The 43,723-nt window shown below is 55.8% G+C and carries 56 protein-coding genes, 1 tRNA gene and 1 pseudogene (1 of these 58 only partly in view); 49 read left to right on the top strand and 9 right to left on the bottom strand.

All coding sequences use genetic code 11. The annotated features are described in order from the left end of the window. The 7 genes and pseudogenes from EII30_RS02770 to der all read left to right on the top strand — a co-directional run. Nucleotides 1–272, top strand: the 3' portion of a protein-coding gene (locus EII30_RS02770) for a ParA family protein (protein WP_124885803.1). The gene continues 580 nt to the left of window position 1, outside the view; only the last 272 of its 852 coding nucleotides appear in the window; its start codon lies beyond the left edge, outside the window; it ends in the stop codon at nt 270–272. Between the two features lie 22 nt (nt 273–294). Continuing rightward, nucleotides 295–1,092: a ScpA family protein gene (locus EII30_RS02775; RefSeq protein WP_124885804.1), complete on the top strand. Its 798-nt coding sequence runs from the start codon at nt 295–297 to the stop codon at nt 1,090–1,092. Further along, nucleotides 1,082–1,690, top strand: a complete 609-nt coding sequence (gene scpB / locus EII30_RS02780; RefSeq protein ID WP_124885805.1) for an SMC-Scp complex subunit ScpB — start codon at nt 1,082–1,084, stop codon at nt 1,688–1,690. Before EII30_RS02775 ends, scpB begins: the two co-directional genes overlap by 11 nt. After that, nucleotides 1,683–2,429, top strand: a pseudogene (locus tag EII30_RS02785) (pseudouridine synthase); the annotation flags it as partial. The gene scpB and the pseudogene EII30_RS02785, both read left to right, overlap by 8 nt. A gap of 290 nt (nt 2,430–2,719) precedes the next feature. Then, nucleotides 2,720–3,835 carry a prephenate dehydrogenase gene (locus EII30_RS02790; protein ID WP_124885807.1) on the top strand — a complete coding sequence of 372 codons (1,116 nt, stop codon included), beginning with the start codon at nt 2,720–2,722 and terminating at the stop codon, nt 3,833–3,835. Further along, nucleotides 3,825–4,580: a (d)CMP kinase gene (gene cmk / locus EII30_RS02795; protein WP_124885808.1), complete on the top strand. Its 756-nt coding sequence runs from the start codon at nt 3,825–3,827 to the stop codon at nt 4,578–4,580. Before EII30_RS02790 ends, cmk begins: the two co-directional genes overlap by 11 nt. A gap of 18 nt (nt 4,581–4,598) precedes the next feature. Next, nucleotides 4,599–6,176 (top strand): ribosome biogenesis GTPase Der, encoded by a 1,578-nt coding sequence (gene der, locus EII30_RS02800; protein WP_124885809.1) that lies wholly within the window; start codon nt 4,599–4,601, stop codon nt 6,174–6,176. A 56-nt stretch (nt 6,177–6,232) separates the two neighbouring features. On the opposite strand, the gene EII30_RS02805 is transcribed toward der, so the two are convergent. Then, the gene (locus EII30_RS02805; RefSeq protein WP_233569253.1) at nt 6,233–6,781 is read right to left on the bottom strand and encodes an NUDIX hydrolase; all 549 of its coding nucleotides are present in this window, start codon (nt 6,779–6,781) and stop codon (nt 6,233–6,235) included. A 152-nt stretch (nt 6,782–6,933) separates the two neighbouring features. Here EII30_RS02805 and EII30_RS02810 point away from each other — a divergent pair. After that, nucleotides 6,934–7,010: transfer RNA gene (locus EII30_RS02810), tRNA-Pro, on the top strand. A gap of 106 nt (nt 7,011–7,116) precedes the next feature. Here the strand turns inward: EII30_RS02810 and EII30_RS02815 are convergent. Continuing rightward, nucleotides 7,117–8,433 (bottom strand): site-specific integrase, encoded by a 1,317-nt coding sequence (locus EII30_RS02815; protein WP_124885810.1) that lies wholly within the window; start codon nt 8,431–8,433, stop codon nt 7,117–7,119. A 563-nt stretch (nt 8,434–8,996) separates the two neighbouring features. Between EII30_RS02815 and EII30_RS02820 the strand changes: the two genes are divergently transcribed. The 3 genes from EII30_RS02820 to EII30_RS02830 all read left to right on the top strand — a co-directional run bounded on the left by EII30_RS02820 (nt 8,997) and on the right by EII30_RS02830 (nt 10,986). Continuing rightward, nucleotides 8,997–9,173 (top strand): AlpA family transcriptional regulator, encoded by a 177-nt coding sequence (locus EII30_RS02820; protein ID WP_124885811.1) that lies wholly within the window; start codon nt 8,997–8,999, stop codon nt 9,171–9,173. Between the two features lie 270 nt (nt 9,174–9,443). Next, a complete protein-coding gene (locus EII30_RS02825) occupies nt 9,444–9,953 on the top strand; it encodes an ImmA/IrrE family metallo-endopeptidase (protein WP_124885812.1) in 510 nt (169 codons plus the stop codon). After that, a complete protein-coding gene (locus tag EII30_RS02830) occupies nt 9,943–10,986 on the top strand; it encodes a hypothetical protein (protein WP_124885813.1) in 1,044 nt (347 codons plus the stop codon). Before EII30_RS02825 ends, EII30_RS02830 begins: the two co-directional genes overlap by 11 nt. Before the next feature lie 407 nt (nt 10,987–11,393). Here the strand turns inward: EII30_RS02830 and EII30_RS02835 are convergent, their stop codons facing one another. Continuing rightward, entirely contained in the window at nt 11,394–11,633 is a 240-nt protein-coding gene (locus tag EII30_RS02835) for a hypothetical protein (RefSeq protein WP_124885814.1), read from the bottom strand. Nucleotides 11,634–11,726: 93 nt separating this feature from the next. Here EII30_RS02835 and EII30_RS09160 point away from each other — a divergent pair, with 93 nt between their 5' ends. Both EII30_RS09160 and EII30_RS08860 read left to right on the top strand, forming a co-directional pair. Continuing rightward, nucleotides 11,727–11,939 (top strand): helix-turn-helix transcriptional regulator, encoded by a 213-nt coding sequence (locus EII30_RS09160; protein WP_124885815.1) that lies wholly within the window; start codon nt 11,727–11,729, stop codon nt 11,937–11,939. A gap of 492 nt (nt 11,940–12,431) precedes the next feature. Beyond that, a complete protein-coding gene (locus EII30_RS08860; RefSeq protein WP_158608639.1) occupies nt 12,432–12,569 on the top strand; it encodes a hypothetical protein in 138 nt (45 codons plus the stop codon). A gap of 158 nt (nt 12,570–12,727) precedes the next feature. Here the strand turns inward: EII30_RS08860 and EII30_RS02845 are convergent, their stop codons facing one another. Further along, a complete protein-coding gene (locus tag EII30_RS02845) occupies nt 12,728–13,429 on the bottom strand; it encodes a hypothetical protein (RefSeq protein WP_124885816.1) in 702 nt (233 codons plus the stop codon). A gap of 81 nt (nt 13,430–13,510) precedes the next feature. Between EII30_RS02845 and EII30_RS02850 the strand changes: the two genes are divergently transcribed. The 31 genes from EII30_RS02850 (at nt 13,511) to EII30_RS02995 (ending at nt 36,887) form a co-directional block, all read left to right on the top strand. Continuing rightward, complete coding sequence (locus EII30_RS02850; RefSeq protein WP_124885817.1) at nt 13,511–13,996, top strand: hypothetical protein; 486 nt, start codon at nt 13,511–13,513, stop codon at nt 13,994–13,996. Continuing rightward, complete coding sequence (locus EII30_RS02855; protein ID WP_124885818.1) at nt 13,996–14,196, top strand: hypothetical protein; 201 nt, start codon at nt 13,996–13,998, stop codon at nt 14,194–14,196. Before EII30_RS02850 ends, EII30_RS02855 begins: the two co-directional genes overlap by 1 nt. A 468-nt stretch (nt 14,197–14,664) precedes the next feature. Next, on the top strand, nt 14,665–14,829 hold the full coding sequence (locus tag EII30_RS08865) for a hypothetical protein (protein WP_158608640.1): 165 nt from the start codon (nt 14,665–14,667) through the stop codon (nt 14,827–14,829). Continuing rightward, on the top strand, nt 14,822–15,124 hold the full coding sequence (locus tag EII30_RS02860) for a hypothetical protein (RefSeq protein WP_124885819.1): 303 nt from the start codon (nt 14,822–14,824) through the stop codon (nt 15,122–15,124). Before EII30_RS08865 ends, EII30_RS02860 begins: the two co-directional genes overlap by 8 nt. A gap of 136 nt (nt 15,125–15,260) precedes the next feature. After that, nucleotides 15,261–15,506, top strand: coding sequence for a hypothetical protein (locus EII30_RS02865; protein WP_124885820.1), 246 nt, complete (start codon nt 15,261–15,263; stop codon nt 15,504–15,506). Then, nucleotides 15,506–15,838, top strand: coding sequence for a hypothetical protein (locus EII30_RS02870; protein ID WP_124885821.1), 333 nt, complete (start codon nt 15,506–15,508; stop codon nt 15,836–15,838). Before EII30_RS02865 ends, EII30_RS02870 begins: the two co-directional genes overlap by 1 nt. Further along, nucleotides 15,835–16,281, top strand: coding sequence for a hypothetical protein (locus EII30_RS02875; RefSeq protein WP_124885822.1), 447 nt, complete (start codon nt 15,835–15,837; stop codon nt 16,279–16,281). The genes EII30_RS02870 and EII30_RS02875 overlap by 4 nt, the downstream gene beginning before the upstream one ends. Before the next feature lie 468 nt (nt 16,282–16,749). After that, on the top strand, nt 16,750–18,159 hold the full coding sequence (locus tag EII30_RS02880) for a hypothetical protein (protein WP_124885823.1): 1,410 nt from the start codon (nt 16,750–16,752) through the stop codon (nt 18,157–18,159). Beyond that, nucleotides 18,159–18,767 carry a hypothetical protein gene (locus EII30_RS02885; protein WP_124885824.1) on the top strand — a complete coding sequence of 203 codons (609 nt, stop codon included), beginning with the start codon at nt 18,159–18,161 and terminating at the stop codon, nt 18,765–18,767. The genes EII30_RS02880 and EII30_RS02885 overlap by 1 nt, the downstream gene beginning before the upstream one ends. Beyond that, entirely contained in the window at nt 18,767–19,054 is a 288-nt protein-coding gene (locus EII30_RS08960) for a hypothetical protein (RefSeq protein WP_199731551.1), read from the top strand. Before EII30_RS02885 ends, EII30_RS08960 begins: the two co-directional genes overlap by 1 nt. Before the next feature lie 27 nt (nt 19,055–19,081). Continuing rightward, the gene (locus tag EII30_RS09165) at nt 19,082–19,387 is read left to right on the top strand and encodes an HNH endonuclease (protein ID WP_124885825.1); all 306 of its coding nucleotides are present in this window, start codon (nt 19,082–19,084) and stop codon (nt 19,385–19,387) included. Nucleotides 19,388–19,613: 226 nt separating this feature from the next. Further along, nucleotides 19,614–20,123 (top strand): hypothetical protein, encoded by a 510-nt coding sequence (locus tag EII30_RS02900; protein ID WP_124885826.1) that lies wholly within the window; start codon nt 19,614–19,616, stop codon nt 20,121–20,123. Between the two features lie 19 nt (nt 20,124–20,142). Beyond that, nucleotides 20,143–20,448, top strand: coding sequence for a hypothetical protein (locus EII30_RS02905; protein WP_124885827.1), 306 nt, complete (start codon nt 20,143–20,145; stop codon nt 20,446–20,448). Then, nucleotides 20,405–21,874, top strand: a complete 1,470-nt coding sequence (locus EII30_RS02910) for a terminase (RefSeq protein ID WP_124885828.1) — start codon at nt 20,405–20,407, stop codon at nt 21,872–21,874. The genes EII30_RS02905 and EII30_RS02910 overlap by 44 nt, the downstream gene beginning before the upstream one ends. After that, the gene (locus EII30_RS02915; protein WP_124885829.1) at nt 21,871–23,274 is read left to right on the top strand and encodes a phage portal protein; all 1,404 of its coding nucleotides are present in this window, start codon (nt 21,871–21,873) and stop codon (nt 23,272–23,274) included. The genes EII30_RS02910 and EII30_RS02915 overlap by 4 nt, the downstream gene beginning before the upstream one ends. A gap of 23 nt (nt 23,275–23,297) precedes the next feature. Next, nucleotides 23,298–24,521, top strand: a complete 1,224-nt coding sequence (locus tag EII30_RS02920) for a hypothetical protein (RefSeq protein WP_124885830.1) — start codon at nt 23,298–23,300, stop codon at nt 24,519–24,521. Between the two features lie 207 nt (nt 24,522–24,728). Next, a complete protein-coding gene (locus EII30_RS02925; RefSeq protein WP_124885831.1) occupies nt 24,729–25,265 on the top strand; it encodes a DUF4355 domain-containing protein in 537 nt (178 codons plus the stop codon). Between the two features lie 20 nt (nt 25,266–25,285). Further along, the gene (locus tag EII30_RS02930; protein ID WP_124885832.1) at nt 25,286–26,191 is read left to right on the top strand and encodes a phage major capsid protein; all 906 of its coding nucleotides are present in this window, start codon (nt 25,286–25,288) and stop codon (nt 26,189–26,191) included. Nucleotides 26,192–26,194: 3 nt separating this feature from the next. Further along, the gene (locus EII30_RS02935) at nt 26,195–26,413 is read left to right on the top strand and encodes a hypothetical protein (protein ID WP_124885833.1); all 219 of its coding nucleotides are present in this window, start codon (nt 26,195–26,197) and stop codon (nt 26,411–26,413) included. Between the two features lie 12 nt (nt 26,414–26,425). Then, complete coding sequence (locus tag EII30_RS02940; RefSeq protein WP_124885834.1) at nt 26,426–26,812, top strand: Gp19/Gp15/Gp42 family protein; 387 nt, start codon at nt 26,426–26,428, stop codon at nt 26,810–26,812. Then, a complete protein-coding gene (locus tag EII30_RS02945; protein WP_124885835.1) occupies nt 26,809–27,156 on the top strand; it encodes a hypothetical protein in 348 nt (115 codons plus the stop codon). Before EII30_RS02940 ends, EII30_RS02945 begins: the two co-directional genes overlap by 4 nt. Before the next feature lie 4 nt (nt 27,157–27,160). Further along, the gene (locus tag EII30_RS02950; RefSeq protein ID WP_124885836.1) at nt 27,161–27,541 is read left to right on the top strand and encodes a hypothetical protein; all 381 of its coding nucleotides are present in this window, start codon (nt 27,161–27,163) and stop codon (nt 27,539–27,541) included. 43 nt (nt 27,542–27,584) lie between these two features. Next, a complete protein-coding gene (locus tag EII30_RS02955) occupies nt 27,585–27,773 on the top strand; it encodes a hypothetical protein (protein ID WP_124885837.1) in 189 nt (62 codons plus the stop codon). Then, nucleotides 27,766–28,311, top strand: coding sequence for a hypothetical protein (locus EII30_RS02960; protein WP_124885838.1), 546 nt, complete (start codon nt 27,766–27,768; stop codon nt 28,309–28,311). The genes EII30_RS02955 and EII30_RS02960 overlap by 8 nt, the downstream gene beginning before the upstream one ends. A 97-nt stretch (nt 28,312–28,408) precedes the next feature. Further along, a complete protein-coding gene (locus EII30_RS02965) occupies nt 28,409–28,774 on the top strand; it encodes a hypothetical protein (protein WP_124885839.1) in 366 nt (121 codons plus the stop codon). 86 nt (nt 28,775–28,860) lie between these two features. Then, complete coding sequence (locus EII30_RS02970; protein WP_124885840.1) at nt 28,861–29,142, top strand: hypothetical protein; 282 nt, start codon at nt 28,861–28,863, stop codon at nt 29,140–29,142. 266 nt (nt 29,143–29,408) lie between these two features. After that, a complete protein-coding gene (locus EII30_RS02975) occupies nt 29,409–32,552 on the top strand; it encodes a peptidoglycan DD-metalloendopeptidase family protein (protein WP_124885841.1) in 3,144 nt (1,047 codons plus the stop codon). Next, nucleotides 32,553–34,652, top strand: a complete 2,100-nt coding sequence (locus tag EII30_RS02980) for a hypothetical protein (RefSeq protein ID WP_124885842.1) — start codon at nt 32,553–32,555, stop codon at nt 34,650–34,652. Between the two features lie 33 nt (nt 34,653–34,685). Then, on the top strand, nt 34,686–35,747 hold the full coding sequence (locus EII30_RS02985) for a hypothetical protein (RefSeq protein WP_124885843.1): 1,062 nt from the start codon (nt 34,686–34,688) through the stop codon (nt 35,745–35,747). Next, nucleotides 35,737–36,348, top strand: coding sequence for a hypothetical protein (locus EII30_RS02990; protein ID WP_124885844.1), 612 nt, complete (start codon nt 35,737–35,739; stop codon nt 36,346–36,348). The genes EII30_RS02985 and EII30_RS02990 overlap by 11 nt, the downstream gene beginning before the upstream one ends. 23 nt (nt 36,349–36,371) lie before the next feature. Beyond that, complete coding sequence (locus tag EII30_RS02995) at nt 36,372–36,887, top strand: hypothetical protein (protein ID WP_124885845.1); 516 nt, start codon at nt 36,372–36,374, stop codon at nt 36,885–36,887. Here the strand turns inward: EII30_RS02995 and EII30_RS03000 are convergent. Further along, nucleotides 36,884–37,522, bottom strand: coding sequence for a hypothetical protein (locus tag EII30_RS03000; RefSeq protein ID WP_124885846.1), 639 nt, complete (start codon nt 37,520–37,522; stop codon nt 36,884–36,886). The genes EII30_RS02995 and EII30_RS03000 overlap by 4 nt on opposite strands. Nucleotides 37,523–37,584: 62 nt before the next feature. Between EII30_RS03000 and EII30_RS03005 the strand changes: the two genes are divergently transcribed. The 4 genes from EII30_RS03005 to EII30_RS03020 all read left to right on the top strand — a co-directional run bounded on the left by EII30_RS03005 (nt 37,585) and on the right by EII30_RS03020 (nt 39,466). Next, nucleotides 37,585–38,349: a hypothetical protein gene (locus EII30_RS03005; protein WP_124885847.1), complete on the top strand. Its 765-nt coding sequence runs from the start codon at nt 37,585–37,587 to the stop codon at nt 38,347–38,349. Between the two features lie 104 nt (nt 38,350–38,453). Beyond that, the gene (locus EII30_RS03010; RefSeq protein ID WP_124885848.1) at nt 38,454–38,927 is read left to right on the top strand and encodes a hypothetical protein; all 474 of its coding nucleotides are present in this window, start codon (nt 38,454–38,456) and stop codon (nt 38,925–38,927) included. Further along, nucleotides 38,887–39,237, top strand: coding sequence for a hypothetical protein (locus EII30_RS03015; protein WP_124885849.1), 351 nt, complete (start codon nt 38,887–38,889; stop codon nt 39,235–39,237). The genes EII30_RS03010 and EII30_RS03015 overlap by 41 nt, the downstream gene beginning before the upstream one ends. After that, the gene (locus EII30_RS03020; protein ID WP_124885850.1) at nt 39,230–39,466 is read left to right on the top strand and encodes a holin; all 237 of its coding nucleotides are present in this window, start codon (nt 39,230–39,232) and stop codon (nt 39,464–39,466) included. Before EII30_RS03015 ends, EII30_RS03020 begins: the two co-directional genes overlap by 8 nt. Nucleotides 39,467–40,059: 593 nt before the next feature. Here the strand turns inward: EII30_RS03020 and EII30_RS03025 are convergent. From EII30_RS03025 to EII30_RS03040, 4 genes are all read right to left on the bottom strand, one after another. Beyond that, a complete protein-coding gene (locus EII30_RS03025; RefSeq protein ID WP_158608641.1) occupies nt 40,060–41,289 on the bottom strand; it encodes a site-specific integrase in 1,230 nt (409 codons plus the stop codon). A 40-nt stretch (nt 41,290–41,329) separates the two neighbouring features. After that, nucleotides 41,330–42,331, bottom strand: a complete 1,002-nt coding sequence (locus tag EII30_RS03030; RefSeq protein WP_124885852.1) for a P63C domain-containing protein — start codon at nt 42,329–42,331, stop codon at nt 41,330–41,332. Between the two features lie 124 nt (nt 42,332–42,455). Next, nucleotides 42,456–42,956, bottom strand: coding sequence for an ImmA/IrrE family metallo-endopeptidase (locus tag EII30_RS09170; RefSeq protein WP_124885853.1), 501 nt, complete (start codon nt 42,954–42,956; stop codon nt 42,456–42,458). Between the two features lie 14 nt (nt 42,957–42,970). Further along, the gene (locus tag EII30_RS03040) at nt 42,971–43,321 is read right to left on the bottom strand and encodes a helix-turn-helix transcriptional regulator (protein ID WP_158608643.1); all 351 of its coding nucleotides are present in this window, start codon (nt 43,319–43,321) and stop codon (nt 42,971–42,973) included. A gap of 135 nt (nt 43,322–43,456) precedes the next feature. Between EII30_RS03040 and EII30_RS03045 the strand changes: the two genes are divergently transcribed. After that, on the top strand, nt 43,457–43,720 hold the full coding sequence (locus EII30_RS03045) for a helix-turn-helix transcriptional regulator (RefSeq protein WP_124885855.1): 264 nt from the start codon (nt 43,457–43,459) through the stop codon (nt 43,718–43,720). The last annotated feature ends 3 nt before the right edge of the window (nt 43,721–43,723 follow it).

Raw genomic sequence — 43,723 nt, forward strand, 5'->3', positions numbered from 1 at the left:
AGGTGAAAGACCGGCTGAACCCCGCGCTCAACCTCGACGGCATTATCGCCACCATGTATGACGCACGCACCCTGCACGCCCGTGAGGTGCTGGAGCGGGTTGTTGAAACGTTCGGCGAGAGTGTTTTCGACACCGTTATCGGTCGCACGGTGCGGATCCCGGATGCCTCCGTCGCGGCAAAACCGATCACCGAGTTCGCCCCCGAGAACCAGGCCGCTGAGGCGTATCTGACTCTCGCCCGCGAGATGATCAACCGCGGCGTGGTCGCATAGTCGCTGGCGTGGTTAAAAACAGATGGCAGAGTCAAGCGATTTTCAGGTATCCCTTGAGGTGTTTGAGGGGCCGTTTGACCTGCTGCTGTCGCTGATCACGAAACACGAACTCGATATCACCGAGGTTGCTTTAAGCGTTGTCACCGACGAGTTTATTAACTATGTAGCGCAGCTGGATGAGCCAGACGCGCGAGGACTCGATAGGGCATCCGAGTTCCTGGTTGTTGCGGCAACACTGCTTGATCTAAAAATTGCGAGCCTGCTGCCGCAGGGTGAGGCCGTTGACGCGGAGGAGATTGCGCTCCTGGAGGCGCGAGACCTGCTGTTTGCGAGACTGCTACAGTATCGGGCGTTTAAGCAGGCAAGCAGCTGGTTCGCTGAGGCGCTTGCGGCGGAACTCAGCCGCAACCCACGGCAGGTGGCGCTTGAACAGAAGTTCCGCGGCGCAGGTCCTGAACTCAAGTGGACGGTTAACACAACCCAGTTTGCCGCACTGGCTGCGGCAGCGCTCGCCCCGAAAACCATGCCAACAATCGGCCTGGATCACCTGCACGCGCCGGTTGTTTCGATCCGCGAACAGGCGGCAACCGTGGTTGCCCTGCTGAAGAGCAGCGGCAATAAAACCTTCCGTGAGTTAATCTACGGGGTTAGTGAAAAAGCGATTATTGTTGCCAGGTTCTTGGCGATCCTGGAGCTCTATCGCCGGGCTGCGATCGCGTTTGAGCAGGAGAGACCGCTCGGGGAATTAAACGTCAGATGGACCGACAACAACTGGGAAGACGCGGAACTTGAAACCCTCGGAGCAGACTATGACAGTTGAGCAGACAGCTGAGACCCAGCAGAGCCTGCTGCCGGCAAACGAGCTGCAGCGGGTGCTTGAATCCACCCCCCTCGCACAGCAGTTGGAGGCGCTTTTAATCATCGCAGACCGGCCGTTTAGTGTTACCGAGTTGGCGACCGCGGTCGCTAAACCCCAGCACGCTGTTGCCGCGAGCCTGCGGGCGCTGCAGGAGGACTACGAAAACACCGGTCGCGGTTTTGAACTGCGGGAGGTTGGAGGCGGCTGGCGCTTCTATGTGCGGGCGGAATTTGATCCGCTGATCGCAGATTTTACACAGAACAGCGGCAGCGCCAGACTGTCGCAGGCGGCGCTGGAGACGCTCGCGGTGATCGCCTACAAACAGCCGATTAGCCGGGGCAGTGTTGCCGCGATCCGCGCCGTAAATGTTGACTCTGTTGTGCGCACACTGGTTGCCAGGGGGTTGATTGAGGAGGTCGGTAACGACTCGGAAACCGGCGCGATTTTATACGGCACAACCGCGGCGCTTTTGGAGCATCTCGGAATTAACGATATTTCTGAGCTGCCCCCGATTGCGCCGCTGCTTGACGACGGCAGTGAGGGGTTTGAGCATGAGTGAGCGGTTAGTGGATCCTGGCGAACAGCGCCTGCAGAAAGCCCTCGCCGCGGCGGGTATCGCCTCCCGGCGTGCCTGTGAAACCCTGATAACCAGGGGGCGGGTGCGGGTTAACGGTAAAACCGTTTACGAACTCGGCACCAAAATCAACACCGAGCGTGACGAGGTGCGCGTTGACGGCGTGATTGTGCAGCTTGATGTTGCGAAACGCTATTTTGTGTTAAACAAACCAACCGGCGTTGTTTCGACGATGCGAGACGAACAGGGCAGACCGGATCTGCGAGAGTTCACCGCCGATTTTGCTGAGCGGCTCTACAACGTGGGCAGGCTCGACACCGACACCTCGGGGCTGCTGATTCTCACCAACGACGGGGAACTCGCGCACAAGCTCGCACACCCGAAGTTTGGGGTGCAAAAAACCTATATTGCAAAGGTTCGCGGACGTGTTAGCGGCGCGGTTGTACAGCGGCTGCGGGACGGGGTTGAGCTAGAGGACGGGCCGATCGCGGCGGACGCGGTCAAGGTGCTTCCGGGGGCAACAAACCGGTCATCGCTGGTTGAGATTACGCTGCACTCGGGACGCAACCGGATTGTGCGGCGAATGCTCGCGAAGGTTGGGCACCCGGTTGAGGAGCTGGTGCGTCGCCAGTTTGGTCCGCTGCACCTGGGAACCCTCGGCAGCGGCCATCTGCGAGAGTTAAGCGCGGCGGAACGGAACGCGCTGCTGACCGCGGCAGCACAGCAAACCCAGGAAGAACGAGGGCAAAAGCGCAGACGGCAGAGCCAGCGGGGCCAGCAGACTCAGCACAGCCAGCGGGCGGGTAGCGGATCCGGCGGGCAGCGTTCCTGGCACGATGCAGGCCGAGACGGGCTGCGGCAGGCGGATCCACGCAAAAACCGCGCACCCAAGCCGCGGCACCGGGATCGCCCCGTGACCGCGGGCAGACCCGGTGACGGTGCGGGCGCTACCGGCTTGCGCGGCATCGCAAAACCCAAACCACAGGCTAAACCCGTAAAGAGGGGACGGAAACGGTGACATCGGACAGCAAACTCGCCAGCCGGGTAAACCACCACGTGCACATTATCGGCACCGGGCTGCTCGGCGCCAGCATCGGGCTGGGGCTGCGTGAACACGGCACAGAGGTGACGCTCGAGGATATTTCACCGGCCGCCCTCGACCTCGCGATCGACTATGGCGCGGGCCGCCGGCTCACACCGGAAGATAAACCCGCGCTGGTGATTATCGCAACGCCGCCGGACGTGGTCGGCGAGGTGATTGCGCAGGCGCTTAAACGGTTCCCGGAAGCGTATGTGACAGACGTAACAAGCGTGAAACTCGCGCCCTACCGGCAGCTGCTCGACCGCGGTATTAACCTTGACCGCTATGTTGGATCACACCCGATGGCAGGCAGGGAACGCGGCAGTGCTGTGATGGCTCGTGCAGACATGTTCGTTGGGCGGCCGTGGGTTATATGCCGTGACGCGAAAACCCCGGCGGCTGCGCTCGCGGCCGTTGAGAGTGTGGCACTGCAGCTTGGCGCAACACCAACCGAGTGGGATCCAGCCCAGCACGATCAAGCGGTGGCGCTCGTGTCGCACGTGCCGCAGCTGACCGCGAGCCTGCTAGCTGCCCAGCTGAACCGCGCGGCAGAGCAGCATATTGCGCTCGCGGGCGGGGGGATCCGCGACACAACCCGTATTGCCGACAGCGACCCGCAGCTGTGGGTGCAGATTCTTGGCGCGAACAGTGAGGCTGTTGCCGCGATTCTGCGGCAGTTGCGCAGTGACCTGGACAACACAATTACCGCTCTCACCGACACCGACGCGCAGGGTGCTAAAAAAACCATCGCCGAACTGCTCACCGCGGGTAACGCGGGTGTGCGCAGACTACCCGGTAAACACGGATCAGCAGCACGGTTCACCAGTTTCACGGTGATCGTCGATGACACCCCGGGGCAGCTCGCGCGCCTGCTAACTGACCTCGGTGAACTGCAGATCAACATGGAGGATCTGCGGCTTGAACACTCACCGGGCGCGCAGATCGGTTTCGCGGAGGTTTCGGTGCTGCCGGAGGTTGCTGCAGCGGCGGTGAACGGGCTGCAAGAGCTTGGCTGGCGGATCCTGGATTGGAGTCGTGATGAGCAATAACAGCGCAAACAACCCCGGTGTCGGCTCGGGTATTGGCTCGGGCGCCGGCCTGGGCGGCGACCCCTCCGGCGACCCAAGCGGTACCCTGCTGGTTGCAATCGACGGGGCGGCCGGATCCGGCAAATCGAGTGTTGCGCGCGAGAGCGCTAAACGGCTCGGTTTCGGCATCCTCGACACCGGCGCAGCCTACCGCGCACTCACCCTCTCACTGCTGCAGGCGGGAGCTGACCTCGACAGCGAAGAAGCGGCGCTGAACGCACTGCAACAGCTGGATTTGCAACTTGGGATGACAGAGGATGATCGCGTGCTTTTGAGCGGGGTCGATGTTTCTGAGCGGATCCGCACAGCCGATATTGCGCAGAATGTTAGCCACGTAGCCAAACACCCGCGGGTGAGAAAACAGCTCAACAGCTGGTTTAAGCAGACGGTTGCCGCGAGCGGGCTGCCGGGCGTTATTATAGAGGGGCGCGATATTACGACGGTTGTTGCGCCGGATGCGCCGGTTAGAATCCTGATGACAGCGCGGGAAGAGGTGCGGATCGCGAGGCGCGCGAAGCAGCTGCCGGAGCTGACATACGCGCAGGTTGCGGCCGATTTGCGGGCGAGAGACGCGAAGGATCTGCGGGTTGTGGACTTTTTGAATCCCGCGCCGGGCGTCACGGTTATTGATACGAGTGAACTAGACTTTGAAGGGTCAGTTGCTGCGGTGATTGCGACAATTACGCAAACCCAGCAAGAGAGGTAAAACAAGAGGTAGAAGCGGATGAGCAGGGAAAACAGCGGCGCCGAGTACGGGGACGGCGCAGAGATTAGCGGCACCGAGATTAGCAGCGCCGAGATTAACGAGGCAGACTTCGACGACAGCGCCGAGTTTGAGAGCACCGTGCACTTTGAGGGTGATATTGACGAGGAGCGCACCCGGGTACTGCGCGCTGGCCTCGATGATTTTGAGCTTGATGACGAGGATTTGGCGCTTATCGCTGCCGGAGACGCAATCGGTGACGACGATTATGTGCCGGTTGAAAACCCGCCGGTTGTTGCGATCGTGGGACGCCCAAACGTCGGCAAGTCGGCGCTGGTTAACCGGATCCTTGGCCGCCGTGAAGCGGTTGTTGAGGACGTTCCCGGGGTTACCCGCGACCGGGTGAGCTACAGCGCCAACTGGATGGAGCGGAAGTTCACAATCGTTGACACCGGCGGCTGGGAGCCTGATGCTCGCGGCATCGACCGCTCTGTTGCTGAGCAGGCTGAGCTCGCTATTGAGATGTGTGACGCGATCCTTTTCGTGGTGGATTCGCGGGTTGGGGCGACAGCAACCGATGAGCGCGTGGTTGAGCTTCTGCGACGCACTAAGAAACCGGTTTTCCTGGTGGCTAACAAGGTTGATGATGTTGTGCAGGAGCCGGAGGCCGCGGTGCTGTGGTCGCTTGGCCTTGGCGAGCCGTACCCGGTTTCTGCCCTGCACGGCAGGGGCGTCGCGGACCTGTTGGATGCGCTCTTAAAGAAACTTCCGAAGGAGTCGGCGGTTGCGCAGCCGCAGCTGCAGGGTCCACGCCGTGTTGCGCTGCTTGGCCGCCCGAACGTTGGCAAATCGAGCCTGCTCAATAAGGCTGCTGGCGCTGAACGGGTGGTTGTTAACGATCTCGCCGGCACAACCCGTGACCCGGTTGATGAGCCGGTTGAGATTGCGGGCAGGGTGTGGACCTTCGTCGACACTGCCGGGATCCGCCGCCGCGTGCATCTGCAGCGGGGAGCCGATTTTTATGCTTCGCTGCGCACGGCAACCGCGCTGGAAAAAGCGGAGGTTGCGGTTGTTTTGATTGATGTCACCCAGCCGATCAGTGACCAGGATTTGCGGATTATCGACCTGGTGCTGGAGTCGGGCAGGGCGTTGGTTTTGGCGTTCAATAAGTGGGATCTGCTCGATGATGAACGCCGCCGCTACCTGGAGCGGGAGATTGAACAGGATCTCTCGCACGTCGACTGGGCGCCGCGGGTTAATATTTCTGCGCGCACCGGCAGGCATCTGGAGAAGCTGGTGCCGGCGCTGGAGACAGCGTTGGAGTCGTGGGACACCCGGATCCCGACCGCGAAGTTTAATGCGTTCCTCGCAGAGCTGGTGCAGGAGCATCCGCACCCGCTGCGCGGTGGGAAACAGCCGCGTGTGTTGTTCGGCACCCAGGTGAGTAACCGGCCGCCAACGTTTTTGCTGTTCACAACCGGCTTCTTAGAGCCGCAGTACCGCCGCTTTATTCAGCGCCGCCTCAGGGAGCGATACAGTTTTGAGGGGTCGCCGATCGTGGTTAATATGCGGATCCGCGAGAAACGCCAGCGCCGCTAGAGCTGCGGTCGCCAGGCTATGCCGCTGGCTGGCGGTGGGTCGGATCGGTTGCGCCGCTAGCGTTGCAGCGACTCGGTTGCGGTAATAATCGTGAGCAGGTCCTCCCAGGACGAGGCCAGGCCGGGATGCAGGTTGTAGCCCGGCACATCGGCCAGCTGCACCCAGCGCATCTCGAGCGTCTCCTCGTTCGGTGTTGGGCAGTCCGCGGCATCACTCGCGAGCGCGATAATCGTTGTGTATGTCCAGCCACCCCGGTCGGAGGTGTATTCGCTAAGCGGTGTCACATCGGCAGCGTTAAGCCCCGTCTCCTCAGCGGTTTCACGCAGCGCCGCCGCCTCAGCGCTCTCGTTACGGTGACGTGCACCACCGGGGAGCCCCCAGGTGCCGCCGTGACTCGTCCACTCAGCCCGATGCTGCAATAAAATACCCCGGTCAGGGTGGTATGCGAGAAGGCCAGCCGCACCAAAAATACCCCAGTAGTCGTTGCCGTCTGCCGCGGTGATCCAGGCATCGCCCGAGTCAGGATCCAGCGGCACGCGCCGTTTCACCGGCTGGCTTGGATCTTTTAACTGCTGAGGGGTTGTCTGGTCTGCTGAATCTGCCACATGTTTAGCATAGCCGGGTTTATTTAAAATTTGGCAAACATCTGCTGCAGGCTGTGAAAGCGGTGACGGATGTGCGACAATAGAATGGTTGTTTTTGCCCGTTACAGCAGGCGCCTCTAGCGCTTTTTGTTTTAGCGGGTGGATCCAGCAATCGGGATGTAGCGCAGCTTGGTAGCGCACCTGTCTGGGGGACAGGGGGTCGTCGGTTCAAATCCGGTCATCCCGACCAAAACAGCCTAAACTTCGTTGATTTTCCGAGGTTTTTCGTTAAAATCCGGAGCCGCTGAAAACTCGCTCGTCCAGGTCTGGGACAACATCGCAAAACAGCCAGGCACTTACCGCGCGCTCGCAGTAGCTCTACCCAAATCCGCTGGTGTGCTGCCACTCCGCCCGGCTTCACGGATCCGCTCAACTTTGGTCATTACCTCGTCGAGCTTGTCCGGGAACATATGTGAATAGGTGTTGAGCGTCTCAGTGGCATCAGCGTGCCCGAGCATACGCTGCACAATCAATACGTCAGCTCCTGCCTTAATCGCGAGCGACGCCGCAGTGTGCCTAAGATCGTGAACAGTAATATGCTCGATTCCGAGCTCCTGACGTACCGGCTTCCAGATCCGGTTGTAGAAGTTCTTGCCACCAACAGCAGCTCCGCAGCGCCCACGGAACACGAACTCGCTCGCAGCTCGCCGGCGACACAGCCCCTCGATGTCGTCCATCAGGAACGGCGGCACCGGCACCAGGCGCGCCGAACCCGTCTTAGGTGTACCAAGCTTTAACCGTCCCTCCTTATCGAGCGTCCACGTCCGCCTAACACTAATCCGCCGCGCGGTCAGATCCACATCACCGACCTGCAACGCAGTCGCTTCACCAATCCGCAACCCCACATACCCCAGCAGCAACAACAAAACCCGAAATTGATCCTGCCTGCCGCGCTCGCCGCAGAGCACCGCCGCTTCTTCGAGCTGTTCAACCGTCAGCACGGGAAGCCCCGCAACTTCGCTAGCTTGCCGCTTCGGTAACCTGACACCAGCCAGGGGACTGGCCGCGATCAGCTTATGCTCCACCGCGTAACCGAGCACAGACCCAAAAGTGAGTTTCACGATATGCCGTACCGTTTTTGCTCCCAATACACCGGCCTCACCTCGGGAGAACTGATGAACTGCTTTCCCGGCAACTAGCTCGCTAATCCAAGTCTCGATATCGCGCCGTTGAATATCCCCTACCGGAGTATCGCCCCACCGCGGCAGCACGTATCGCTGCAAGTCTAGTTTGTAGCGTCTCCACGTTATGTCCTTAACGTCTGTCTTGGTTTGCAGCCACGCCTCCGCAACCTCACGAAACGGCAACCGCTCCAAACTCGGATCCAGGTATTTACCTGACCTGATACTGTCCTCAAGCTCCGCAGCGAACGCCGAAGCCTCGCTTTTCGTATCGAACGAGCGTGCGCGCTGCTTGCGCTCGCCGCCTACCAGCTCATGCCAGCATACCTGCCATCGCTTGCCGCGCCCGAACTTACTGGAGCGAAACATGTCGGGCAGCTTCGCAATGGATCGCAGCTGTGCCGCTGTTGGGGAGAGTCTACTGGTGGATCCGTCGGGCAGCGTCGCTACCGCGTCTTTCACCCAAAGGTCGGTAATCCATGCCTTAGCCATCTCGAAACCTGCCTTTTCGCGACTAAAGAGGTTTATGGATCCTGACTGCCAGAGCTAAGCGGATCCGGGGGCGTGAAGGGGAGTTGTAAATAGTAAGTGTAGCAGCCGCGCTCGCCGCAGTTGTGTCAAATGTTGGTGGTATTAGGCTAGCTGGCATTGCTAATAAATCTTTGCGAAACGCCATTGTTTACATGTTGCTATTACACAGTTAATAGTGTAATATAGTTTATGGAAAGGAGGTGAAGAAATGGCAAGGAAAAACAAAAGCCGCAACCAGGCAGCAAGCGAGCTACTGAACGCATTGGCAAAGCTAGTAGCCGCCGTGGCTGCCCTGGTTGCAGCCATTGGAGCGCTATTTAGATAAATAGCGGCGGGGCGGGGGCGCAAGCCCCCAAACCCCTGTTTCTAATTTTGCCATACCATTATGAAAAATACCCTGTTCATTGCCTTAATGCTGCTAGCGGTAGCGTTGCTAATCTGGCAACCATTCGGCGCCACCGTATCAATCGGTCTAGCTGTTGCCTGCGCTATAGCTGCTGTATGGTTACCAGAAAGGAAAAGCCGTGATTAGATACCTGAGCCGGTCAGAGGTAGCGGCAATATTGGGCGTCAAGCCTGATACGTTAAACCGCTACAATCTACCCGAGCCTGACGCTATGATCGGCCGCGCTCGCGGCTGGCTGCCTGAGACAATCGAAGCTTGGGACGCCAGCCGCCCCGGCCGCGGCAACTGGCGGTAACTGCGCGGTTGCATTACCTTTAAGTTGCCTACTTTCTGGTTAAGTTTTGCACACTATCCGCTGCCAAATGGGGTGCAGGGTCTCTCAGTACTCAAATGAGTGGCTCTGAGAGACCCTGCCCTTTAAAACATTTCGTGACCCAATGCCATGTAATAGCTGGAATTAAAACTAGCGGTTTATTATACGTTAACTGTTCCGCTTTAAGCGCAGTTTGCTGGTAGGTTTTCCTCCCCAAATGAGGTAGGCTGTAGATAGAGGAGGGATAGCGTCGTGGATACCGTACCATCAAAACTGAGTGCTACTGCTATAAGCAGCTATGCTGAGCAGATTGCGGATCATTATCGCATCTTCAGTGAAGGATCCGCAGCTGACCTGGGCAGGCTAGTGCAAGCCTTGGGTGGTGAAGTCGAAGTGTCGAACTCGCCGATCGCGCAAGAATCGCTCACTGTAAATGGTGCACGCAGTTTTACCGTCCATCTCCCCCCGTTTACCGGTAGCCGTCGTGACCGCTTCACCATAGCTCACGAGCTCGGTCACTACTTCCTACATTACCTCTACCCCCAGCATAAAGGCATGCATGTTTTTAGTCGTGGGGGAAGTAACCTGGCAGAGTATGAAGCTAACCATTTTGCCTCCTGCTTGTTGATGCCTGCCGAGATGTATGAAAAAGCATATAGAGAGCTCAAGGGCGATCATTATGCGCTTTCTAAATGGTTTGATGTTTCTCCAGCGGCATCAAGAATTCGGGCTAAAGTGTTAAGGCTTGGGAGTGGTAGCTAGAAGACAACCTGGCCGGTCAGTACTTTTTCTGTCAGCTGACCTGGTAGGGTCAACTGACTATAAGCAAAAGCACACCGGCTGGCAGCGGGTTTTCTTAAGCTTCTATCATGAGTTCCCAGAAAAAATAGAGCAAGCGAAAGAGGAACTGCTTAGCGCGGAGCTGAAAAACGAAGACGAGCGCTACATACCGGAGTTTAAGCTGTGGAAAGCAGTGGGGGACGAGCTTATCTTCGAAGTTCATATCAATCATGAGCGAACAGCCGTTAACGCCGTCAGAATATGGTTGAGTGCGCTGTCTATATATGAGCAAAACGTCCTTAGCGACAATGACACTAAAACACTCGCGCTAAAAGGTTCAGGCTTTATCGCCACATTCCCAGGACCCGATAGTGAATCGACCATTCCCAGAAGAATCGACAAAGAAACAAAAGAGTCTGACGAGGATGTCGTAACGATAAATGACGAGCGTCTGAGGGGTAAGCGTGCCTACACGAAATACCACTACGATTATTTTGGTCCTAGCATCGATACAGGCTTCAGAATCGCGTCAAAAGCATCGCACCGCTACTTCACCATCAGTGTGGAAGTCGCCCTCTGCCTAGCCCTAACCGCATACGATGCCACAGCAAGTCAAAAGCCGATTTGGTTGCATGAGCTGAAAGACCTTGTCTACCACGGAGAAATAGTTTTCAAGGGCGTCTGGAGCGGCAGGCCATACCCACTGTTCGCGATTGACCGACAAGCTAATACCCCCCTGGTGAAAGCATTCCAACCTTTCAACGGCAAAACACTCGACCCCCAAGCAGTGTTCGAAGCCTGCTACGCCTGCCTAGGTGAAAAAGAATGGCCGAGCGGTATATTCCTGCCAGATAGCCAACACGAAAGAGTGAAAGAAAATCCGCCCGACGTGATGGAGTCACTTCGCCAATCTGCGCCGCTTGCAGGGGAGACAGACGAAACAAAACGGCTTTCCACCACTGAAGTACCGCTTAATTTCCCCCTTGGCGACAAAACAAGCACACCGAAAAAATAGGCAGTGAACCGAGCACCAGGCGCTCGCAGCCGGGGAGCAGCTCACGCAATCACCAGGCGCTCGCCGCAGGGGAGCAGGGTTAATCCACGGCGAAGTCGCGCCGCTTCTCCTCATGACGCGCACCCAACCCGTACAGCAGCCCCGCACCGGTCAAGAACACCGCCGTGTATGCAGTGGACCGGCTCACAGCGACGCGGTAGCAGCCCTAAATTAAAACCCGCAATCAGTTGCCTAAACCATAGGAACCATGTAGCATAAAAACAGTAATCGAAAAAAACTTCGATAAGGACAAGGCAGCATGGATCACAAAGAACTCAATGATGAGACACTATTACGCCACCTCTGCGAACAAGCCGCCGAGCAGACCAGTAACCTGTATGAGGCAACGGAAGCGCTCGCCGATGCTATTAGTCGATACGTTCGCGGGCGCGGCGAATCACAATGTCTGGAGAAATCTTAAGTGCATCGCAAATGTCGAGGAACGTCTTTAAATTGATTGCCCGCTCGCGCTTCAGGTAGTTGCGTGTCGAGTCGTAAGGTCGGCCAGTTAGTCTCGCGATATCCATCATTGATAGCCCCGCAGCAGCTATTTCGGCGTTGAGCTGTGCAATGATGGCGGCTTCTAGGATGTCTTCATCTTTGGTCATGGGTCAATTCTATTGCATAAAATGACCAAAAAATAAACGTATTTGACCAGGCGCTAACTTGACTATGGTCGAATGACCATATAAGGTGGTTATATGACCATAAGTAACCGGGTTTCGCGCAACATTAAAACGCGCTGCGAACAAGCGTCAATCCCCATTACAAAACTTTCGCAAGAAACAGGGATACCTGACAAAACGCTTCGCCGTAGACAAGCAGACCCAGACCAATACAGCCTACGAGAGCTCATCAGGATTTCCCGCGTCCTAGACGTCGAAGTCGGTGACCTGATCGTAAAAGACTTGTAACCATCCACAAAAATCGGAGCCGATAATGAAATACGAGAACGGTAGCCCGTTATTCAAACCCGCAAACCCCAGGCATCGCAGCCAAACCCCACAACAGCAGGGGCAGCGACAGTGCCGCGCTCGCGGCAGGGGAGCAACACACATCGAGCACCAAGCGCTCGCCGCAGCCGAACCTGAGAAAAAGCTGAGCGGCGCTCGCGGAGGTTGTGCTACACTGTGGATTGGTGCTGAAACACCATTTATACAGCGGCTTTCCGCTCCCGTCAGGGCGGTTTGTCATTTCTGCCAAAGCGCAGTAAAGATTAACGGCTTTTATGCCGGGAGTACCCTTGGAATACAAGACCCCGTTCGCGGGAAATACGGGGTGGGCCGACTGTATACGGTTTTTTCAGCTCCCGGCGTTTTTACTTTGCGGAAACAGAGGCAAAGACGCTGCCGATTTAAAATTACAGACCCTGAAAAAGTCTTTTATACAGAAGGAGCGTAAAGCTCATGTTTCAGTACCCAAACCCGGTGTACCCAAACAGCCGCAACAGCGGCAAACACCCGTGCAAACCCGCAACACCCCGGCACCGCAGCCAGCAAACAGACGCGGTGAGCGGATCCACCACCCAGAAAGCGGGTGCGTGATGAACGACCGGATAGACACCCTGCGCGGGGTCGAGAACCTCGCCATAAAAAAGTTCAACGAGCTCGCACCACAAGCAACAACCGAGAACGGGCGCCACTTGCTGTGGGAAGCAACAAGCGAGTTCGTCAACGCGGTATTTAAAGCGAAAGCCGCCGAGTCATGGATTAAGGGCGAGCATCTGGCTCACGAAATTAGTGCCGATACCAGCCGCTACACCAGTGGGCACATCCACAAAGACGAGGCGGGCAGTAGCGTTGAAAAAACGCTTGATAACCTTGTCAAATTTCTTACGCTCCTCAGCGTCAGCGACCTCGAGATTGAGCAGAGCGAGGAGCTTATAAACACGGGCGCCAAGCAGATCAGCGTTGTCAACATCCCAGTTAGTAAGCGTCTCCTGGAGCTGCTCACAGAGGCCCAAGAGATAAGCGCGAACCTCATCCTTAAGGGAGCTGATACCCGTGATTAGTTCTACAAGATCGTCAACAGCTTTAAGCGCCTCAGTGATCTGCTCAGTGACAGAAGAATCCCGCACACTGACGGCAGCAGCTAACCCAGCAAAAGCAATGACCGAAGACTCGGGAATAAGCCGGATCTCTCTGCCCCTCTCGTCTATGGGAATGTTAGGGAAGATAAGCGCTTTCACGTCCTCTAAAACTGGCAGCGCATCCTTTAACATCGGCCTTGCCTCTGCCATGCGCAGTGCTTGCGCCTCCACCTTGCAGGTGAGCTCAACAGCTCTAGCGTGCGAAGTCCACCAGTCGCCAGACGCATCAGCACGATGCCCTAGCGTCGAAACTCCATCGGGGACAACAGCCCAGTCTTTGATTATGGTCAGAAGCTCTTCTGCTGCACTCGTCATAGCCCTAATCTTAGCCTGTGGAATAGCGCCCGACAACGGTGCGCACGCAACCCAGCAGTGCAGCAAGAAAGCGGGTGCGTGATGACCAAAGTAACAGGCAGCATTCCCCATGAGGTTGAAGCTTTCGCGAAATTCAAGCCCACACTGAAAACACCATTCAGTGTCAACTTTGAACAGCTCATTCGCCGACACCAAGAAATTCTGACGCTAACCACGGCAGTAGAGAACCTTATGCAGCGAGTAGGACTCGCTAAACGCTGCAAAGAACTCGCGATCCACGACCCATTCCAGCAGGCACTTGCTGATCTGAAACTGGAAACTTTGGAAGTTGAACTCGCAGATATGGAACGGCTGCTCCGATCGCGAATATTCAACCTCGGTCGTGCAATCACTAACTACCACCGCATAGAGCAGAAACCAGCCACGGTGGAAGAAGCAAACCAGCTCGTTCTCGAACACGAAGAATACCTGCTGAGTTCGCGGGCGCTTAAACCGCAGGTCGCGGCAAGCTCACAGCGATCCACCCACCCCGAAATCGTGGCCGCAGGTAAGAAAGAAGGTGCGTGATGTCTCTTCTTCGCTTCTTCAAAGAGCGTAAGCAGCTGCGAGAGCAGACTCTACGTGATCTCGTGGACGCGCACTACTGGCACTGCCTGCGTGCACGTCAGAAAAGGGTTGACCTGCTGAATAAGACAATCCGTGACCGTCGCGCCGCCGTCATCAAAGCTGAGAGAGTGGCGCAGCAAGAGGGAAGGCTTGACCGATGAAACACGGTAACAAAAACGTGGGAGCCAGTGCTCTAACACTGACTCCCACCAGTCACGAATTACTTCTTAGGTTTTCGAGACTGTACGACGGTTGTGTTGGGATGCCGTTTGGCATAATTTGTGGTCACGAACCGTCCGGTGATAGCACTCCGTGCAGTTTTACCGCTGCCGGAGTTGCTACCACCACTTCTTCTAGAGCTGGACTTAGAAGCCATTACAATCACCTCCTTCCTAGCTTTGCCTCCCGCATCGCAGGTAGGCGGGCTAGGGCAAGCCTAAACCGACATGTTCAGGAATTTACCGAGGCAATTCTCAGGCAACGCAAAGCAGCTATCAAAAATGCTATCGATTGCTATCGATTGCTATCTGCTGCTACAAAAAGCACTCTTATAAACAGCGCAAAACTTTTTGGCGACACGCCGCCTTCTGTGCGGTGCTTGGTCAGCCAAGCCTTGAAAGGACAGGGGCATGACTAAAACACAGAGATTCTGGTTCACCCTCGCAATCGGGTTGTATTTCGCGGTTAGTCTGCTGCAGCTGCTGCTCGGCTTCCACGGGTTTAACGGCGCGAACATGCTGGCACTGGTGGTCGCGGTGATCGCTGTCGTCGTATTGGTGGCCGACAATGATTGATCTCACTCAGATTCCGATAAGCGAGCTGAAGATGCTCTCCACCGCCGAGGCTGCCGAAATCTTGGGGCAGCACCGGGTGACCCTCACCCGCTGGCGCACCACCTGGACAGAGGCCGGCGAATGTCTCGGTCCACAATTCATCCTGCACCCGAACGGCCGAGTCAGCTACCCCGAGGCAGCTGTCTTGGAATATCTGCAATCCTGCCTCGTACAGCGGCCAGGCGAACAGCCTCGGCTGGCACCGGTCAGTGATCTGCGCATCGTCGATGTTGCAGCAAAAGCGAGCGGACGTTGAGCCGCCAACAGATTTAGGAAACACCCATGAACTACTACACGCCACGACACGCAGCAGCCACACCTAACACGGTAACCGCGTTCACTCAGCGGCTGCTGCAGAAACTACACCGGTTTATCACCCCGAGGAGCACAAAATGAGCGGCGACACTTTCTACAAGCAGCGGCTTAGCGACCTGCATCTCGCGCTCAGCGATCTCGCGCTGGAGCGTGAACGCCTCAATCTGAAACTGCAAGAGGAGCGCATGCTCGACAGCGCCGATCAGGAGCGGCTGACCAGGCTTGATCGCGAGATCCAGCTGATCTGTATGCGTATCGGCAGGATTCGCCATCTAATGGCCGTCGAAGCTGACCGTGCTACCTCCCGCCGGAGGGCTGCCTGATGGGCGCTCTCGGCAAACCACAGCGCACTTATGTGCCGATGATTGTGGAGTCAGCTGATTGGCACTGCGACCACTGTCGTTTGACCGCAAGGTATCGTTTCGTGTGCCAGACTGACGAGTCGCAGGGGTGGATGATGTGCCGATCTCACGCGAAGCAGGCGGTTAAATCGGCTGAGGCTGTCACCCCGGACGTCACCGGCGATAAGCTCGTATGCGCCTGCGGGGATATCGGTAAAACCATCGACGATATCGCTTATATCACCGACTTGGTGGACGGCAGCCGCAAAACCAGCGACGAGATTGCTGCGCTCAAGTTTGGAGGCCAGTCGTGACCGCGATCGACCTGAACCATGAACGGCAGCTGCGTGCAGCGGCAGCACGACTGCAAGAGAAACAGGCTCGGCAAGCAGAAGCGCAGCGGCTCGCGGAACTATATAACACGGATCCAAAAACCGCCGCTGCGGAAGATCGGCGCCGTAAACGGCAGGAGGCCGCGCGCCGTCGCGCAGAAGAACAGCAGCACATGCTTTATCTGCGGGAACAGCAGCGGCAACGCCGCGCAGCACTGCCAGACAGCTACAAGCACGCGCACGCGAAAGCACGGCAAACCCCGTGCCCGTCAGGGCTCGGAAAAGGCCTGCACTTTTTGCCGAATCTTGACATCGCCGCATGCCTGTTTTGTGGCCTAACCGTAGACCAGATTTCCGACCCGGCGGGCACGCCTGCCGCACCGCCTGCGGGGTCGGAACCAGCCAGCAGCGGGCTATTCCAATGAACACACATATCCACGCTCACACACAGCCCGCTGCTGTATCTCTCGCCCCGGCTGCTTATCAGCTCCAAGCAGTCGGGGCGCAGCCCCATGCCCAGTCGCCCGCGCCGGTGGCGTCGCCTGCGCCGTCGCGCAGTGTGCCTTACAAGCTGCCGCTGCTCGCTATGACCTATGTGGTCTGGTGGCCGCAGTATGGCGTCTTTAAAGTCGGCCGTGCCTTCCGAAACCAGCGGTGGCGGTCACTGATCGCCCGCGGCGCCGAACTGATCCTGCTGCAGTGGGATCAACTAAAGGAGTGTGAGACCGCCGCGCTAGCCGCGCTGCGGCAACACTTCATGCCAGCGTTCAACAACGAGCTCGAAGCGCAGTGGCTGCTACCCGGCGGCCGCGGCTTTAGCGAGTGCTTCAGTGTGGTCGGCGAGGAAGAGCTTAAGCAAGCCATTGATGTTTACTATCGAGGAGTAGCCCCGTATGTCTTTCAATCGCGCGAGGTCGCTGCCGCCCAGCGACTTTACAGATCCGAAGTTCGCAGCGCTCCCGGCGCTGGTGCGTATGACGGCCGCCGGGTTGAGGATGTTTGCCGACGACGAAGGGCGTGGACTGGTGCGTCTGCGCAGCATGATCGCGGAGATATACGAGTACGACCTGAGCGTTACCGAGCATGTGATGGAGGATCATCTGCTGCAGCTCGACGATGCCGGGTGGCTGACCCTGTATCAAGCAGATGGTATGAGCCTGTTTCAGATTCGGTACTGGCCACCAGTGCCGCATATGCGCCCCTCGGATCTGCCTGCGCCGCCAGGATATCGTATGCCGCAGCGCGGGCAGCACGACACCTTAGACGAGTCTTACGAGCGCCAGGAGCCACAGCAGGAGCAGCAGGAGCTGCGCCAGGTGCCGCAAGAGCAACTTGTCGGAAATCCTTACACGTTCCCACCGCAGCAACCTTCGCCGTGGCAGGAACCGGCGGCGCAGCAACTCCCGCCTACCTCGGCGATGCTGCACCCGGGGGAGAGCAGCGCGGTTTCATTCTCGCAGGCAGAGCAACAGGTAAGCAATTCTTACGCATTGGTGTCGCCTGGTGCACAGGAGCAGCTCCAGATGATTCACCAGGCGCAAGCTTCGCAGCCGTCGTCAGCGGAAACCTGGGCAAGCCCGCCGCAAAATATCTCGCCGTCGACTTCGGACGAGCTTTCACAAAAAACCGCGGAATATCAAGCGCCGGAGTCTTTCATGAAGCCTTCAAGAAGCGTTCAGGAAGCTTTCACGGCTGTAGCGCGCGAGAGCGCGCGGGCGGGCGCGGGCGCGGGCGCGCGTGCGCGCGAGGGCGTGCGCGAGGGCGTGGGTGCGCGCGTAGGGACGACGAGCCCTGGCTTAGACGGCGAAAATTTAGACGCAGCAGCGGGTTTGAGGGGACAAGTGTATCCAAATCCGGGAGCAGCTACGCCGCCGCAGCAGACACCGCCGCAGCAAGTTTCGCCGCAGGCTCGGCAGCAGGTGACTCCACCTCCGCCGCCGCAGGCTGCCGCTTACGTGGATCCGACCATTCAAGCCGCCGAGGCGTTGCCGTGTCCGCCGTCGCCGTTCTGCTCGCAGCATCAGCCGTGGGGAACGGAGGAAGCCTGTGGTCCGTGCCGGACAACGCGAATGGCGATGGATATCTACAACGAAGCCAAGGCACGGGTTGGGCTATCGACCCCGGCAGCTCCACCAGCTCCACCAGCACCAGCGCCGCCAGCAGCTTCACCGCCACCGCCGCCTGTGCCGCAGCAGTCAGCGCCAAATCTACAGGCGCCGCAGCAACCTTCCGGGGTGCGGTTCGTTCCTGCTGAGCCATCGTCACAGGCTGAGACTGACGCCACCGATTGGGGTGATTTCTGATGCGTGCCGAGTTTGAGACTGCTTGCGCTCACGTGCCGGAGATTGTTGAGCTCCTGGTCGAGTCGCTGCAGCCGTCGATGCAGGTGAACTACTCCGGCAGAGTGGCAGCCGCACGGTCGGTTTCTCGTCCGCCGCTGCGTATCGAGGTGCTCGAGCAGCTCGACTGTCTGTGGGGTTGGATGTGGTACGTGGCGGACGGATTAACCCGCCGCGCTGGTATCACCCAGCCCGTCGCCGGTGGATCCCGTTACACGATCGTGCAAGACCGCGCGATCGTTGCTGGCTATTCTCGGATTGTGGATCGGCAGACGGTGCTGGATTTCAAGAAGCTCGCCGACCATATCGCCGAGCATGCCGAGCTGTTGTTTGACAGGTTCGGCACCCCGTATGATACCGCGCTTAGTATTTTTGTTCGATTGATCGAGCAACTGTATGCGGAGCTCGGCCTGTCGGTGCGCCCGTTCTATCTCAAAGTTGCTTGCCCGGTGTGTGCAACCGCGCTGCTGCGTACCACCGACACCGGCTGGGTTTGTGACCACTGCGAGACTAGCTTTGTGCGAGCGGATCCGCCAGCACAGGATGATGATTGGGGAGAGGAGCATCTCTAATGGGTGGCAGGAAATACTACACGTATGCGGCGGCGGCGAAGCGGCTCGGATATTCGGCCGGGACAATCAAGAAATGGCGCCGTGAAGGTATGCCGACCGTGCGGGACGCGAAGGGGCGAGTAGTGATCGAGCACTCAGTGCTGCTCGCCGAGTATCGGCGAAGGCTCGCAGCGGATCCGGTCAGATCCACCGCCGCACGCAAACGCGCCGAACAGTTCGGGTTTACTCCGGCGAGCACGAGCTCGCCCGGACTTGACAACGCTCCGCGTAACCCCCCTAAACTGTAAGATACACCACAACTGTGCGAGGGTGACATGGCAACCAACCGAACAGGTACAGCCAAGTGGAAGCATCTACGCCGGGAAGTATTGCAACAAGCAATCAACGAAGGCGTCACACACTGCCCACGCTGCCGGGTGCTTCTCGACTACCGCAACGGCACCGCTATGAACGGTGCAACCGTCGATCACATCATCGCATATGCGCGCGGAGGATCCGACCGCAGAGAGAATCTGCAAGTTCTATGTCGCCGCTGCAACGCGCAACTCGGCAAAAAAGCCAGACCGAACCCAAACCGACCAAAATCGGTTAGCAAAATCACAACAACAATAAATTGGTGATTACACACATTAACTCAAAAACCCACATAGGGGGGGAGCCCCTCCCCATAGGGCAGATCGCCACCCCGCGGAAATAGGGAAATCTCTCCCCGATAAATTTCTCCAAACGGGTCTGCGCGAGGTCGATTGAACCAGCGGCTTAAATTTCCCCGCACAGGCACTAAAAACCCTGTTTTTCCTTGATATTACGCGGTTTTTCCGTAACAGTATTGGTATAATTTTAGGTATGGATAGACACTGCAAATACTGCTTCGGGAGCATGATGATGGTACGCCGTGACGCCAAATTCTGTCGCGTAAAATGCCGCGTCTATTTCGCCCGCGAGCTCCGCCGAATCCCCGCCGCTCTTCGCGCTTTTAAAGCCTGGGTCAGGATGAAAGCCGCCAAGCCTGTGCAAACTAACGGGAAGCCCGCATCATCCACCAATCGCACAACCTGGACAGACTATAAAAGCGTCAGAAGATCACGACAGGGCGACGGCTTCGGTGTCGTCCTCGGCCGCGGCCTATGCTGCTACCGCTTCAAAAACGCATACCGCCGAGGAAGACTGCTGAAAAGAGTGCACCAGGCGCTCGCCGCGGTTACCGAGCCTATAATCTATGCCGAACAGCAGCAGTCGGAGCTCCTGGTGTTCGTTGAAGGTGCTGAGCAGTACACGAGCCGCACCAGAAGCTACATCAAACTGACGCGCAATCAAGTGATTCGCCTAACCGGTGTCAGATATCAGCTGGCTTAACCTCAGCTAGGAGGGTGACATGGCAACGAGGAAAACACCGAGCCGTAGCACTACCACCAGGCGGCCGAAGAAGATTGAGAGCGTCCACGATGCTGTCGTGCACGGATCCAAGATAGACGAGCTCCACCAGATACGACTCGTGCTAGCTCGCGCGATAGACGAGCATGCCGCACCGAAAGACCTCGCAGCGCTCACCAAGCGCCTACAGGACGCAACAGCAGAATACGAAACCCTAACCGGCGCCGTTAAACCCGAAACTGCCACCAAGGAGGTTACAGCAAATGCCTCCAAGCGCCGCCAACCGGTCTCACTTAAAGCTCTCTGACCTAGCCAGACACCTCTGCATCCCCGCGGGCGTCGACACAACCGGCTGGCCAGAAATCGAAGAACGCTGCCTAGAATTCGGCATCAAGTTTGACACCTGGCAGCACGGGATCGGAACCCTCGCCTTCTCATATAAGAAAAACGGCTACTACGCTTGCGGTGTCGGCGGCGCCTGGCTTTCAATCCCTCGCCAAACAGGTAAAACCTACCTGATCGGCTGGTCAGTATTCGCCCTATGCAGCCTATACGAGAACCTAACAATCGTCTGGACCGCACACCACCTGCGCACAAGCGACCAAACCTTCGGCAAAATGGCATCAATGGCAGAAAAACCAGCCGTGCGCTCCTACATCGAGTCCGTACGCAGATCTAATGGTCAGCAAGAAATACACTTCACCACCGGGTCACGCATCCTGTTCGGCTCCCGCGCCTATGGATTCGGTCGCGGCTTCGACGAAGTAGACCTTATGGTGTTCGACGAGTGCCAAATCCTCACCGAGTCATCTCTAGCTGACATGCTGCCCGCCACCAACGCCGCACCCAACGGGCTAGCAATATTCATGGGCACACCACCACGCCCAAAGGATCCAGGCGAAGCCTTCAGCACACGAAGACAAGAAGCAATAAACGGCGACAAAGACACCCTCTACATCGAATTCTCAGCAGACCCAGAAGCAGCCATCATCGACTGGAAGCAGCTCGAGAAAGCAAATCCCAGCTACCCACACCGAACCAGTCGAACAGCGATCCTGCGAATGCAGAAACTGATCGGATCCGACAGCAACTTCCGCCGCGAAGCATATGGCATCTGGGACAAAGCAAACACCGCCGCAACCGTCTTCGAGTCAGAAACCTGGGACAACCTAGCAACCCAAACCCCTCCCAAGGAGGGAATCGACTGCTACGCGGTAAGATTCAGCATCGACGGTGCAACCGTCGCGCTCGCCGCAGCTCGTCGATCCACTGAGCCGGGCAACGACACAGTGTTTGTCGAAGCTGTGAGAGAAGCCCCAATCAGTGAAGGCGTCACTTGGCTGGTCGACTGGCTAATTGACCGGAAGGACAAAGCAGCGCAGATAGTGATCGAGGGCAAGAGCGCCACAGCTTATCTCATCTCCGAATTGCAACGCCACGGGTTGAAGAACCGGAAGCAAGTGATTGTGCCCAGCACAGAACAGGCGATTGCGGCGCACGCGATTTTTCAACAGGCCGTAACGACAGGGCAAATATCGCACTCTGCGCAGCCGGAGCTGAAACGCCAAGTGGTTGGTGCAACAATGCGTAAAATAGGTAAACAGGGCGGATTCGGATGGGCGGCAGCAACCCCCGACGAATCTGTCTCAATCCTTGAAGCCGCAACCTACGCAGTATGGGCGGCAAAAACAACTAAACGCAGACCAGGACGAAAGCAGGTGATTAGCACATGACTAAGATCATGCCGAGCTCTATCATCATCAACCCGTCTTCAACGACACTGACTGCCTCTGAGATCGCGATCGCAAATGAGCTGTTTAGCAAGCTGGAGAAAAAGCACGGACGAAACAGGATCCGGCAGCGGTACTACGACCAGAAGCAACTGCTGAAAGATTTGCGGATCAGCTTGCCGCCGCAGCTGCGAAACATCCAGTCGGTGCTGGGCTGGCCAGCGAAGACCGTTGACGTGCTCGCCGATAGAATCCAGTTTCAGGGATTCCAAGTAACAGGCAAAACGCCAGACAACTACGGACTGGACGAGCTCGTAGAAGCTAATAACTTCTACGACGAGTTTTCTCAGACCATAACGAGTGCATTAACTCACAGTGTGGCGTTTATCACTATCTCTCGTGGGATGGAACCTAACGAGCCAGAGATTTTATGGTTGGCTAAATCAGCGCTCAATGCTACAGGCATTTGGAATCGCCGCACTCGCTCGCTCTCCTCTGGCTTAACTGTGACCGGACGCAGCAAAGAGGGGGTTATCACTCACGCCACCCTGTACTTGCCTGACAAGACAGTTGATCTGGAAATCGGTGCGGGCGGTAAGTGTAAAACTGACGTTCAACCCAACCCGACCGGTCGGGTGCTTATCGAGCCGCTGATCTACAGTGCTGATCTCTCTCGCGAGTTCGGTCGCTCACGGATTAGTCGCGCTGTTATGACGCTCACTGACTCAGCAATTCGTACTATTGTGCGAAGCGAGGTCGGTGCGGAGTTTTTCGCTAGCCCGCAGCGGTACATCCTCGGCGCTGACGAGAACGAGCTGAAAGACAAATGGGATGCGCTCGTCTCTAAGGTGCTGACTATTACGAGAGACGAAGATGGTGATTTGCCGACCATCGGGCAGTTCCAGCAGCTATCGATGCAGCCGCACACGGATCAGCTTCGACAGTGGGCATCCCTCTTAGCGGCGGAAACATCTATACCGCTTGATGAGCTCGGCTTCCCATCGCAGAACCCGTCTAGCGATGCAGCGATTCAATCGCAGCGTGATCCGCTTAGGCTGCGTGCCGATGCCGCGATTAGGGGATTCCAAAGCACTCTGCGGCGGCTAGCAAACACAACGATCTTGCTGCGAGACGGAGAGCTACCTGGTGGTGATATTCAGGGCTGGTTTAAGCCAACACTGAACATTACTGATGCAGCTGCAGCTGACGCTGTGCTTAAGCAGGTGCAGGTTATGCCTTGGCTGGCAGATTCGCCAATTATCCTTGAAAAACTAGGGTACGATGCGTCTGCTATCAGGTCGCTTCTTAACGAAAAACGGCGTAACGAGGGTCGGAACCTCTTAGAACGGATTGCAGCAAACGCTGATCGATACGATGATGACGGTAACCTGATAACAGGCTAATGCCAGTGTAGGCGGTGAGTTTTATGACTGACCGCCAAGACCTGGAAACGCTGCTTCGTTCCCTCAAGGGCATTTATCAAAGCAACTTGACTGAGGTTAGGGCGATTCTTGAAAAAGCAGAATCCTACAGTGACGCAGAGCATCGTAAGGCTTTTATCCTTGAGAGTTTTCTCATTCTAGCTAAAGATGCGTCGACAATTGGCGGTGAGATTGGTGCCCGTTGGTACGAGGAGCAGCGCGCAGTTGCTGGTATAGACGATGGGTGGCGCGCTTGGCCGAGAGAAGGCATTACCTCTGAAGCTGCGCGTGAGCATCTAACCGGACTGCTGCAAGAAGATCAGGAGTCTAGCGAGCTAAAGAAAGCAGCGGCTAAGAAAATCTCGGGTTATGCCCGGAACGCCGCCCGTAACACAATCGCTTACTCAGCAATCTACGACCGGCACGCGACAGCTTTTGCTAGGGTGCCGCGAGGTAAGAAAACCTGTGCTTTTTGTACGCTGCTTTCTAGCCGCGGTTGGGTGTATACGGATCCGAAGCAGGCAGGGTATATAAACACTTACCACTCGAATTGTGATTGTTTGATTGTGCCTTCCTGGCGTGGCAGAATACCGGCGATTGAGAGGTACAACCCCGAACGGCTGGAGAGACACTACCACCAGGCGCGTGAAGCCGCGATAGAAGAGTACGGCATCGCTAACCCCACAGATGTTCATATTCTGGAGCGAATGCGTGCTGTGCCTAACCGGTACACGGACAGCAGAGTCCATGACGGAGGTTTCACCAAAGAGGAGAAATCTAGCGGCAGCTGGCGTATTCATGAAGCCTACTGGAAAGCGCGACAAGACGCTCTAAAATCCATAATTCATGACGATCAGCTCTATCCGTGGGAGATACAAACAATCGAGCGGCTTGAAAGGCTGGGGCACAGAGTCGAGTGGATTTCGCGTGACCCTCGCCGTATCTCGAGCAATGATTTCATCTGGTTAACGGAAGATGGAGTATTGGCTGAAACTAAATCAACAAGTGCTAAGTATGAGACTATTAAAAAACGCATACAAGGTGCTGTTAAAGCTGCCGCAAAACACGACATCGTTAAAGACGTGTTCCTGATTGATATCGGGAAACGTAGACTGTCAGAAAAGCTGCGAAAGCAGGTGGCAGCCTATAACGATCGCGTGCAATCAGGCAAGATCAAGCAACTGTATGTGTTGAGCGAGTACGGGGAGAAGCTAGAGCGAATCATCTAGCTATGGCAAAAGGTGGGGCGCATTGCTCCGCCGCTTAAACACCGAAGTGTTATAGGTCAACTAACTTATGACCGACAGAGGGCCATCCCCACCCTTTGAAACTAACTCTACACCAAACCTGGCAGAAACCCAAACCATTTTACTTACCCGCAACAGCCCGGGGTAACGGCTGGAACACGATACTGCACAGCAGGGAAGGACAACCTCATGGACACAACAGCACCAAGCTCACCCAGCACTACCGCTGAGACAAGCAGCACAGGGGAGGGAACCGCTAAAACAACGGAGAGCGACTTTAAACCGATCACAACTCAGCAAGACCTCAACCGTATAGTCTCAGAAAGACTGTCACGAGAGCGAGCTAAATACTCGGACTATGAGTCCCTCAAAGAGAAAGCAGCGAAGTTTGACGAGGCAGAAGAAGCCTCCAAAACCGAGCTTGAAAAAGCACAGTCCAGAGCAGAAAAAGCAGAAGCAAAACTGAAATCTCTAGCACACGAACTACAAATCACCGCCTGGAAAGAACAGGTCTCAAAAGAAACGGGGATTCCAGCGGACGTGCTGCGAGGAGTAACGCTTGAAGAGCTTAACAGTCACGCCGACGCGCTGAAAACCCTCATTGTCCCGCACACCACCAAGCAAGGCGGATACCTGCCTCGCGAGGGAAGCAACGAATCAGAGATCACACCGCTTAACAGCAACGCCCTGCTTGACGCTTTGAAAGCCGCAGTAGGGAAAGCCTAAAACTTGAAAGGAACTCAATAATGGCAATCACAGAGGCACAAAAACTAAGCGATCTCGGGGGAATGCTAAGCCCCGAGCTCGCCGCACCATACTTCGCAGAAGCTAAGCGGCAGTCAGTCGTGCAGCAGCTCGCCCGACAGGTGCCTGTAGGCATTACCGGCACCAACGTGCCCATCGTCACCTCAAAACCACAGGCATCATGGACCGCAGAAGGTGGCCAGAAGCAAACCACCCAGATGGAAATGGGCATCAAATCCATGAAACCGCAGAAGCTGACAGCCATCGCAGTGGTATCAGCTGAAATCGTACGAGCAAACCCAGCAGGATACATGGAGCTGCTCGTAAGCGAAATCGGTGAAGCCTTCGGCCGCGCCTTCGACGCAGCCACACTGCACGGCACCAACACTCCATTCGGCAGTGACAACTACATCGGCGCAACGACCAAGTCGGTAACACTCGGTACGACCGCCCAAAACAAAGGCGGCCTGTTCGGAGACATCAACGCCGGTTTGAAGCTACTCACCGCGGAAAAGAAGAAGCTAACCGGATTCGTGTTCGACAACACCGCCGAGCCTGACTTCAACGCCGCAACCGACTCAAACGGGCGACCACTGTTCATCGACAACCCAAACATTGATGCAGCGGCAACCATCCGAGGCGGTAAACTCCTCGGCCGCCAGTTCCTCATGGGCGACGATGTCGGCTCAAACAGCGTTGCAGGATTCGCCGGAGACTGGACAAAAGTGCTCTGGGGTGTCACAAGCGGCCTCAGCTACGATGTCTCAACAGAGTCCACAGTCACCATCAACAACAAACTCGTCTCACTCTGGGAGCACAACCTCGTTGCTATCCGTGCCGAAGCAGAATACGGCTTCATCTGCGCAGATAAAGACGCATTCGTGAAATTCGCGCCAGTAGGAGGCTAAACAATGAGCGTGCAACTGAAATCCAAGGCAGGCACCCTAGTAATAGTCTCTGACGCGCTCGCTGAGGTGCTGAAAAAGCAAGGATGGAAGTCAACTTCCGCTAGCAAAAAATCCACGCCTCTATCTGACGCTGCTGCCGAGGCTGTGGACGAGGAGGATCTATCCCAGCACATGGACGAAGTCTCCACAGAGGATATCCCAGCAAGTAAGGCTAAGCAGTAGTTGGAGGTCGATATGAATGCTGTGAATCCGTTCCCGTTTGCGACCATTAAGGAGTTGCGACAGCGTTGGCCAGCTATGCCAGATCGCGATCAGAGCTATCTGGAGGCGCTTTTGGAGGATGCGTCACAGTTCATTATTGACATCGTTCCCGCTGCCGCGAAGGCTGCAGAGTCATCGCGGCGGCGGGTCTGCTGCCAGGTTGTCAGGCGAGCTCTGGAGGCTGAGACGCAGAACCTTGCTGGTTTGGAATCCATCCAGACAAGCGCGGGTCCATTCCAGGACACCTATAAGCCGCTTAACCCGCACGGTGACTTCTATCTGACTAGTCAGGAGAAGAAAGCATTGGGTGGCGGAACCCAAAAGGCGGGGGCTGTTGACATGCTTGGAGCTCGCAAATGAGAACCCGCCGTCGAGCCGCCCTCGCTGTCAGTCATCACCGATATGTGCCAGGTGAACAGGACGAGCTTGGCATTCCATCATCCTCGTGGGTGCGCCTGCCGGATCCGCTTATGATATACGAGTTTGAGCCAGTCGTGGTGACCGAACCTGCAATGAACGGACATCACCGTATTATCCACACCGCGAGAGTGTACGCACCATTCAGCAGCGGTGTGAGAGCGCGAGACAGGCTGGAGCTCGCTGGCAAATTGTATGAGGTTGTCGGCGATCCGCTGCAGTGGAGTAATCGCCACAGCGGGTATATAGCTGGTGACGTTATCAATCTGAAACTGATTGAGGGGTGAGAGCGTGCGAGACTCAATCCTTTTTGATCCAGCGGAAATCCGGCTCAGAAGCTATCTAGCGAAAGCGCTTGATGTGCCAGTGTTTGTGGAAACCCCGGACGAGCTCCCAGCTGAGTTCGTGGAGCTTGAAAAATATACGAGCAGAGACGATCTTATCTCTGAGGAGGTAGGGATAACGCTACTGTGCTGCTCCGATACAAGAGTCAAAGCAGCGTATCTGACAGAGAAAGTAAGATCAGCGCTAAAGCGACTTAGCTGGCTAGACGACCGGCCTGTCTACAGGGTGGACACAATCTCTGCCGGTGGCTATAACCCGGATCCTGATACCGGCAGGCCACGGTATCAGATCACTATCATCGTGCGTGTACGCGGCAGAAGTATTTAACCCTGGCAGAGTGCCTGGGCTACCCCCAATCTAGGAGACAAACATGAAAGAAGTAATCGCCGTTAATCGGCTTGAATATGCCGGAAAAACTTACGAGGGTGGCGAAACCTTAAGCGTTGAGCCTGGCGAAGCAAGAGATCTTATCAATCTTGGAAAAGCCCTCCCCGTGGCTGCATCAGAAGATCAGCCCACGACAAAAGCAAAGAAAGAGAGTGCAAACAAAAATGGCTAAAGTACGCGACAATGTAAGGATCTATGGAGACTCAGACTCAGAGATATTCCTCGCACCGCTCGGTACCCAGCTTCCAACTACGCTAACCGGCATGGATCCGGCGTTTAAGTCGGTCGGTTGGTTAAGCGAAGACGGCATTTCAGCGAGCATTTCAGTCGATACGAAAAAGCTGAAGGGCTTCCAGGGTGGTGCCACAATCCGCACCAAGAACACCAGCACTGAGAAGACACTCACATTCCAGATGCTGGAGGAAAACCCGAACGTGACAGCCCTCTACTACGGGCACGGCGCGGTCGTAAAGTCAGGTAGCCAACACGCGCGAGCGGATCTGCCTGAGTCTATCCCCGTGATCGAGCGCGCCTGCGTTGTGAAAGTTGTTGACGGCAATGTTACCCGACTTGACTGCTATGAGCGCGTGCAGATCACCGAACGTGGCGAGGTCGTATACAAGAACGAGGACAGCACCGTGTATGAAGTAACCGCCGAAATTCTCGGCGCAAGCTACTTCCTCACCAACGCTCCAGCATTCCTGGAGTAACCGTCCACGATTTAACAAGCTAGCGGTAGATACTCTCATCGGCTCCGGAGTATCTACCGCTTTCTTTCCCGGAGCCACCAACCGACAGGAGTCGAGAATGTCAAACAGAAACCGCAACCACAAGCCGCGCCCGCCACACAACCCTCATGCCCTGAATCGTCCTCAAACCGCCCGAGATCAAGCAGTGATCCAGCCACAGGATCACAAGCCAGCTAAAACCCAAACTGTAGCTATCGATTTTCACGGCAGATCATACAAATTCAGGGCAGACGCTCTAGAGAATATTTATGTGCTCGACGAGCTTGCAGAAAACCGTATCTCATCAGCTTTGCGCATCATCATCGGCGCTGACCAGTACCAGCAGTTCCTGGCAGATATGGATGATGGAACTGGGTTTGTGAGCGTCGAAACCGTAGGGGAAATGTTCGAGAAAATTACGGCGGCCTCTTCGTCAAAAAACTAGTAACGCTCGCGTCCCTACTTAAGGAATGCCCCGACAGGGTAGAAGCCGATCTTGCACGCTTCTACCCCGGGGTAACCTTAGACGGAATGCGAGCAGGCACAATACCCGTAAGGCTTATTGCCAACTGTATAGCCCACGTGCCCCGAGGCAGCGCAATCGGAGAATACTACGGCGGCGCGCTCGCTATAACCGCGGAAACAGAGGCTCTTTGGGAGATCTCCTATCTGATCGCTAAAACTAACGCAAAGAAACCGAGCAGCGTGAAACCGCGAAAGATGCCGATCGGCGTGAAAGAGCAGCAAGCACGCGAGCGCAAAGCTACCGCTGCCGCGTCAAGATACTTAGCTAAACAGGAGTGGGCACAATGAGAAATCGCGACATTACTGTAAAACTCCACCTATCCGGTCTTAACAGCCTTATGGCCTCAGAGACTGTGCAAACCGAGATAGACGACAAAGCTAAACGCATAAGCACGCTCGCGGGCGACGGCCATGAAGCAGTAAGCAAACCCCACCGTTGGACTGCTCGCGCTTATGTGCAACAGAAAACCCGGAAGCAAGCAAGAAGAGACAGCACAGGTAGCCAACTGCTGCGCGCTATGGCCGCAGCAAAATAGCAGTTAGGAGATGCCGCTATGAGTACAGCCAAAGGGCACGAGATTGCTAAAGCATATATCTCATTGACTGTTAAAGCATCAGGGATTAAAAGCCAGATCGAACAGCATCTGGGGAAAGTTGATGTATCTCAGCACGGTCAAGCAATCGGTAGTCGTCTCTCCGAGAAAATCGGTAACGCTCTGAAAACTGGACTCAAAGTCTCAGCAACAACTGCAGCCGCTGTATTCGGCACTGCGTTAGCCAAAGGCTTCGGCAGGCTGAAAGCAATCGAAGAAGCGCAAGCAAAAATGCGTGGCCTCGGCTACGACGCGGACACCATCTCTGCAGCGATGACAAACGCCCTTAACAGCGTAAAAGGCACAGCCTTTGGCCTGGGCGATGCAGCAAAAGTAGCATCTCAGGTAATGGCGGCTGGCATACAACCCGGAGCAGACCTGGAACGTACCCTGAAAGCGGTATCAAACGCTGCCGCGCTCGCAGGCGCCGACTTTGGAGAAATGGGCTCGATCTTCGCAAAAGCAGCCACACAAGCAAACGGTGTGCAAAACGACGTACTCGCGCAGCTAGCAGACCGTGGTATTCCTATCTACCAGAAGCTGGCAGAAGTTCTAAACGTCACCGCAGGCGAAGTATTCAAACTCGCCTCCGAGGGCAAGGTTGACTTCGCCACATTTCAGCAAGCAGCCGAGCTCGCGGCAGGATCCGCTGCAGAAGCAATGGGTGGCACAACCACCGGCGCGTTAAACAACATGAACGCCGCACTCGGACGACTCGGCGCGAAAATCCTTGAGGACATCTTCCCTCTGATCGCGCCACTGTTTCAAAATATAACAGCCTGGCTCGACACTGCAACTGCGAACGTAGAGCCCCTGATCGAGGAGTTCAAACGATTCGCCGGCGAAGCGCTCGCAAACCTTAAAACAGCATGGGAATGGTTCCTCGACAACTCCAGCTGGATTGGCACAATAACAGCAGCCATCGTTGCAGGAGTTGTCGCGTGGAAGACCTACATTGCGGTAACAACCGCGTGGAAAACAGTCATCATCGCAGCACAAGTTGCTCAAGCAGCATTTAACGCTGTTCTAGCAGCAAACCCAATCGGACTAATCATCACTGCAATCGCTGCGCTCGCCGCTGGTCTGACTTGGTTCTTTACTCAGACGGAACTTGGCCAGCAGGTATGGGCGGAGTTCACCAGATTCTTGGGTGAAGCATGGGCGAATATTAGCGCCTGGTTTAAAGAGCTGTGGGAAACCAGCCTGAAGCCAGTCTTTGACGCTATCGGCGCGATCATCACCTGGCTGTGGGAGAACATACTGCAGCCGATAGTTAACCTCATCGTCGGCTACATCCAGTTCCTTGGGCAGTGGTACACCTGGCTCTGGGAGAGTGTTATCAGCCCAATTATCCAAGTGTGGGCTGCTATCTTCACCTGGTTATGGGAGAACATCCTGTCGCCTGTAATCAACTTCATCGTTGGTTATATCCAGTTCCTTGGCAGCTACTATACGTGGTTGTGGGAGACCATCGTCCAGCCAGTGATAAACGCCATTGGTGCGATCATCACCTGGCTGTGGGAAAACATTATCAAACCAGTCTTCGACTTCATTGTGTGGTCAATCGAAGTGCTAGCGGCCGCATTCACCTGGCTGTGGGAAAACGCGATCCAACCAGCTGTCTCAGCTATCAGCGATATCGTAACTTGGCTGTATGAGACAATCATCAAACCTGTTTTTGACGCTATCGGGGCAGCAATCAAGTGGGTCTGGGAAAACCTGATTAAGCCTGCGTTCAACCGCTTCCAGGAACACCTAAATACTCTTGGCGCAGTATTCACGTGGCTTTACGAGACAATCATTAAACCAGTCTGGGACGCAATCTCAACTGTGATCTCAACAGTCTGGGAAAACGGCATAAAGCCCGTAATTGACACTCTTGTCAAGATCGTTCAGGAAGACCCGAAGAAAGCCTTCGAAGCCGCGCGCGATGCTATCGGCGAAGCATGGGCTGGGATCCAGAGTCTTGCTAAGGAACCGGTACGTTTCGTCGTTGACACCGTAATCAACGGACTAATCGACACGATCAACCTGATACCTGGCGTAAACTTGGCAAGAATCAGCCTCCCGAAAGGCTTTAGAGACGGCGGATACACCGGCAACTTCGGCTACAACACTGTCGCAGGCATTGTGCACGGCAACGAGCACGTGATCAGAGCAGAGTCAAGACGCAAGATTGAAGCGAAACATCCCGGGCTGCTCGACCACATGAACCGAACCGGCACCATCCCCGGCTACCGAACCGGCGGCCTCGTCACACCACTGAAAGCAGGCAGCTACCGTGTATCCCAGCAATTCCACGCGGGACACAACGGCATCGACCTCGCAGCAGCAACGGGCACCCCCGTGCTCGCCGCAGCATCAGGCATAGCCCAAATGGTGGCAACCGTACCACTGGGTGGAAAAGAAATCTACCTGCAGCACGGGCAAGGAGGATACGGCACCCGATACTCACACCTCTCAAGGTTCGCTACCCGACAGGGACAGCAAGTCCAACAGGGGCAAATCATCGGCTACGTCGGATCCACTGGCATGTCCACCGGTCCACACTTGCACTACATGGTGCACGTGCCACCAGGTGACGGTGGAGCTGGAAGGTCATACCGCAACTTCGTCAATCCTGCACCGTACATGAACGGTACCGCAAAAATGCTCGGCGAAGCATGGAACCCCCTAACAGGCTTAATCGACTTCGTAACTGATCAGGTCAAAAAAGCCTTTCCCGCCGGCGGAATGTGGATCGACGCCGCCGCGCAAGTCGCAAAGCAAACAGCACAGAAACTGATCGACATTTTCACCCCAAAGATCGGCTCTGATACAGGCCACACTGCCGCCCCCACTCTTTACGACAAGGGCGGGTGGCTAAACCCTGGCCTGTCACTCATCGCAAACAAAACTGGCAAACCCGAACCGATCTTAACCAGCAGTCAATGGGACGACGTTTCAGCGCTCGCCGCTGGGTCAGCGTTCCCTCGGCGTCTGGTTTTGGCTGTTGAAGGTAGAGAATTCACTGCGTTTGTGCGGGAGCAGGCTGGGGAGGTTGCTGACTCGAAGCTGGAACCTATGGGCAGCAGGCAACTGCAGGATCATTTTGGAGTAAGGTAAATGGCAATTATCTGGAGCAGCTATGCGGGGCATTATCGCGTCGGTATCGATGTTGCAGTGTCCGGCGATTTAGCGACCTTGGCAGTGTACGGTGAGAACCAGTCTGGGTACTCGCATGCTTGGCATTCGACCATACACTTTACCGGTGACTGGTCAGGCTCAAAGCAGGTGCACGTGTCAACCGGGCTCGGCACCAGCTTTCACGAGCTGCACCGTACCCAGATCCGATTCACCGGGACTCGCAGCTTCGCGGTAACGATGAGCATTCCCTATTGGGGTGGAACTGTGTATGTTGCGCGGTCGGTGACAATCTCACCGCCCGCGCAGCATCCTAAGCAGCCGACAGGGTTGAGAGTGCAAAGGTCGAGTGACACAGTGCATGTCCTGAACTGGGCAAATACTGAACACTACGATGCCGTGCAGGTATTCCGTAGCAGCGGCGACGGCAACTACTATCAGATCGCTGCACCGACAGGGAACCCTACAACCTACACGGACACTTCTACGAAAGCAAACGAGCGCTACTACTACAAGATTCAGGCGGTGCGGCAGGGACTGGGCAGCGGCCTGACCGCTGCTGCCGGTCCTGTGTTCACTACACCGGCGGCACCGACCGAGGTGGCGGCAGCTCGCGTTGGATCCACGATCCAGATTACAGCCAAAGGACAAAACACTTGGGCTAACCGGTACGATGTGCAGGATGTCTCGGGAACTGTGATCGCCACTAACGTGGCATTACCTTATACTCACACTAACCCAGCGGCGACCACCACTCACAAGTATCGTGTGCGAGCGCGTTTAAGCGGGACGACCGGGACGCTGACTAGCGCCTGGTCAAATCAGTCTAACGCCGTCACTTTAGTGTCCCCTCCGGCAGCACCGTCGGTGGGATCCACCCCTCCGGCGAAAACAGTCGCTGGGGCAGTGAGATTCGCGTGGAGTCATAACAGTACAGACACCTCGAAACAGGAACAGTTCCAGATATCGATCCTCGACATATACGGATCCGACGATGAACAGATTTACACTGGCACCGGCAGCGTATCTGAATATGTCAGGAATCTACCGGCGAGTGAATATTACTGGAAGGTGCGCACCAAGGGCGCGCACAGCGACTACTCGCCGTGGTCGCGAACTCAAGTGTTCCAAGCGATCACTAGACCAGTCGTGCAAATCTTGGAGCCGTCCGGGACACACTGGATCGACCCCAAGCTGACGGTTAACTGGCGGTACACACAGCCGGAGAATGAGCGCCAGAGTGAGTACGAGCTGCAGCTCGAAACAAGCGACGGCAACGTTGTTGAGACCCTGACCGGGAATGGTGAGCTCACTCGGGCAGTGTTTAACACTCTGCTGCTCAACAACACCGCCTATCGTGTGCGAGCTCGTGCAGCTTCATCGGGGATCTGGTCAGACTGGTCACCGTACTGGAATCTGAATGTGCGATTTATTCCGCCGGCCATCCCCTCTGCGGCTGTAGCTTGGGATGATCGGCTGGGGCTCGCCGAAATCGTAGCCACCCGCAACAGTGGCACGGTTTCGACTGTGAAAATGTCTGTGGAAAGACTGGACGACCACGGATACACCCTTATCGCTGAGAATCTCACCCAGCAGAGCAACAACCTCACTGATCCCGAAGCATACTCTAGCGGAGCCACAACATACCGTATTACTGCGTATGCTGCCACTGGCGCGACATCCGTTAAAGAAGTCACACTGCAGGCAGATTCAAGCTCGATATGGATCGGCGGGGGCAGCAGCTATTCAGAAATAGCTAAACTGCACTTCGACCCGGAGCTGAGCATCGAGACCGGAAGGCTGCGTACCACACACCGGTTCTCAGGGCGTCCCAAACCTGTCTCCTACGCTTCAGCTCAGCTCACTAACACGATCAAAATCTCAGGGCACCTCCTCGAGGAGGACACTCTCAATAGTGCTTTGAGTCATGTTGAGCGAGTCTGCACGGATCCGTCACCGATCCATCTGTATCGGGATCCAACCGGGCGTCGAATATACGGAAACCTGTCAGCGCTTTCGCTGACAAGGATAGCCGACCAGCTCTGGTCTTACTCCCTGTCCATCGAGGAGACAGACCACTAGCGGTCAACCCACTATGTTAGGGGAGCGAACCAAATGGTAATCACACAAAAACTTGAGACAGCACGCCGCCCATCATGGACCGTCGACCTGCTGGACGAAAAAAACCGTTTGATTCGCTCCCTTGACGAAGTGATCTCAGGCAGCATTGAGCTGTCCGCGACAACGAAACTCGGTGGATCCGGCACCCTCACAATCTCAGGCGAAACTCAAATCGACTGGCTGAAACACCGTGTGCGCATAACCTACAACCCCGGCATCGCAGGAGTCACCGAATGGGCTGTCGCCACAATGCTGGTCAGCTCACCCACAATGAAACACAACGAGCATGGCAGAACCTATGAAGTCGCGCTCCTTTCAACGCTCGCAGCAATCGACGAGGACACCACTGACTCCACATACTCCCTCGCCGCGGGCACACCCATCATCGACACCGTCAGCAAGGTCGTCCGCTCCGCAGGCGCCACTCAAATCGCAGCAACACCCAGCACCGCAACCCTGCGAAGCAGCATGATGTGGCCAGCCGGAACCTCAAAACTGAAAATAGCCAACGAACTCCTCGACGCCGCAAACTACTGGAGCCTTAAAACCGACGGCTATGGCAGAACTATCATCGCCCCATACACGAAACCCTCAGCCCGAACCCCAAAATACAAATTCCAGCAAGGCAGCAACGCAATACACAGCAGCGAATGGACCCGCGAGCAAGATACCTCCTCAGTTCCAAACCAATGCATCATCACCACCTCCGGCGATGACAAAACCCCCGCGCTCGTAGGAATCGCAAGAAACGAAAACCCTAACAGCCCCTACAGTTACCAAGCCCGCGGACGATGGATAACCATGACCGAAGAGGTCAGCGAGATCGCAACACAAGAAGCAGCCAACGCGCTCGCCGCAAGACGGCTGCTAGATCGGATGACTCCTGTCGCGAAGATTAGCGTACAACACGCCATCCTGCCGCTAGAGCCAGATGACGCGATCGAATTCAGCGACTCTGGCCATAACGTTAAGGCGACAGTGCAGCGGATGAGCTTCGACCTGTCGTATGACAGTCTTTGTCGAGCTGACTGGAGGGAGATCATCAATGTGGGCTGAGCTGAAAACGATCATCTCTGATCTGCGCAGCAGTGTGGAGAGCAAGCCCGAACTTCGGTGGGGGAGAATAACCGCAGCGGATCCGCTCACACTAAAACTCGACGCCGACAGTGACGCATTACACGGGACACCTGCTACTGTCTTGGACGGACTAACCTCCGGCGACCGCGTGCTTACTGTAATCCAAAACCGTAAAGTGACCGTGATCGGCAAAGTCCCCGTTAAGAAACCAAAGCCGAGCACCGACACCGGCTGGCATAATCTCAAGCTCGCGAGAGGATGGAAAACCGTCACCGGGCATACACCCCGCGCCCGTGTCCGCAACGGCACATTATTCGTGGAGGGTGCCGCCCGCCGTGAAGCCGGAGGCTCCCTAACACATATTGCTACCTTGCCAGCGCAGGTGCTATCGAAAGTGACCGGCAGTAAAGACAGCTTCGTGGGCACATTCTCAGCGCTAAAAGCTGGCGGCGGCCACGCACACGGTGAACTGTACCTGACCACGTCATCTGGCGTGATTGGTACTGGCGACTATACAACCCTCGACCTGTATGCGGGCTGGGTCGTGCCACTCACTTTCACAATCAGTGCAGACCAATAACCCCGACATAGAGGAGAACCCGAATGAGTAAATACCTCACCCAATACGAACTGCAAGGCAGTGCACAGCTGCAACGCCGAGTCGCCGCCTGCGCCGCCAGCCTCGGAGTGAAAGACCCCGACGGTTTCGCCTACGACCACCGGTGGCGCCTCGCAGTCACACCCGGTTGGGTGGAACTCTACGATGCCGAGGCAGCACAAATGCCGGAACCTGAAACTGAATACACTGCTGAGGATTACCCGGATCCGTCGTGGGTTATCCCCGATGAGCAGATCCTCGATGTGGTGCAGGCAATCCTGGCAGAACAAGCAGCAGCAGCGGGCAGCTCCACCGCTGCGCCTGGTGACAGTCTTGCGCCTGGTGACAGTCTTGCGCCTGGTGACGGTTCTACGCCTGGTGACACCCCCACAGCTGACCCCGGCGCGCTCGCCGGCGAAAATGACAACCCGGAAGATACAGCAACGGCCGGGGAAACCCCGGCCGCAACCGCCGAACCAGCAGAGCCTGGCATAGCAGGCGATAACGCGGACGCTAGCTAGTCAACGCGGTAGGCTGCCTGCAAGTTAAAACCGGGGAGATATAGACGGTTTAGCTCTCTGTAGTCGTACTCAGAGTACTGCTCGTACTCTGAAGTAACACCTGCCGGACAGTACGCCCAACCACCGCGCGCGTTACCCGGATAGTGTGGGTCGGTGGACTGCATTTCTCCGCGATAACAGCCCGTATCTTCAAGCACCGGATTATCTAAGTGCCACTGATCACGAGAGTTACTCTCACCGCCAGGAAACCAACTTATATAGTGCGTGTCAGCTATCGGGTAGCTGACCGTGACACAGTGCTGCGCGTATTCAAGGTAATAGCACCAATCACCGTTAATCCACTGGGCAATCGTCTCCGCTGGTACGGCATCACCGATGTTTAGCCCCGCGTTTGAAGTCGCTCCGTCATTACCGGTTGCTCCGCTACTGCCGCCGCTGCTGCCGCTCGTGTCTTGTTTGTCTGTGTCGGTCTGCTTCGTGGTGTCTTTTTTGGCGTCACTTTTCTTGTCGTTTGACTTCTTGCTGTCGCTGCTCTGTTTATCGTTCTGTGGTGGATCCGCCGGTGTGCTGCAGCCGCTTAAAACTGCAAGGGCGACACAGAGGGTTGCGAGGGTCGCACCAAGTTTTTTGTTCATTGGGGGCTCCTGAAGGGGGGTTGCATGTCTGTTCTTTGATTCTACGCCCTGAAAAAGGGTTTTTGACCGCTGTTATCAAACAGATACAGAAAAGCTACTCAACCGTTATGAAAGGAGAAACGATGAGCTTTAATCTTGATGCGTGGTTTAACGCAATCAGAGACAAACACATCGATGTTGACGGAGCCTTGGGCGCGCAATGTCACGATGTGTTCCTGTCTTACCTGCTGGCGCTTGGGGGTGTTAAAAATGATGGGCACGCGCCTAGAGATGGATCCACGCACTATGTTTGGACAGACTTTCCGAATCACAGACCAGGTCTAACACGTATCTTCACTAAACACGCTGGAGCTAACATCCAGCGAGGTGACGTTGTGTTCTATAGCCATTATCCGTATGCGGGCACACATGTTGCGGTTGCACAAACCGGAGTCAGGTCTGACGGCACATATGTGGGCATTGATCAGAACCCTAATACTGTTCAGTCGAGGCCACTGCCCACAAGCGGCATAGTCGGCGTACTGCGCCCCAAGCAGCACATACTCGGCAATACCCCTAGCAAACCATCCCCAAAAAATAACCCAACAGATCCACAAGAGGAGGACGAAATGAAAACAGCAGGCTTCTTTTACCGTAGAGGCGGCGACCTTATCTGCATCATCACAAACCCTGTAAGCGGGCTTTTCCACGAGTATGCAGCAAATGACGGAGTCTACAACAGCAAGATCGCTACCGCTTTTGGTACAGGCGACTTCCCTGAGATCAGCGTTTCTCATGCACGCAAGCTCGAGGAAGACATGGCAAAAGTCAGGGAGGGGAAGCGATGACCGAGACACAACCGTTTTTCGTCGTCCTGGACGAAGCCGACATTGCCCTACCACAGGCGCGCGTTAGCGGGCTAGGATAAACCACGACTGGAAGGGGTGGCGGAATGTTTCGAAAGTTTAAAACCGCGAAACAGGCACATTTTCTGGCCGCAATCGGTGTCACGCAGGTAGCGCTTGGCGCAAGCTACATGGATCCCAGCAACCGAGCGCCTGGTGGACTATGGGCAGTGGAGGTTATCCCTGTGCTACCGTGGATCCCCGGGGTAACTCTGCTGGTGACCGGCGCGCTCGCACTAACCGCTGCCGCGTTACGCCGAAGACTCCTATACAAGTGGGCTTTCAGCTTCGCGATCTTCCCGTACAGCGTACTCGCCACAACCTTCCTGGTCTCCTCGATCGTGGACGCTCACTTCTCTGGATGGGTGTCCGCGATCAGCTACGCGGGGCTCGCGGCGGTGGTATGGCTAGCAGCCAACGTGCTCGATTGGCCGCGCGAGTTCGAGAAGCTTGTCGACGATACGGGGGAAAGGGGTAACCGTGGAACTAGCGCTCGCGATAACCGCGCCGCTGCTGACTAGCGTGATACCTGCGCTGCTTGTGTTTTGGGGGAATAGCAAAAGCCATCGCACCGAAAAGGGGCAGCTCGTAGCTACAAGCGTCGCCGCCGCTGCCGGTGAATGGCGTCATTTGTACGACGCCATGAACGAACGTGTCGGCAGACTCGAACGCGCGAACGAAGAACTGCAAAAGCGCCTAGTGGAGCAAGAGCTGTATAAACGGCTACTCCAGGAGGAGCTCGACGCAGTATTTCACTGGATCGAGGGCGGCATGAAACCTCCACCGCCGCGCCGCCCCTCATTTTTGAAGAAAGGAAAAACCAATGTTTAAGAAACGCTTTTGGAAAGACGCTGCAGAGCGTGCCGTGAAGACCGCAGCACAGGTAGCGGCCGCAACCCTCGGCGCCAACGCCGCGGGACTGCTCGACGCTGACTGGGTTGGTGTCGCCTCTGTCTCCGGCCTCGCGGCGGTGCTGTCGCTACTGACCTCGGTAGCTTCAGCTCCACTCGGCGACGCTAATACCGCGTCAGTGGTTCCGGCGCCGAAGCACGCAGGCTAGTGTGACATTCACCAGGCGTAGCAGTTAGCGTGTGTTGTCCGGGACAACATTTGCCCCTCTTGGGGGAGTCTAGGCTCCTCTAAGAGGGGCACTTTTTTGTTGCCCAAAACCTGCTTAAAGGGCACAGGTCGCAGGTTCAAACAGATGTTGTCCGTCCAGGTTTGGGACATCATGGCAAATGTTATTGATTGTTACAGCTTGTTATCGAATGTTACAGATTGCTACAAGTCGAAATTGTCTAAACCGGCTACAGCCGTAGAAAACACGGGGAAAATGTTACAGCTTGTTATCAATTGTTACAGATTGCTACATCATGCAATATTGCCCCCTGTCTCTCAGGGGGTCGTCGGTTCAAATCCGGTCATCCCGACCAAAACAGCCTAAACTTCGTTGATTTTCTGCGGTTTTTCTGCACTCTGCGGGGTGGTTTTTGGTCACAACCACACCTGTTAGATAGCGTGACGCGGCATAGGGTGGAATAGGGGCACACAACCCGGCTACTCCCCTAGAAAACATTAGGAAGTAGCCGCCCGCGAGAGTGCATAGGGTAGCATGCGTGGTAATACGTCATTGTGACCCAATTGTGACCACTTTCACCCCGCCAGCTCCAACGCCCGCCGCTCCGCTACACGATCCACAACCTCGTCTAACCTGTCAGGCAACAGGTGACCGTAAGTATCGAGGGTTTCACTCGCGTTCGCGTGCCCAAGCATACGCTGCAGCACCTTAATATCAGCACCGGCGGCGATAGCGTGACTCGCTGCGGTGTGCCGTAGCTTATGGATCGTTATCCCCCGCCCCGGGTCTATACCCGCTATCGTGAGTGCGGGTCGCCATACCCGATTCCCCCAGTTGGAATAGTTGAGCGCGTTCGTGTTCGCTTTATTCCTGAACACCCACCCGCGCGGATCCGACAAAAGCAGCGGGGCAAGCTCGCTGGTGATAAAGTCAGGGAACGCTACCGTCCGCGGTTTACCGGTTTTCGGCGGGGCGAGCACCGGCAGATTATCTGCACCCAGCGACCAGGTAGCTGTGATGTGGATCCGCCGCCGCACGAGATCAACGTGTTGGGTCTGTAACGCTAACGCTTCACCGATACGGATCCCGGTTACCGCTAAAACATATACGAGCGCCCGGTCGCGGTGCAGTCCCGTAACTTGTTTTGCCGCTTCGGCGACCTGTTCTATTTCCCGATACGACAACACCGGCAGCTGTTCCAGCTCTACGGGGCGGGGGACAGCGACGAGCGCTACAGGGTTGTTGGTCAGCCACCCCTCCTGGTGTGCGTACCGGATAGCGCCGCCGAATGTTTTCTTCACAATATGCTGGATTGTGCGCGCTGCAAGCCCACGCGCTTGTAACGTGGTTACCCATGCTTGGATCTGCTGCCTAGTGATTGTGTCAATCGTCACCTCACCCCAACGCGGCAGTACATGATTCCTAAGCTCTAGCCGATACCGGCGAATAGTGCTCGCCCGCGTCCCCGCCTTACCAGCCAACCATATCTCAGCCAACTGTGCGAACGACTGCCGCATGAATCGATCTGGCGCGGTTGCGGCTTTTAACTGTTTTTCGATTTCGTTACGGTGTTGTTCGGCTTCTTTCCTGGTGTCGTATTGTTTGCTGCGGCGTTGCCCGTCTTGGTTGATCCATTCTAGCCGCCACCGTTTGCCGATCATGTAGCGGCTGGTTCTAAAGTGGGCGGGTAGGGTTTTGAGGTTGCGGAGTTGTCCTGGGGTTGGGGTGAGGCGGGTTGTTGTGCCGTCGGGGAGTGTTGCTGTTGCGGTTTTCACCCAACGGTCGGTGATCCATGTTTTAGCCATTTTTTGCTTGCCTGCTTTTGAGGTAGTGACAGTAACTGTTTTAGAGACCCGTCTCATCGTCCCAAAGAGGTAACTGTGTAGTTGAGCCATATACGGGGTGCACTCTGTCGAGGTTACTCATAAATTCCTCCCAGCTCTTGCTTAGCTTCATTATGGCGGTTGTAGAGGCGATATGCTCACGTAGTTTTGGGTGCCCGAACTCTGGGGTTAGCTGCTGGTGCATTTTTGCTCTGCGCTTTCGTTCATCTTTTGCTCGTTCCGCCTTAATCTCTTCAAATACGCCTGGGGCGAGACGCTTATAAACAATATTGTTTGTAAGATACCCAAAATAAGAAGGCTTCTTAACAGAACTGACATCGAATTTAAGCCCACGCAGTCTGAACAACTCTTTGTACCATTCAGTATCGAATGTTTTAACCCAGGGCTGTAACTCTTTCTCAACATAAGCTTCAAGGATTTGGGCGAGAGCGTCACGTGCACGCTTCTCTTGGTAGCCTGTAACCTCGTCGATAAGCGCGATAATGCCAACCCGCGCTAAGCCTCGCATAATTACTTCTGCCGCTTTTGCGGCATGAGATTGGTTTGGTGCGAGTGCACCATTTTCTCTGGCGGCTAGCCATGCTTCACACCATAGCGGGAGTACTTCGGCGCGGTAGCCGTTGGCACGAGCGTTTGTATTGGTTATAAACCGGATTGGTTCAGCGTCTTTAATTAGTTCCTCTGAAAGGTAGGGGCGAATAGCGGAGGTTCTTAGGATTGGGGGCAGCGACATGTCTGCGTCTGGAGTTTTGTTCAGTCTGCGACTGCGCCCTAACGCTTCTAACATTCCGCTTTGTGTGATTACTCGTGTTCCGTCTTCTAGTACGTAGCATTCTATTTCTACATCGCCTATTCGCAGCGGTCGGTCTGGGGAGCCGCTAACTGTTTTTAGTAGGGGTTCTTGCTTCCAGCGCGCTGTAGCTGCGTGTTTTGCGGCTAGGCTGCGTTGTTCTGCTGATAGGTTTTCGGCTCGTTTTTTACCACCGTTTGATCTGTTATTCATGTCGCCTACCTTTTTTATGCAAAAATGCTAACAAACTGGGGATAATGTTAGCATAATTGGGGGGTATGCGTACATTAAAGGGCTGTTTTAGTGGGAGCGTGTCGCCTAGGGTGTATTGCGTGTTTTAGCCACTGTCTGCACGGTTTTGTGTGAGCCGCTGCTGATAGAGGTATAGTGCGTGTAGGGGTATACCTAGGAGTGCTGCTGTGTGTTCGGGGTTGCCGTCTGCTTCGGTTTCGGCGGTGATGTAGTCGCTGGGGTTTATGAGTAGGGTTAGTGCGTGTTTGTCGGCTTTGTGTTCGTTGCGGGGCGTGTTTGTGGTGTGCCCGTAGTGGGCGTGCCCGAGTTCGTGTGCTAGCGCCCACAGGTAGTGTGTGGGTGGGAGTCGGGGGTCTATTCTGATTGTTCGGGTTGCGTGGTTGTAGTCTGCTTCTTTGCCTTGTTCTAGTAGGGTTGCGTGGGTGATTGTTACGCCTAGCTGGTCTGCATAGTCGTGTAGGTGTGTGTGCATATTGGGGAGGGTAACAGGTGTGTGGGACGTTTTGGTACTAACAGCGGGCAGGGGTGTAGATTGTGTATACCCTTTAGGCGCTCGCCGCGTACATCCCAAGGGTGTCCACAGCATGGACACCCTTGCACTTACTGTGGTTCCTCGCCGAGCGTATCCCAATACTCGACAGCGGCGGCGGTATCCGGCGACAACGGTTTAGCCACAAGCTCATAATCTGACTGGGTAGCGTCCAGAAGTTCCGTAGCTCCACCCTGCAGCGCGAGAAGCTGCTCAGCCTCGGCGACAAGCTCAGAAGCGGACATGTCAAAAACCGCCGCGACACGCTCAACCTCACTAACCACAAAGGCATGATGTCCCCTCATGCAGCGAGAAAGCCTGGATATTTCAATGTCGCTTTGCCTACTGAGCGCTCGCAGTGAGATGTTGAGGTCGTCAAGAAGCGACTTGATTATCTGCGTAAGTGCTGTGTCGATTGGCATTACTTGTAACGGTTTAGCTCCCATAACCTCATTGTATCTCATTAGCAACACGCCGTAAAGAACTCCCTAATTTGCATTGTGGCTAATTAGCCACTAATCTAAAAGTGTTGCTAATAACCAACATAGGAGAAGGTCATGGATCTGGTGACAGCCATAAAGGTTGAGCTAGCTAGAAAAAACATGCGAATGTTCCAGCTAGCTGACCTGCTCGGTTTGTCTCGTGTGTCACTCTCCAAAAAGATGAACGGGCATACAGAGTTCACCGTTGGGGAACTGTATAACCTTGCCGACACTTTTGGAATGAGTGCTTCAGGGGTAAGTGGACAAAATGTGTGGCATTTCTCGCCTAGTCCCAATCAAGCCGGTACGGGTCAGAGGTATGCAGCTCATGCCACATAACCA

The sequence above is a fragment of the Leucobacter sp. OH1287 genome (genome assembly GCF_003859945.1).
Taxonomy (GTDB): Bacteria; Actinomycetota; Actinomycetes; order Actinomycetales; family Microbacteriaceae; genus Canibacter.

What these genes read in the sequence shown, in the direction of transcription:
- EII30_RS03020 (WP_124885850.1), top strand. Translation starts at nt 39,230, where the DNA reads ATGTTTAAGAAACGCTTTTGGAAAGACGCTGCAGAGCGTGCCGTGAAG.
- EII30_RS02975 (WP_124885841.1), top strand. Translation starts at nt 29,409, where the DNA reads ATGAGTACAGCCAAAGGGCACGAGATTGCTAAAGCATATATCTCATTG.
- EII30_RS02995 (WP_124885845.1), top strand. Translation starts at nt 36,372, where the DNA reads ATGAGTAAATACCTCACCCAATACGAACTGCAAGGCAGTGCACAGCTG.
- EII30_RS02930 (WP_124885832.1), top strand. Translation starts at nt 25,286, where the DNA reads ATGGCAATCACAGAGGCACAAAAACTAAGCGATCTCGGGGGAATGCTA.
- EII30_RS02885 (WP_124885824.1), top strand. Translation starts at nt 18,159, where the DNA reads ATGCGTGCCGAGTTTGAGACTGCTTGCGCTCACGTGCCGGAGATTGTT.
- EII30_RS03045 (WP_124885855.1), top strand. Translation starts at nt 43,457, where the DNA reads ATGGATCTGGTGACAGCCATAAAGGTTGAGCTAGCTAGAAAAAACATG.
- EII30_RS08960 (WP_199731551.1), top strand. Translation starts at nt 18,767, where the DNA reads ATGGGTGGCAGGAAATACTACACGTATGCGGCGGCGGCGAAGCGGCTC.
- EII30_RS02990 (WP_124885844.1), top strand. Translation starts at nt 35,737, where the DNA reads ATGTGGGCTGAGCTGAAAACGATCATCTCTGATCTGCGCAGCAGTGTG.
- EII30_RS02985 (WP_124885843.1), top strand. Translation starts at nt 34,686, where the DNA reads ATGGTAATCACACAAAAACTTGAGACAGCACGCCGCCCATCATGGACC.
- EII30_RS03040 (WP_158608643.1), bottom strand. Translation starts at nt 43,321, where the DNA reads ATGCCAATCGACACAGCACTTACGCAGATAATCAAGTCGCTTCTTGAC.
- EII30_RS09160 (WP_124885815.1), top strand. Translation starts at nt 11,727, where the DNA reads ATGACCATAAGTAACCGGGTTTCGCGCAACATTAAAACGCGCTGCGAA.
- EII30_RS02980 (WP_124885842.1), top strand. Translation starts at nt 32,553, where the DNA reads ATGGCAATTATCTGGAGCAGCTATGCGGGGCATTATCGCGTCGGTATC.
- EII30_RS02870 (WP_124885821.1), top strand. Translation starts at nt 15,506, where the DNA reads ATGGGCGCTCTCGGCAAACCACAGCGCACTTATGTGCCGATGATTGTG.
- EII30_RS02965 (WP_124885839.1), top strand. Translation starts at nt 28,409, where the DNA reads ATGTCAAACAGAAACCGCAACCACAAGCCGCGCCCGCCACACAACCCT.
- scpB (WP_124885805.1), top strand. Translation starts at nt 1,082, where the DNA reads ATGACAGTTGAGCAGACAGCTGAGACCCAGCAGAGCCTGCTGCCGGCA.
- EII30_RS02865 (WP_124885820.1), top strand. Translation starts at nt 15,261, where the DNA reads ATGAGCGGCGACACTTTCTACAAGCAGCGGCTTAGCGACCTGCATCTC.
- EII30_RS02940 (WP_124885834.1), top strand. Translation starts at nt 26,426, where the DNA reads ATGAATGCTGTGAATCCGTTCCCGTTTGCGACCATTAAGGAGTTGCGA.
- EII30_RS02955 (WP_124885837.1), top strand. Translation starts at nt 27,585, where the DNA reads ATGAAAGAAGTAATCGCCGTTAATCGGCTTGAATATGCCGGAAAAACT.
- EII30_RS02845 (WP_124885816.1), bottom strand. Translation starts at nt 13,429, where the DNA reads ATGACGAGTGCAGCAGAAGAGCTTCTGACCATAATCAAAGACTGGGCT.
- EII30_RS02855 (WP_124885818.1), top strand. Translation starts at nt 13,996, where the DNA reads ATGTCTCTTCTTCGCTTCTTCAAAGAGCGTAAGCAGCTGCGAGAGCAG.
- EII30_RS02905 (WP_124885827.1), top strand. Translation starts at nt 20,143, where the DNA reads ATGGCAACGAGGAAAACACCGAGCCGTAGCACTACCACCAGGCGGCCG.
- der (WP_124885809.1), top strand. Translation starts at nt 4,599, where the DNA reads ATGAGCAGGGAAAACAGCGGCGCCGAGTACGGGGACGGCGCAGAGATT.
- cmk (WP_124885808.1), top strand. Translation starts at nt 3,825, where the DNA reads ATGAGCAATAACAGCGCAAACAACCCCGGTGTCGGCTCGGGTATTGGC.
- EII30_RS02920 (WP_124885830.1), top strand. Translation starts at nt 23,298, where the DNA reads ATGACTGACCGCCAAGACCTGGAAACGCTGCTTCGTTCCCTCAAGGGC.
- EII30_RS02880 (WP_124885823.1), top strand. Translation starts at nt 16,750, where the DNA reads ATGTCTTTCAATCGCGCGAGGTCGCTGCCGCCCAGCGACTTTACAGAT.
- EII30_RS03025 (WP_158608641.1), bottom strand. Translation starts at nt 41,289, where the DNA reads ATGGCTAAAACATGGATCACCGACCGTTGGGTGAAAACCGCAACAGCA.
- EII30_RS03010 (WP_124885848.1), top strand. Translation starts at nt 38,454, where the DNA reads ATGTTTCGAAAGTTTAAAACCGCGAAACAGGCACATTTTCTGGCCGCA.
- EII30_RS02775 (WP_124885804.1), top strand. Translation starts at nt 295, where the DNA reads ATGGCAGAGTCAAGCGATTTTCAGGTATCCCTTGAGGTGTTTGAGGGG.
- EII30_RS09170 (WP_124885853.1), bottom strand. Translation starts at nt 42,956, where the DNA reads ATGCTGTGGACACCCTTGGGATGTACGCGGCGAGCGCCTAAAGGGTAT.
- EII30_RS09165 (WP_124885825.1), top strand. Translation starts at nt 19,082, where the DNA reads ATGGCAACCAACCGAACAGGTACAGCCAAGTGGAAGCATCTACGCCGG.
- EII30_RS02835 (WP_124885814.1), bottom strand. Translation starts at nt 11,633, where the DNA reads ATGACCAAAGATGAAGACATCCTAGAAGCCGCCATCATTGCACAGCTC.
- EII30_RS08865 (WP_158608640.1), top strand. Translation starts at nt 14,665, where the DNA reads ATGACTAAAACACAGAGATTCTGGTTCACCCTCGCAATCGGGTTGTAT.
- EII30_RS02935 (WP_124885833.1), top strand. Translation starts at nt 26,195, where the DNA reads ATGAGCGTGCAACTGAAATCCAAGGCAGGCACCCTAGTAATAGTCTCT.
- EII30_RS02900 (WP_124885826.1), top strand. Translation starts at nt 19,614, where the DNA reads ATGGATAGACACTGCAAATACTGCTTCGGGAGCATGATGATGGTACGC.
- EII30_RS03000 (WP_124885846.1), bottom strand. Translation starts at nt 37,522, where the DNA reads ATGAACAAAAAACTTGGTGCGACCCTCGCAACCCTCTGTGTCGCCCTT.
- EII30_RS03030 (WP_124885852.1), bottom strand. Translation starts at nt 42,331, where the DNA reads ATGAATAACAGATCAAACGGTGGTAAAAAACGAGCCGAAAACCTATCA.
- EII30_RS02815 (WP_124885810.1), bottom strand. Translation starts at nt 8,433, where the DNA reads ATGGCTAAGGCATGGATTACCGACCTTTGGGTGAAAGACGCGGTAGCG.
- EII30_RS02910 (WP_124885828.1), top strand. Translation starts at nt 20,405, where the DNA reads ATGCCTCCAAGCGCCGCCAACCGGTCTCACTTAAAGCTCTCTGACCTA.
- EII30_RS02915 (WP_124885829.1), top strand. Translation starts at nt 21,871, where the DNA reads ATGACTAAGATCATGCCGAGCTCTATCATCATCAACCCGTCTTCAACG.
- EII30_RS02850 (WP_124885817.1), top strand. Translation starts at nt 13,511, where the DNA reads ATGACCAAAGTAACAGGCAGCATTCCCCATGAGGTTGAAGCTTTCGCG.
- EII30_RS02925 (WP_124885831.1), top strand. Translation starts at nt 24,729, where the DNA reads ATGGACACAACAGCACCAAGCTCACCCAGCACTACCGCTGAGACAAGC.
- EII30_RS02960 (WP_124885838.1), top strand. Translation starts at nt 27,766, where the DNA reads ATGGCTAAAGTACGCGACAATGTAAGGATCTATGGAGACTCAGACTCA.
- EII30_RS02860 (WP_124885819.1), top strand. Translation starts at nt 14,822, where the DNA reads ATGATTGATCTCACTCAGATTCCGATAAGCGAGCTGAAGATGCTCTCC.
- EII30_RS08860 (WP_158608639.1), top strand. Translation starts at nt 12,432, where the DNA reads ATGTTTCAGTACCCAAACCCGGTGTACCCAAACAGCCGCAACAGCGGC.
- EII30_RS02970 (WP_124885840.1), top strand. Translation starts at nt 28,861, where the DNA reads ATGCGAGCAGGCACAATACCCGTAAGGCTTATTGCCAACTGTATAGCC.
- EII30_RS02945 (WP_124885835.1), top strand. Translation starts at nt 26,809, where the DNA reads ATGAGAACCCGCCGTCGAGCCGCCCTCGCTGTCAGTCATCACCGATAT.